Origin of the sequence: Chryseobacterium rhizoplanae, from assembly GCF_900182655.1 — a bacterium.
GTDB classification, from domain to species: Bacteria; Bacteroidota; Bacteroidia; order Flavobacteriales; family Weeksellaceae; genus Chryseobacterium; species Chryseobacterium rhizoplanae.
Map to the genome: position 1 here is coordinate 173,015 of NZ_FXTC01000007.1, position 57,671 is coordinate 230,685.

A 57,671-nucleotide genomic window follows, 5' to 3' on the forward strand; every position below is an offset into this window, starting at 1 on the left:
AAAATGGATATTTCTGAAAACGATATATCAAAAATTGTTTACGAAGCAGGATATACAGTTCACAAGTCATTGGGACCAGGGCTTTTGGAAAGTGCTTATGAAGAGTGTCTGTTTTATGAATTAAATAAACATGACATTTTTGTAGAAAGGCAAAAACCAATGCCATTAGTTTATGATGATATAAAAATGGATGTAGGCTATAGACTTGACTTTTTGATTGAAGAGAAATTTGTGCTGGAAATAAAATCTGTAGAATCTTTGCATGATATTCACCTGGCGCAGATACTCACTTACCTTCGTTTAAGCAATTGTAAGCTTGGTATGTTGATCAACTTTAATACAATCCAGTTTAAAAACGGAGTAAAAAGAGTTATTAACGGTACCTTATAATTTGTGTTATTTGTGAAATAAATTAGTGTCCTTTGTGTTTGAATAAAAAATGAAAATACTTCTTTTAGATAAAAACCATCCTCTTATCACAGAACAGTTGATTGCTAAAAACTTTATACTGGAAGAGGATTTTACATCGTCTTATGATGAGGTTTGTGATAAAATTGAAAATTATGACGGGATTATCATCAGAAGCCGTATTCCATTAGACCAAAATTTTCTTGAGAAAGGGAAGAACCTGAAGTTTATCGCAAGAGTAGGAGCCGGAATGGAAAATATAGATATTCCTGTTGCTGAAAAACTGGGAATCCAACTGATCAATTCTCCTGAAGGAAACAGAGATTCTGTAGCTGAACATGTGGTAGGAATGCTGCTTGTGATGATGAACAGACTTTTTATTGCTTCTCAGGAGGTAAAAAACGGAATCTGGAAGCGTGAAGAGAACAGAGGAGATGAATTGTTAGGAAAAACAGTAGGATTGATCGGATATGGAAATATGGGTAAAGCTACCGCTAAAAGGCTTTCAGGATTCGGATGTAAAGTGATCTTCCATGATATCCTTCCCGGTCTTTCAGATGAACATGCTACACAGGTTTCACTGGAAGAACTGAAGCTGTCTGCTGAGGTTTTGAGTCTTCATATTCCTTTGACTTCAGAAACACATTATCTTATTAATGAAACGTTCATTGCGGAAATGAAAAACGACTTCTATTTTATCAATACGGCAAGAGGAAAGAATGTGAAAACTAAAAGTTTAGTAGAAGCATTGAAGTCAGGAAAGGTAAAAGGCACCTGTCTGGATGTATTAGAATACGAAAAGTCTTCTTTCGAGCATATTGAAACAGAAAATGAAGATTTAAAATATCTTCTTGAATCTGAAAAAGCAATTGTAACACCACATATTGCCGGATGGACCCATCAGAGCAAAGAAAAATTGGCTCAGTTTATTGTTGATAAAATTGTCGCTTCACATTGTTAGACAAAGAAAAATAAAAGATAAAAAGCGGATTTACAAGAAGTGAATTCGCTTTTTTTATGATTTTGTCCCTTCAAATTTTACTTTTCCTTTTATTTGTGTTAAATAATTCATAATATCCCTTTCTTATTTACTATTTATTTTTGAGTTTTATTAAATTGCCGCTCATTTTGAATCTCATGACGAAGCGTAATTTTGTACTTATCCTAACTGTTCTTTTATCACTGTTTTCCTGTCAAAAAAAGTCTGAAGCCAAAGAAGTTTCAGCTGAAAATACGACCAATCTACCCAACTATGGAAATGTAGACTTCGGAAGTATTTTCGTCAAAGGTGATGGCCAGCTGTTGAACAGACAGACAACGGTAAGCTATATAGATCAGTATTACAAAAAAATATGGGAAGAAGGTAATCTTAGCGGAGGAATTCTGGTTGCTAAGGGAGATGAAATTCTTTACGAAAACTACAGAGGCTTCGGAAGAGAAGGCAATCAGATGCCAATTGATAAAAATACACCATTGCACGTAGCTTCGGTTTCTAAAACATTAACGGCGATGGCGATGATGAAACTGATTGAGGCAGGAAAAATAAAACTTACAGATCATCTTACCCAGTTTTTTCCGGGATTTCCATATCCGAATGTTACTGTTCAGACTTTATTGGATCAAAGAAGCGGTCTTCCGAAATACGAATATTTTATTACCAAAATACAGCCTGCACCGGCAGAACTTTCCAAACAATTTATTACGAACCAGGATGTATTGAATATGATTATCAAATACAAACCTGATCTGGCAAGAGATACTGATACAGGATTTATGTACTGTAATACCAACTTTGCTTTATTGGCTCTATTGGTTGAGAAAATAACAAAAACTCCTTTTCCGCAGGCAATGAAAGAAATGGTTTTCACTCCGTTGAAAATGAATAATACCTACATCTTTCAGGAAAAAGATATTCCCACAGCGTCACAGTCTTTCTATTATGGAGGAAGCAAACTGTATCCTTTAGATAAACTTGATCTTATTTACGGAGATAAAAATGTCTACACCACACCAAGAGATTTGTATAATTTCTCAAAAGCAATGTTTTCAAAAAACTTCCTGAAACCGGAACTCATGCAGATGGTATTTACGCCTTATAGCAATGAAAAGATGGGAATGAATAACTATGGGTTAGGATTTAGAATGAAAATATTTGATAACGGCGAAAAACTGACGTATCATAATGGATGGTGGCATGGCTCCAACGCGGTATTTGCGCACCTTTTAAAATCTAAAGTTACGATTGTAGCAATTGGAAATAAATATTCAAACAAAGTATATACTGCCCTTGCGTTATCAGGATTATTCGAAGATTTTCCTTTACAGAAAGAGAAGCTGCACACCGTTATGCATGACAATAAAGATACTTTAAATTCCGGACAGGAAGTTTTTGGAGAATAATGTTTATTTTTGCTTAAACATTTTCATGAAAAGGTTTCTTTTATTATTTGTTATCTGCTTTCTTGTGCATTCATGTGCAAGAGTGGGATCTCCTGTTGGAGGGCCTAAAGATACTTTAGCACCAAGGTTTTTAAGTTCAAACATTGATACTACAAGAATTAATGTTAAAAAAGATATTCACGAGCTCCGTCTGGATTTTGATGAATATGTGACATTGAAGGACATCAATAAAAACCTGATTATTTCACCGCCAATTAAAGGGATAACGAGGATTCTTCCTTCCAATATAGCCAACAAATTTGTGCTGATTCAATGGACGGATACTCTTCAGGCCAATACAACTTATAACTTCAATTTTGGAAATTCCATTGTAGATAATAATGAGTCGAATATACTGAGGTATTTCAACTTTGCTTTTTCTACCGGAGATAAATTAGATGATCTTTATATCAGTGGTGAAGTAAAAGATGCACTGGATACCAAAAAGAAAACAGGAACAACAACGGAAAATAAACTTGTGGTTGGCTTGTATCAGGTAAAAGATACAATGGATTATAAGAAAAAGCCTTACTACATCACCAAGGTAGATGAAGATGGATATTATGAATTGAATTATCTGACTCCTGGAAAATATAAGATTATTGCTTTTGACGACGAAAACGGGAATTCTATGTATGACCCGGGAAAAGAAAAAGTTGGATTTCAGAAAGATCCGGTACAAGTTGAGAAATCTATTTCAGGATTGAATTTAAAAGTCTATCCTTCCAGAAAAGCTGTGAAGTATTCAGAAATGAAAGAAATTGCAGGCGGGATTTTAATGTCATTTGAAGGAAATCCGGATGACGTAAAAGTTCAGTCACTGAATGACAAAATAAAAGATATCAAAATAACGCACAATCCAAAATCCGACTCTGTCAGAATCTGGTTTGATGCCGTAAAAGATGATGTGGGGCAGACAGCCAATGAAAAACTAACATTTACTCACAATAAAGGCCCGAAAAAAGATAGTGCCTACAGCGTTTCTTTATTTTACAGATACAATAAGAAGAATGTAATGGATGTTGTTAGTGATAATGACGGAACTTCAATCGCTCCAAAAGCAGATTTAAAGCTTGCATCAAATTATATCGTTGATAAAATAGACCCATCAAAATGGACCCTAAAAATGAAAGGTGACAGTTTAACAGCTTTACCATTCACCGCTAAAATTTCGGATACAAATCCTTACCAGATTCATGTTCAATCAGACTTTGTGATGGGAAAAAGCTATGAGCTTACTGTCCCTAAGGAAACGGTCTCTTCATTCTACGCAAAAAACAGCCAGTCAAAACGATTTGATTTTGATGTTGCTAAAGCAGATCAGTTTGGAAGCGTTGAGTTTTCCATTGCAAATGCTCCGGAAGCAAATTATTGGATTCAGCTGATAGATTCTTCAGACAAAATCAGCTATCAGAAATATTTAAAAGGTGATAAAGTAAAGTTTGATATATTGAAGCCAGGAGAATATATTGTAAGAATTCTGGTGGATAATAACGGAAATAAATATTGGGATGAAGCCGATTTCGCCAATGATATTTTTGCCGAAGATGCATATATTTTCCATAAAAAAGTGATCGTAAGAGGATTATGGGAAACAAGAGAAGACTGGGATCTGAAGGATACCAGAACCCTTGACAGCCCTAAATCAACTTCTCCGACTACAACACCTGCTTCGACTCCAGTATCAACGCCTGCTTCGTCATCAGAAACTTCTCAGCCCGCTGAACCTGCTGCAACGAAACAAGTCCTGAAAAAAGAATTTAAGTCTGGTAACGCCGTTTTAACTCCATCAAAGTAAACAGATGAAAACGGCTAAGAAAATAATATTCTGGACATTGGTGGCATTTGCCCTGATTCAGTTTTTTCCTATCGACAGGACCAATAAACCTGTTGATTCTGCGGCAAACTTCGTTGAAGCAAGGAAAACACCCGAAAAGATCAGAACACTGCTCAAAAATGCATGTTATGACTGTCACTCTAATGAAACCGTTTACCCGAAATATGCTTTTATCGCACCTGTATCATGGTCTGTAAAAAGTCATGTGAATGAAGGTAGGGAGCATCTTAACTTTTCTACCTGGGAAACTTATAATAAGGATCTGAAAGAGAATATGATTACTAAATCTATTCAGACGATCCAAAGCAAAGCAATGCCAATGCCGGGCTACATCGTGTATCATAAAGAAGCCAATCTTTCAGAAGCAGAAAGAGCATTGCTGGTTCAGTACTTTGAAGAAATGCTGAAGACTAAAACCTATTAGGTTCTACAATAAAAAACTCCCGCAGATTTTACAAACTAAGCATATTGTTTAACAATTATCTGCCTGATCTGTAAAATCTACGGGAGAATATTTACAAAAATTATTTCTTTACATAGCCCTCAAAAAATCTCTTCTGAGAATCAAAAGCAATATCTTCAAGGTCTAGTTCCTGTAAAGGAATCCATACTGCTTCTGAGATTTCTGAGAGTTCAAGATTTACCTCAAACTTTTCCGAAACATGATACTCATAAAAGAGATCGATGGTGTTGTAATCAATTTCTTTATATTGATAGATGTTTGGAAGGCTGGTAAGGTATTTCAGGTTGGAAATATCGATCTCAAGCTGAAGTTCTTCAAAAAGTTCTCTTTTACAGGTTTCCTCTGCACTTTCTTTAGGGTCAACGAATCCTCCGGCAAGATCAAGCTTTCCTTTTTTAGGATCTCTGTTTCTTCGGGTAAGGTAAATTTCGTCTCCACATCTGATGACAACTGCTACGGCACCTGCCACATTATTATACAAAGTAAAACCACATTCCGGACAGCTCCATTTTTTTTCGCCGTCCCAGTGTAAGGACTCTTTGCCACAGCTTGGGCAATATTTCAATAGTTTCATTGAGCAATATTAATATTTCTCGGGTGATAACTCAAAATAACATCCCTTAATTCTTCCGTCTTCAGATGGGTATAGATTTCCGTTGTGGTAATACTGGAATGTCCCAGCATTTCCTGAATATAACGTAGATCTGCTCCATTCTGCAGTAAATGCGTAGCAAATGAATGTCTGAAGGTGTGGGGAGATATTTTTTTGTTAACCCCTGCTTTATCTGTAAGTTCTTTAATGATAAGAAATACGATCACTCTGGACATGGATGTTCCACGGCTGTTCAAAAACAGAGTGTCTTCATATTTCTTATTGATTTTGCCTTTAGAACGTACCTCTTTGATATAACTTTCCAGCAGATCGGCAGTATAATCGGCTAAAGGAACAAAACGGGTTTTGTTTCCTTTTCCGTGTACCTTGATGTATTGCTCCTTAAAGTTGATATTGGAGATCTTCAGATCAATCAGTTCAGAAACACGGAGTCCGCATCCATATAGTACCTCTATGATGCAGTGGTTTCTTTTTCCAAGATCTGTATTGACTTCAATAGCAGCGATAATTTTGTTGATATCAGGCAGGCTTAAGGTATCAGGCAGGTATAATCCCAGTTTAGGGCCTTCAAGTAACGCCGCAGGGTTGTCTTCACGATATTCATCCTCAAGCAGAAATTTGAAAAAAGCTTTGATGGAAGATATCCATCTTGCCTGTGATCTCTCACTGAATTTCTGTTTAGAAAGATTGAAAATGTATTCCTGCAGGTTTTCGTAACCGATAGAATCTGGACCGACGTTTGCCAGATCTTCTTTTGCATAATCTTTTAATTTCTTAATGTCCCGAACGTAGGCGTCGAGAGTGTTTTCTGAAAAATTCCTTTCGAAACGAAGAAATATTTCAAAATCTTTGATCTTTTCATCCCAAGTCATTTGTGCTTATTTTTTTAGTTCACAGTCCGATATTTGTTCTATTTCAATGTTATGGTTCCTCAGGAACGATATTCCATCGTCATCCGAATACTCATTAATATACACCAGTCTCGTAATTCCTGCCTGTAAAATCAGTTTGCTGCATTCTTTACAGGGAGACAGCGTCAGATATAACGTTGCCCCTTTTGCAGATTGAGTAGAAGCGGCCAGCTTTAATATAGCGTTGGCTTCAGCATGCAATACGTACCAGTGTGTTTTCCCCTCTCCATCTTCACAGCAGTTTTCGAATCCCGAAGGAGTTCCGTTGTAACCATCTGAAATAATCATCCTATCTTTTACGATAAGAGCTCCCACCTGTTTTCTCTTACAGTAGGAGAGTTTTGCCCATTCTTGGGCCATTTTTAGATAAGCTTTATCAAACTTATTCATACAGCAGCATTGTTTTTTTTCGAAATAATTTGGATTAAAGTCTTTAGAAAGACTAGAAGTTAGGCTTTCTCTTCTCTAGAAACGCAGTAACTCCCTCTTTCTTATCTTCCATTTCAAAAAGTTCTCCGAAATATGTAATTTCAGTTTCAAAACCTTTCTCCGTGTCAGATAAATTCACGGCATTTATAGCCTTGGATATTGCCATTGGTGAATTGTAGGCAATAGTGTTTGCTAATTCTTTCGTTTTGGTTAATAATTCTTCAATAGGATATACTTCATTAACCAGTCCGATCTCTTTTGCTTTTTGAGCAGGGATCATTTTGGCAGAGAAGATCATTTCGTTGGCAATACCTTTTCCTACAAGCTTTGGAAGCCTTTGAGTTCCGCCGTATCCCGGGATTAATCCAAGAGTTACTTCAGGAAGTCCTAATCTGGCGTTTTCCGATGCATATCTGATATGGCATGCCATGGCAAGCTCTAAACCTCCACCCAATGCAAAACCATTAACGGCTGCAATGACAGGTTTAGACATATTTTCAATTTTATTGAACAGTGTATTTTGTCCGTTTCTTGCAAGTTCTTCTGCTTTTTCCTGTCCGAATTCGCTGAATTCCTTGATGTCAGCACCTGCTACAAAAGATTTTTCTCCACTTCCGGTAAGGATGATTACCCTGCATGAAGTGTCAGCGTTAAGCTCGTCCAGTGCGGTACTGATTTCCTGAATCGTTTTTGCATTTAAAGCATTTAAACTTTCAGGTCTGTTTATGGTAATGATAGATAATTTATCTTCTTTTTTTAATAATATGTTCTCGTAACTCATTTTTCCACTTTAAAATATCATCCTTTGCAAATTATGAATTTTTTACAAAAAAAAGGAAAAAATATTATTTTTTTTTCCTTTTTTTTAATTTATCATTCAATAGGATTATTTGGAATGATTCATCATATTTGCATCAATATTGACGTTTAGCTGAGATGCCACTTTCATGCCAAGCTCAATGTTGGCTCTGAAAAAGTGACATAATTGTCGGTTAATGATCTCATCTTTTTTAGGACCGCTGATGCCTTTCATACTTCCTATAATATTTTGGATCAGCCGATCTCTGTCTTCTGCATTCATTGCTTTTGAATAAAGCAGACCTGGCTGCGTATAATGATCACTGTCGTTGTCATTTCTGTTATAGCTGGCAACATGGGCACTGTCTAATTCATACTCAAAACTTTTATAGTCAGAATCTGCTTTGATATCATCAAAACTGTTCGGGTGATAATTCGGCTTGTCCTGATAGTAGCTTGAATCAGCCATATAGCCGTCTCTCTGATAATTATTGACAGCAAAAGGACATCTGTTCACCTCAAGCTGATGCGCGTTGACACCTACTCTGTAACGGTGGGCATCAGGATAAGAGAATAATCTTCCCTGCAGCATTTTGTCAGGAGAGAAACTAATTCCATTAATCAGGCTGCTTGGTGAAAATGTAGACTGTTCAACATGGGCAAAGTAATTAACAGGAACTTCATTAAGCTCCATTTCTCCTACCTCAATCAAAGGAAAATCATCATGGAACCATACTTTTGTTACATCGAAAGGATTCCATCTGAAATCTTTTGCCTGCTCTTCAGTCATTACCTGGATGTACATAGTCCATTTTGGGAAATCGCCGTTTTCAATAGCATTGCAAAGATCTTCCTGAGCGAAGTCCGGGTTTTTTCCGGCCATTTTTACAGCTTCGTCATCAGTGAAATTTTTAACTCCCTGTTTTGTCTTGAAGTGGAATTTCACCCATACTCTTTCATTATTCTCATTGATCATGGAGAAAGTATGAGACCCGAAACCGTGCATATGTCTGTAACCATATGGAGTTCCTCTGTCTGACATTAATATCAGAACCTGATGAAGTGATTCCGGATTTAAGCTCCAGAAATCCCACATCATGGTGGCACTTTTTAAGTTTGTTTTTGGCACCCTTTTTTGGGTATGAATAAAATCCGGGAATTTTTTAGCATCCTTAATAAAGAATACCGGAGTATTATTTCCTACGAGGTCCCAGTTTCCGTCTTCAGTGTAAAATTTTAAAGCAAAACCTCTTGGGTCTCTTGCGGTATCTGCGCTTCCTTTTTCTCCACCCACAGTAGAGAAACGGGCAAACATTCTGCATGTATTTCCTACTTTCGAAAATAGTTTTGCCTTTGTGTACTGGCTGATATCATGGGTTACGGTAAAAGTTCCGTAGGCTCCGCTTCCTTTGGCATGCACTATTCTTTCAGGAATTCTTTCCCTAACGAAATGCGCAAGATTTTCCTGAAGAATAAAGTCTTGCAGCAATACAGGGCCTCTTGGTCCTACCGTCTGTGAATCCTGATGCTCAAAGTAAGGTGCTCCGTTGCTTAACGTTAATTTTTTAGAATCCATATAATTGATGATTTGAATAATTCTTTTTCCTTTTTCTAAATCGAAGTGTAAAGGTAGTGAATATCAAATTTACTTGAATTTTTAATTGCTAATAACAAAAACGTTATATCTTTGTAATAGATAATATTAATCAAATGAACATTCAGCAACTGGAGTATCTTATCGCTGTTGATAAGTATAAACATTTTGGTAAAGCAGCTCAGGCATGTTTTATCACGCAACCTACGTTAAGTGCCATGATACAGAAATTTGAGGATGAACTGGATGTGAAGGTTTTCGACAGAACTACTCACCCCATCCGTACCACAGATGTAGGTCTTCAGATTATTGATCAGGCAAAAGTTATTATAGAGTCTGTCAATGAGCTGAAAAACAAAGCAAACCTTTTGAATAATATTTTAGGAGGAACTCTTAATCTGGGAATTATTCCTACGGTTTCTTCTTTCATTCTTCCTACGGAAATCTTCAAATTCCTTGAAGATAATCCTAAGATTCAGATGAATGTAAAAGAGATGACAACGGATAATATTATTAAAGCTTTAAAAGCCGGAGAACTGGATGCGGGAATTATCTCAACTCCTTATGATACCGCTGACGAGTTTTATCAGGATTTCTTATTCAATGAGGAACTTATGATTTACAGTTCCAATACAGAAGCCAACAAAAAGAATTCTTACATCATTCCGGAAGACCTGAATGTAGAAAAAGTATGGCTGCTTGAAGAAGGAAACTGTCTTAGAAATCAGTTTGAAAACATCTGTCATCTGAAAGAAAATACCTTAAAGCCTAAAAACTTAGATTTCTTAGCTTCCAATATCCAGACCCTGGTACACATGGTAGATAAAGTAGGAGGAATCAGTATTCTGCCGGAACTTGCATTGAGCCAGCTTTCGGAAGAGCAGAAGAAAAATGTTTTCAGATTCAAAAAACCTTTCCCTTATAGAGAAATCAGTATTATCTATTATAAGCCAACTTTTAAGCAAAAAATTATTGATGAATTGTCACATTCTATCAAAACTTCTTTAGAACTTAAGTTGAATTATCACGAAAGTCCAAAAGAATTTGTAAGCATTAAGCCTCAGTAATGGAGATGCCTTAAAGTGATAGAAATCATCAATTTAAATAAAATTATAATTAATAAACAAAATCTTTGAGTATTACGAAAATAGTGCTTAAATTTGCTGACGTTTATTACGAGGAAAAATTTGACCTGATTGCAACCTCTATAAAAATATGCTAAAACAGTATTCTTTTTTTCTGGGCAATTTCATTCATATTTTTCGTAAATACTATTTTTAAATCTTTAAAAAACAAAAGAATTATATGTCTTATTTATTTACATCTGAATCAGTTTCAGAAGGACATCCGGATAAAATTGCCGATCAAATCTCTGATGCATTAATCGACCATTTTTTAGCATATGATAAAGACTCAAAAGTAGCATGTGAAACTCTTGTAACTACCGGACAGGTGGTGTTGGCAGGAGAAGTAAAATCAGATGCTTATCTTGATGTACAGACTATTGCCAGAGAAGTAATCAACGGAATTGGATATACGAAAGGGGAATATATGTTCAATGGAGATTCTTGTGGAGTAATCTCTGCCATCCATGAGCAGTCACCTGACATCAACCAGGGAGTTGACAGAGCTGTAAATGATGAGTCTTTCGAAGCGAAAGCAAATGCACAGGGAGCAGGAGACCAGGGAATGATGTTCGGGTATGCTACCAATGAAACGGCTAACTATATGCCTCTTGCATTGGACCTTGCTCATACGATTCTTAAAGAACTTTCTGCCATCAGAAGAGAAAATAAGGAAATCACTTATCTTCGTCCGGATGCAAAAAGCCAGGTAACTATTGAATATTCTGATGACCACAAGCCAATCAGAATTGATTCTATCGTAGTTTCTACTCAGCATGATGACTTTGCAGCTGAAGAAGAAATGCTGAATAAAATCCGTGAGGATATTAAGAACATTCTGGTTCCAAGAGTTGTTGCACAGCAGACAGAGGAAATCAAAGCTTTATTCAACGATCAGATCAAATATCACATCAATCCTACAGGAAAATTCGTAATCGGAGGACCTCACGGAGATACAGGTCTTACAGGAAGAAAAATCATCGTTGATACCTACGGTGGTAAAGGAGCTCACGGTGGTGGTGCTTTCTCTGGAAAAGACCCTTCTAAAGTAGACAGAAGTGCAGCTTATGCAACAAGACATATTGCTAAAAACTTAGTGGCTGCAGGAATTGCTGATGAAGTTTTGGTACAGGTTTCTTATGCAATCGGTGTAGCTGAACCTTGTGGTTTGTATATCAACACTTACGGAACTGCGAAAGTAGATCTTCACGATGGTGATATCGCTAAAAAAGTTTCTACGATTTTCGATTTAAGACCTTATGCTATTGAACAGAATTTAAAATTAAGAAATCCTATTTATCAGGAAACAGCTTCTTACGGACATATGGGTAAAGAGCATTATGTAGCTGATAAAACGTTCAATAAAGGACATAAAAACGAGCTTACGTTGAAAGACCTTGAATTCTTCACTTGGGAAAAACTGGACAAAGTAGAGGAGATTAAAGCCGCTTTTGGAATTTAATTTCTCTTTAAAGAATAATAATGAACTGCTTTATCTTTGGATAAGGCAGTTTTTTTTAATTTTACACCTTAATAATATAGAAAGATGATGAATTTTCGAACTGTAGTTGCTATCCTGTCTCTGTTTTTGCTAAGTACATTGGCAAAAGCTCAATATACCATGCACAAAATGATCAGTGTGGGATATACCTACCAGAATCAAAGTTTTGGTGAAGTAGGAGGTAAATTACTTTTTCTTAAAAATGATGATGTGATTTACAGACTGGGCGGATCTGCTTTAATGGGAACCGTAGATTCCAAGTTTGCTATTATGCCGAAGCTGCAGGCGGATGTTCTTCTTAATTTTGAAAAAAATGTAGACTTTTATCACTCATATTACTTTTTAGCAGGAGTAGAAGGAACCAATAAATACATTGCCCCTAAAATTGGAGTTACCCTATTTGGAATGCTGGATCTTACAGGAGGCTATGCTTTTCCTATCGGAGATACCCGTTTGAACGGGAAAGAGATGAAAGGACTGAATGTTAATTTTACATTAAATATCCCTACCGTGTTCATTCATGACATGTTTAAATGATTTTTTTTAGATTTTTCTCTATAAAATTTAATAATAGGTTAACAGTTATTAAAAAATTATTATATTTACATCATAATAATTGTACTACCGCCTATAGAAGAGACTCTACTCTAGAACTGTTTTGTTTATGCAGCAAAGGCCAGAAGAAATATCTGGTAGAATGGCTGTCTGCAAATATTTATATTGAGAAGAGTTATGAAATCAAAATCGGATAGTTTACTAATTTCCCTTTATCAGAAAGGAGACGAGGGTGCGTTGTCAACCCTTATTCATCGACATCAGAGAGAACTGTTTACATTCATTTTTTACAAAATTAATGATGAAGATTTAGCGAATGATATCTTTCAGGACACCTTCATGAAAATTATTGTTATGCTGAAAGAAGGGCGTTATAACGAAGAAGGTAAATTTATTCTTTGGGCAAAAAGAATTTCCCACAATTTAATTATTGATCATTTCAGATCAAAAGCAAAGAATATAAAAGTTTCAGAAACTACTTTTGAAACCGATGAGTATTCTATTTTTGATTTAATCAGAGAGCCTTCTGAGAATATTGAAGATCAGCTTGTAACGAATCAGATACAGGAAGATCTTTTAAGGATGCTGCAGTTTTTACCACAAAATCAGCAAGAAGTAATCAAACTGAGATTTTTTGACGGCCTGAGTTTCAAGGAAATTGCAGATCATACAGATATGAGCATTAATACGACCCTTGGAAGAGTACGGTATGCACTGATCAACCTGAGAAAAATCATGGATGAAAATAATATAATATTAACCAGATAAATAATATTTCGGGAAATTTCACGTTTTAAGGAAAACATAGTTCGCTTATGAAAAAAAATGACTCCTTAAAAGTGAAAACTTTGAAACCTAAGAAACAAACTATTAATTTTTTGCTTAATTTTTCTAAAAGCCTTGAAATTGTGAAAAGCAAGAGCAAGAATTATCCAATTTTAAAAAATTAAAATGATTAACTTTGTGCTGTATGAAAATGCAGCATGTTTTTTTTGACCTGGATAATACACTCTGGGATCACCGTAGAAATGCCTATCTTACCATCAGGGAACTTTTTGAAAAACAGGATATAACTTCAAAGTACAATATTGACTTTGAAGAGTTTCACTCTGTTTACCATGACATCAACGAAGATTTATGGGAAAAGATCAGAGATGGGATTATTGGCAAAGAATATTTGAGAGAACACCGTTTTTATGACTCATTCAAACATTTTGGAGTAGAAGATAAAGAACTTGCCCTTTATTTTGAAGAGCACTTTCTTGACAATATCGTGAGTCATAATGAATTGGTAGAAGGAGCTGAAGACGTCTTGGAATATCTGAAAGCTAAGAATTATACATTACACATTATCTCCAATGGATTTCAGGAAGTGACGGAAAGGAAATGTACCTTGTCCGGAATTGCGCCTTATTTCAAGACCATTACCAGTGCAGATTCCGTGGGAGTAAGAAAACCTAATCCAAGGATTTTTGAATACTCCTTAGGACTTTCTGAAGCCAGAAAAGAAGAAAGTATCCTGATTGGGGATGACTGGATTGCTGATGCCATGGGAGCAACAGACTTTGGAATGGATGCTATTTTCTTTGATGTTTATAAAGAAGATAAACAGAAGGAAGGATTAAAAGCTATTACTCACCTTCAGCAGATTAAAGAATACTTATAAATAAAATCTACAATATAAATAGAAGCCACTAAGATCATCTTAGTGGCTTTTCTGTTTTTACAGACTTGGGAAATCAACCTAAATATTATTTATTTTTTTTACCTACCGGATGAATATTCCTAATTCTTTCCCAAATTGATTGGGAACTTTGCTCCATAATAATGACAGAAAAATTAAATGTTATGAAAAATGTAAAGAAAATCACAGGAGTATTGATGATCATGTTTTTCTTGATGGGAAGTTTTGTTTCTGCACAGGACAGGGCGATCAATGCTAATCAGCTACCCAAAACAGCTAAAAACTTTCTAGCGGCCCATTTTAAAGGAATTCCTGTAAACTCTGCGATAGAAGACAGAGAAATCTATGGCGTAGATGAATACAAAGTATATCTGACTAACGGAATGAAAATGGAGTTTGACAGCAATGGAAACTGGAAGGAAGTGGATGGAAAACATCAGAAAATTCCGTATGGTTTTATCCCGGCATCAATCCGAAACTACAGCACGAAGAATTTTCCCAACACTTATATCATCAAGATTGAAAAGAAAAGATGGTCTTATAAAGCAGAACTTTCCAACGGATTGGAGCTTGAGTTTGACAGAAACGGAAATTTTAAAAGAATTGATGATTAATACTTAACTGAATATAAACACTAAATCTTAATAGTATGGTCAACTGGAATTTAATAAACAGCAACGGAAGAAAGATTTCTTCTGCTCAGATTAGAAAGAATATGGTTTCATTTATGACAAGGAACCACCCTTGTAGCGTCATTGAATCTATTGAGAAAAAATACAATGCTTACAAAATTCATTTGATGAACGGTCTGTGTCTTGTTTTTGATGCAGATGGGATGAATGTAAAATCAAATTAGAGTATTCATGAAAAAGTGCGTGAGGGAAGAAGGTAGAGAATATTTCCATTTTATAGACATCTTATCGATAATTTATCATATAACCCTTATACTGATCATATTCTCGTAGACTTTCGGATGTGTATCTCTATCTCCGGCTTCCCTCCTTATAATTTCCTATATTTGATATAAGTTAATCGTGCAGCAGAACATAGACCCAGAGGTATGAAGATTTTAATAGTAGAAGATGAGCCCGAACTGAAAGATACGGTACAGAAATTTCTGGAGGCAGAACATTTCATTGTGGAGTATGCAGAGAATTACAGCAACGGACTGGAGAAAATTATTTCTTATGAATATGACTGTATTTTGCTGGATATTATGCTCCCTGATGGAAACGGAATGGATCTGCTGAAAGAGATAAAAAAGATGCACAAAAAAGATCCTGTAATCATCCTTTCTGCCAAAGATTCAGTAGATGATAAGGTAACCGGATTGGAAATAGGGGCTGATGACTATCTTGCTAAACCTTTTCATCTTGCAGAACTAATGGCGAGGATCAAATCCGTGATCAGAAGAAAAAACCAGGATGGTGAAAATATCATCCGATATAAAAATATAAGTATTGATCCGGAGAACAGGACGGTGAAAGTAGGAAATGAGGAATTGGTCCTTAACCGTAAAGAATACGATCTATTGTATTACTTTGTGATCCATCCCGAAAAAACTTTGCAGAAAACGACATTGGCAGAAGCTATCTGGGGAGATTATATCGATCAGGCAGACAGTCTGGATTTTATTTATTCACAAATTAAAAATCTTCGTAAAAAATTAAAAACGCTCAATGCCGAAGCTGATTTCCAGGCGGTGTACGGGATAGGATATAAATTGATCTGATGAAAATTTCTTTAAAATATTATACCATAAAATACCTGATCATCATCCTGCTGTTCATTATTGCAGTTTGGGCAGGGCTGTTTTATGCTTATATCCTGGATGAAGTGCATGATAATGTGGATGACGGATTGAAGGACCGGAAAATACAGATTATCAAAGCTGTTTACCTGAATCCTCAGCTGTTGAAGAATAATGATTTTGGATTTAATGAATTTAAAATCAATCCCATTAAAGCTGAAGAATATCAGAATAAAAGCAGGCTGTACAATAAGATGTATTATATGGAATATGATGATAAAGACCAGCCTTACAGGGTTCTTGAGGCAGACTTTATCGATCAGTTTAAAAATAAGCAGAGGCTTGTCATAAGAACGTCTACCGTAGAAGAGGACGAATTGATCTACGACCTTACGACCGCTTTAATTGTGCTTTATATTCTTTTGGTAATAAGTATTGTCGTAATTAACGGATATCTGTTGAATAAAGCAATGAGGCCATTCTATCTGATTTTGGATAAGCTTAAAAAATATCAGTTCGGAATTCCTTTTTCACAGGAAAAGCAGACTTATAAAATTACCGAGTTCGAAGAATTGAATGTGGAAATCAATGAAATGATTGAACGTAATGAACTTGTTTTTTATCAGCAGAAACAGTTTATTGAAAATGCGTCCCACGAACTTCAGACCCCTTTGGCTATTGTTATTAACAAAATTGATCTTCTGATTCAGAATGATGACCTTGATAAAAAGAGTCTGACCTTCCTTACCGAAGTTAAAAATGATCTGCGAAGAATGGTAGGCTTAAATAAGTCATTATTAATGCTTTCCAAAATTGAAAACAGCCAGTTTAATAAAACATCAGACGTTGATTTTAACGGAATGATTGCTCAGTTGGTTCAGAATTATGAAGATTTCATCACATTTAAAAAAGTTGAGGTCAATATTATAGAGAAAGGAAAGTTTGTTGCAGATTTTAATCAGGATCTTGCAGATATTCTGCTGTCTAATCTTCTTAAAAATGCAATTAAATATAACAATGAAGAAGGGACATTAAATATTATTGTTGAAAATAACCGGATTACATTCCAGAATAGTGGGGCATCGGTTCCTTTGGATAAATCCAGAATATTTAATCGTTTCTATAAACAAGGATCAGATCATACCTCTACCGGATTAGGATTGTCTATCATTAAGACTATAATAAAACAATACCCGGGATGGGATATCGCCTATGAATTCGGAGATCAGATGCATTATTTTATTCTGACAAAGAATAACAGACGTTAAAAGTTATAACTTATATTAATAGAAAAAGAGGCTGCCTCAAAAGTGTCATTTTGAACGAAATGAAATGTAATGAAGAATCTAATATATCTGATATCAATAAGATTCTTCCTTCGTCAGAATGACAAAAAGTCAATTATTGACTTTTGAGATAGCCTCTTTCTTATGTTTATAACTTAGAATTAAAATCCTAAGCTTGTTCTTACTCTTTTAAGAGTTTCCAGTGCAATAGGTCTGGTTTTCTCGGCTCCTTGCTGCAGTTTTGCTTCCAGCTCGTCAAGATTATTCATATAATAAGCGAATACTTCTCTTTCTTTCTCAAAACGTACCAGAATAAGATCCAGTAATTCCTTCTTAGCATGTCCGTATCCGAAGTTTCCGGCAAGATATTTTGCTCTTAGCTCTTCAGTCTGTTCAGGAGTCGCAATAAGTTCATAGATCTGGAAGGTTTTATCCGTTTCAGGATCTTTTGGTTCCTCCAGAGATTTGGAATCAGATTCAATGCTCATTACCTGTTTTTTCAGTTCCTTTTCAGGTAAGAAAATATTGATAATATTTCCCATAGATTTAGACATTTTACGACCATCAGTTCCGGGAACATATTTCGTATCCTGCTGAAGTTCTGCCTGTGGTAAAACAAGCACTTCTCCCATCTGGTTGTTGAATCTGGACGCTACATCTCTTGCAATTTCCAAATGCTGAAGCTGATCTTTTCCTACAGGAACAATCTCTGCATCGTACAGTAAAATATCTGCAGCCATCAGAATAGGGTAAGTAAATAACCCTGCATTTACATCCTGAAGTCTGTCAGCCTTATCCTTGAATGAATGAGCCAATGTTAGTCTTTGATAAGGAAAAAAACATGATAAATGCCAAGAAAGTTCACAGGTTTCAGCGATATCACTTTGTCTGTAGAAAAATGTTTTTTCAGTATCTAATCCACAAGCAAGCCAAGCCGCAGCAATCTCGTAGGTATTTTGTCTTAACGTCTGCGCATCTTTAATCTGTGTAAGCGTGTGAAGATTCGCAATAAATAAAAATGATTCATTTCCTTCCTGCTTGGATAGCTCGATAGCAGGAATAATGGCCCCTAATAAATTTCCAAGATGGGGTGTTCCGGTGGCTTGAATGCCGGTAAGAATTCTTGACATTGGTTTAAAATTTATATTTAAAAATTAATGAATAGCAAATTTACGAGGTTTGCCGGGAATAACGAAAGATAAAAGATAAAAGATAAAAGATAAAAGATAAAAGATAAAAGATAAAAGATAAAAGATAAAAGATAAAAGATCTTGTTATTAAAATTCAATTGGGCTGGGTTTTAACCCAGCCAACGATAAATCCCCCTTCCATTGGCTTTAGCCAAAACCTATCACCTTTCAATAATCTATATGCCTTTACGCATCATCCGTGAAAATCTGTGCAATCTATGGGAAAAATATTAAGGAATCACAATCTTCTCCCCGCCAAATTTCGGTTCTACCCCAAAAAGAAGATCCCAGTATGCCTTAGCTTTGGCCGCATACTCTCTGATATTAGTCTTTAATCCTGCATATTTATTTACATCAGCAGCATTATATCCAAAGGCTTCCATTCCATTTTTTCTGGCCAGGAAAACAGCTCTTTCATTATGAAACTTCTGAGAGATAATAATCACTTTTGTCTGGCTGAAAATATCTTTTGCCCTCACAACAGAATCCAGTGTTCTGAATCCGGCATGATCTAAAATGATTTTATCCTGAGGAACTCCTTTCTGCACTAATGCCAGCTGCATATCTTCAGGCTCATTATAGTCTTTGGTGCTGTTGTCACCGCTTACAATGATATATTGGATTTTTCCGCTTTTGTATAGGTTGGCCGCTGCTTCAATTCTATTGTAGAAATAAGCATTCGGGGTTCCGTTGCTCAAAAGTTTTCCGGTTCCCAGCAACAGACCTGTTTTTGCTTCCGGTACATCAGCAATATTATAAGAAATGAAAGGTTCACTATCCTTTTTGATGCTGTAATTTGCCCAGGCAATAAAAATAATTCCTGCAACAAGAAGAAGCAGGAAAATTTTAAAAATATTTTTGATTATTTTTTTCATCCGAAATAGATCATTTAAAACTCCAGTCCGTTAGGAAAAGCTTTTTTTCTGAAAATTAATAAGAATGCGGCACCGACAGTAATGGCAGAGTCGGCAACATTGAAAATATACTTGAAGAACTCAAGATGTTTTCCACCAATTAAAGGCCAGCTTTCAGGAACATTCCAGTCTACCAATGGGAAGTGAAGCATATCCACTACGCATCCCTTCATAAAAGTAGAATATCCGTGTCCGAAAGGAGCAAATTTAGAAATACCGCCGTAGCCGATCCATCGGTCAATACTAGGGTCGTATACCGTCCCGCTGTCGAAAATCATTCCATAGAACATTCCGTCAATAAGGTTTCCGATAGCACCCGCAAAAATAATCGCCATAGGGATCAAAAGATAATTGGAAGCTCCTTCTTTCAGCCATTTTTTAAACATGTACACCATTCCTCCGATCAGGAAAATTCTTAGGATCACCAGGAAATATTTTCCAATGATTCCTCCAAAGTGAAATCCATAGGCCATTCCCGGGTTTTCCACAAAGGTGAGTTTAAATCCCGGTAAAACAGTGACACTGTCATCCAGATTAAAATGAGTCTTGATATAAATTTTTGAAGCCTGGTCAATTAATAACACCAAAAATGTTATCGCTAAGATCTTTTTCATTACTGCCCTTTAGGTTTTGAAGGCTTTGCAGCCGGCTTTACATTTTTATTATCGCTTGCTTTCTTGACTATTTTCTGTCCGTTATACGAACTTTTAACATGAGCTTTTTCAAATTTAATGCCCATTTCCTTCAGAACACTTTTCAGCGCACTTAGCTCCATTGCATTTTTTGGATGTACTATAATAGATTCCATTTCTTGTATTTAAATATTTACATTTTGGACAATTCGTCAAGTCTTTTTCTGTCTTTCTCAGACAAATCATTCACTCCGTTTTTACCCATTTTGCTTAAAAGTCTGTCGATCTCTTTTTCCCGCTCGCGTTTATCAGAATTGAACTTGTCATCAATCGTATAGTTTTTCTGCTGATCAGGAAAGAATCTGTTTTTGATCCATTCTCTGTTGAGAAATAACAATACTATTGCAACGATAGCTCCCAAAATTAATAATTCGCTCATGGGTATACATTAAAAATTAGGTTTATAAAGTATTCGTGAATACGTTATAAACCCAATATTATTTTTTACAAACCTTACGGTTATTTCTGCATGTTTTTCGCTTCGATGCTCAGCGTAGCGTGAGGAACGGCCAAAAGTCTTTCCTTAGGAATCAGTTTTCCTGTTACTCTGCAAACACCATACGTTTTATTTTCGATTCTGATCAAAGCATTTTTAAGGTCACGCACGAATTTTTCCTGTCTTCCTGCCAGAATAGAGTTCTGCTCTTTGCTCAGAGTTTCTGCTCCTTCCTCAAAAGCTTTGAAGGTAGGAGAAGTATCATCCGTTCCATTATTCTGGTCATTGATAAAACTTTCTCTGATAAGCTGAAGATCTTTTTCTGCCTTTTCTATTTTTTCTTTAATGATCGCTTTAAATTCCTGTAAATCAGCATCGCTGTATCTAACTCTTTCGTCTGACATATTCGTTCTCTTTTTTAATAAAATTATGAAATGGAATTTGAAATATAATAACTACATGTTAATTTTTTTCAACATTTATCTTAAAATTAACCTCATCTATTTCGATTTCGTTAAAATTTGAAAGTGAAGATACAATTTCTATTTTATTTGACAAGACTTCAGAAGAAATATATTCTTCATTTTTCTTAATATCACTAAGGAAAGGTGAGTTTTCTTCAATGGAGATATTAATCTTGTCTGTCAGTTCAAAATCTTTATCTTTTCGCAGGTTTTGAATTCTGTTGATGAATTCTCTTGCGATACCTTCAGATTTTAGCTCATCGGTTAACGTCAAATCTAATGCCACAGTTGTTTTACCGTCTGAGGTAACCGTCCATCCCGGGATATCTTTTGTAGAAATTTCCACATCATCAAGGGTGATTTCATATCCCTGAACATCTAGTTTTCCTTCTTTTTCAAGACCGGCAATCTGTTCTGTGTTAAGATTTGCAATCTCGGCACCTACTACCTTCATGTCTTTTCCTAATTTAGGACCAAGCGCTTTGAAGTTAGGTTTTATCTGTTTTACAATTAAGTGAGATGCTTCTTCAGCATTGATTAACTGTAATTCTTTCACGTTTACTTCCTGCTTGATCAGATCCGCAACAGCAAGAATTTGCGCTTCTGTTTTAGAATCCAATACAGGAACCAATACTTTTTGTAGCGGCTGGCGAACTTTTACATTTTCTTTCTTTCTTAAAGAGAAGACCATACTTGTAATGTTCTGAGCCAAATGAGTTTTTTCAACCAGATCCTGATCAATTAAGCTTTCATCAGCTACCGGGAAGTCTGTTAAATGTATAGATTCACAGTTTTCCTTACCTGTTACTTTATTTAAGTCCTGATATAACTGATCCATAAAGAACGGAGCAATTGGAGCAGATAGCTTGGCAACTACTTCAAGACATGTGTATAAAGTCTGGTAAGCAGAGATCTTGTCATCAGAATAATCTCCTTTCCAGAAACGTCTTCTGCATAATCTTACATACCAGTTACTCAGGTTATCGTTCACAAAAGTGCTGATCGCTCTTGCTACTCTTGTTGGCTCATAATCTTCATAGAAAGCTTTTACTTCTTTGATCAGAAGGTTCAGTTCAGAAAGAACCCATCTGTCAATTTCAGGGCGGTTCTCCACTTCTTTTTCTGAATAGTTGAAGCCATCCACATTCGCATATAAAGCAAAGAATGAATACGTATTATAAAGTGTTCCGAAGAACTTTCTTCTTACTTCGTCAATTCCTTCAATGTCAAACTTCAGGTTTTCCCAAGGGTTTGCATTAGAGATCATATACCAACGGGTAGCATCCGGTCCGTACACAGAAAGGGTTTCAAACGGATCTACAGCATTTCCTAAACGTTTTGACATTTTTTGCCCGTTCTTATCCAGAACAAGACCGTTACTCATTACATTTTTATAAGCAACAGAATCAAAAACGGCTGTTCCGATTGCATGAAGTGTATAGAACCATCCACGGGTCTGGTCAACTCCTTCTGCGATGAAATCAGCAGGGAATGCTTTATTGTTGTCGATTAATTCTTTATTTTCAAAAGGATAATGCAATTGAGCATAAGGCATAGACCCTGAATCGAACCAAACGTCGATCAGATCGCTTTCACGCTTCATTGCTTTTCCTGAATCAGAAACCAATATTACTTTGTCTACTACATTTTTGTGAAGATCCACAAGCTCATAGTTAGACTCAGACATATTTCCGATGATAAACCCTTTGAACGGGTTTTCAGTCATCAGTCCGGCTGCAACTGATTTCTCAATTTCGTTGTATAATTCTTCTACGGAACCAATGATCTTCTCTTCTTTCAGGTCCTCGGTTCTCCAGATTGGCAACGGAATCCCCCAATATCTTGAACGGGAAAGATTCCAGTCGTTTACATTTTCCAACCAGTTGGCAAAACGTCCTTCTCCGGTAGCTTTTGGTTTCCAGTTGATTTCTTTGTTCAGATTAACCAATCTGTCTTTTACAGCGGTCATTTTTACGAACCATGAATCCAACGGATAATACAATACCGGTTTGTCAGTTCTCCAACAGTGTGGATAGGAGTGAACATATTTCTCTACTTTGAAAGCCTTGTTTTCTGTTTTCAACAGGATCGCAAGTTCTACATCCCATGATTTCTCAGGAGCTGTTCCTTCATCGTAATATTCATTTTTGATATAGGTTCCGGAGAATACCTCAGGAACATTTTCTCCTTTGATGAATCTACCCTGTAAATCTACCAATGGTACAAGATTGTCATTTTCATCTTTTACCAACATTGGCGGGATCTCAGGTTGAGCCATTTTAGCAACTCTCGCATCATCAGCACCGAAAGTAGGCGCTGTATGAACTACACCTGTACCGTCTTCTGTTGTTACGAAATCTCCTAAAATTACTCTGAACGCATTCTCAGGATTATCGTTTGGTGTAAACCAAGGAACTAATTGCTCATATCTTGTGTCAACAAGTTTTTCCCCTGTGAATTCTTTTAAAACTCTGAAAGGAATTACCTTAGTTTCCGGAGTATAGTTAGCAAAATCCTCATCTGTACCTTCTGCATATTTTTTACCGAAAACTTTAGGTAAAAGAACTCTTGATAAAACAACAGTTACAGGTTCAAATGTATATTGATTGAAAGTTTTAACCACAACATATTCAATATCTCTTCCTACGGTAAGTGCGGTATTGGATGGAAGCGTCCATGGAGTAGTCGTCCATGCAAGGATATGAACATCTCCGTCAACATCATTGAATAACGCTGAAGAGTCTTTCTTTACCTTAAACTGAGCAACCACCGTTGTATCTGAAACATCACGATACGTCCCGGGCTGATTCAGCTCGTGAGAAGAAAGTCCTGTTCCCGCTTTCGGAGAGTAAGGTTGGATAGTATACCCTTTGTACAATAAGCTTTTATCATACAATTGCTTTAGTAACCACCAAACGGTTTCCATATATTTTGACTTATACGTGATGTACGGATCATCAAGGTCTACCCAATATCCGATTTTTTCTGTAAGGTTATTCCAAACATCGGTATAACGCATTACCGCTTCACGACAAGCTTTGTTGTAGTCTTCAATAGAGATTTTTTTGCCAATATCTTCTTTCGTAATTCCTAATTCTTTTTCCACACCCAGTTCCACAGGAAGACCATGCGTATCCCAGCCTGCTTTACGGAAAACCTGTTTCCCGTTCTGGGTCTGGTAACGGCAGAAAATATCTTTCAATGCTCTTGCCATTACGTGGTGAATTCCAGGCATACCGTTTGCTGAAGGCGGACCTTCATAAAAAACAAACTCAGGATTTCCCTGACGAATCTCAACACTCTTATTGAAAGTTTTATTTTGTTTCCAAAATTCCGCTACATTCTCTGCTACGTCAATAAGGTTGAGGTTTTTGTATTCTTTAAATTGGCTCATGTAAATATCTCAATATCGTTGATTAATTAAGTCTGCAAATTTACTAAAATTTGTCGGTTTATAATATATGTTTTATTTTGATATCATCTATTAAAAAGTTCAATTTCAGAAATATAATAAAGAAAGTGGAGGAAAGTGAATGGTGAATGATCAATAGGTGAATTTTTCTCGCTGTTTTTTATGTGAAATTTTATGTAATTTATTCAATAGGAGCGGGCTTTAGCCCGCTTAAATAATAAAAACATATCCAACGGCTTTAGCCAAAACTTAATGGTCACGCAAAGTTCACAAAGATGTATGGATGATGTAAGATCGATCGCAAAGGCGTTTCACTCAGCAGGGGAAATAAGGGTAAGAAAACAAAATTGATTCTAAAAATTGGCTAGAGTAAGAAGCGCTGATTGGGCAAAATTTTGTACATTTAATTAGATCTATAAACTCAAATGTTGTATGAGAATCTTTTCCAAACTGATGTTTATTATTTGTTTAATTAATAACATCATCACACACGCCCAAAATTATCCACAAAACTATTTCCGGAATCCGCTAAACATTCCCATGCAGCTCGCTGCCAACTTTGGGGCGATCCGTACGAATCATTTTCACATGGGGCTGGACCTGAGAACCAATAGCCAGGAGAATCTGCCGGTTGTAGCAGCTGCAGAAGGGTATGTCAGCAGGATAAAAGTAGAGCGGTACGGATTTGGAAATGCAGTGTATATTACTCATCCCAACGGTTATACCACAGTCTATGCCCATCTGAACAAATATTTTAATAAGCTTGATGAATATGTAAAGGAAAGACAATATAAAGACGAAAAATGGGAACAGGACATTACTTTCCAACCCGGACAGTTTCCGGTGGAAAAAGGACAGCAAATTGCACTAAGTGGAAATACCGGAGGCTCTGCTGGTCCACATTTACATTTTGAAATAAGAAATACCAAAACAGAAGAGTGTCTCAACCCGTTACTTTTCGGTTTTGCCATTCCTGATACTGTTGCACCAATTATCAGTGGACTCTACTGGTATGACAGACGTTTCAGTACTTATGAACCTGGAGCGAACGGAATTGCAGTGAGAAGAGCAGGGAATATTTATACTTCTAATCTTGTTCAGGTTAATTCTCCGGAAATAAGTTTTGGCATTAAAGCCGTAGATAAAGCCAATCAAGGGTTTAATCTGGGGATTTATAATGCAGAATTATTGATGGATGGCAAGCTGATTTACAGTTTTAAAATTGATAAAATACACTATGATGATACCCGTTATATCAACGGCTGTATAGATTATACTAAATTCATCAGGGATAAAATGGGAATTCAGCACCTGGCTGATTTACCGGGAATGAAACTTCAGAATTACAGTACCCCGAATTTGACAGGCATTATCAATCTTCAGGATGAGGAGGTTCATAACATTGAAATAGTCCTGAAAGATACCAATGGGAATACCAGCCGATTAACAACAAAACTCCAGTTAAATACAACTTCAGAAAAAATAACTGCTACAGGGAAAACGGTAATGCCTAATGAAGGAAAAACAATTTCCACCGAAAATGCAGAGATTAATTTCAGCAAAAATGCAGTGTATGATGCAGTTAACTTCAATATGTATGAAAAGGCGGAAGTCGATCAGAATACGGTTTCAAACAGCCTTGTTTTACAAAATCCTTATATTCCGGTTCAGGACGAATATACTTTGAAAATAAAACCCAATAGAAGACTATCTGACGCTGAAAAAGATAAAGCCATTATCCTCCTTGATTATGGAAGTGATAAGGATGTGGTAAAAGCAAAGTGGAATGGTGACAGGGCAGAAGGGCAGTTCAACAGATTGGGCACAGCAAAATTATTAATAGACAATACCCTGCCGTCCGTTTCATCAGGATGGGCAGAAGGAGCGTTGGTAAACAACAGTTCTTTATTGTTAAAAGGAACAACGAAAGTGGGTGATATCATTTCATTCCGGGCTGAGCTGGATGGAAAATGGCTTCGCTTTGCCCGTGTAAAAGATAATTTTGTTTACACCTTTGATGAAAAATGCCCGAAAGGATCAGGGGTTCATACTTTAAAGGTAACAACCATAAATACCGCTGGAAATACAAACGTACAAACCTTTACCTTCCGGAGATAAAACAGGTTAATGCTTGAATTTTTAAATCTTTTAATTTTAATTAAATAAATTTGCTCTTTAAAAATTAAAATCATTGGAATTTTATCCGTCAATCGAGAAAGCAGACATTCAGGAAATCAAAATATTTCAGGAAGAAAAACTTCGTGAGCTTTTGATCTATCTTGAAACTCATTCACCCTTTTATCAGAGACTGTTTAAAGAAAATAATATTCATATTGCTGACATTCGTACTTTGGAGGATCTTCGTAAGATTCCTACTACCACGAAGAATGATCTGCAGCAGTACAACCATGATTTTTTCTGTATAACACCAGATAAGATTGTTGATTACAGCACGACTTCCGGGACTTTAGGAGATCCGGTTACTTTTGGACTTTCAGATAATGATCTTGAAAGGCTGGCATATAATGAAGCAATTTCTTTTGCCTGTGCCGGCATTCAAAAAGGAGATGTTGTTCAGATGATTACCACCATAGACAAAAGGTTTATGGCGGGCCTGGCTTATTTTCTGGGTTTAAGGAAAATGGGAGCAAGCGTAGTGAGAATGGGGCCTGGAATTCCTGAACTGCAATGGGATTCTATTTTCAGATATAAACCTAAATACCTGATCACTGTTCCTTCTTTTCTGTTGAAAATGATTGATTATGCTGAAAAGCATGGATTGGATTATAAAAATTCAAGTGTTTATGGAGCTGTATGTATCGGAGAAAGTATCAAAAATCAGGATTTTACAGATAATATTCTTTCCCAGAAGATCAAAGAAAAGTGGGATATAAAACTTTTTTCCACTTATGCTTCTACCGAAATGAGCACCGCTTTTACAGAGTGTGAATTCCAGATCGGAGGACATCACCATCCGGAATTAATTATCACCGAAATTCTGGACGATAACGGAAATCCGGTTAAAGAAGGAGAAAGTGGAGAACTTACGATCACAACTTTAGGCGTTGAAGCCATCCCTTTGCTAAGATTTAAAACCGGAGATATTGTAAAAGCACACCATGAGCCATGCCGGTGTGGAAGAAATACGATGAGGTTAGGACCTGTAGTGGGAAGGAAACAGCAGATGATCAAATATAAAGGAACAACGCTGTATCCGCCGGCAATGAATGATATTTTAAATGATTTCAACAATATTTTATGCTATCAGATTGTCATTCAGGCCAACGAAATAGGTCTTGACGAAATTATCATTAAACTAAGTACAGAAGAAGAACACGATAGCTTTGTCAATGAAGTGAGAGACCATTTCCGGGCAAAGTTGAGAGTAAGTCCGAAAATTGAAATCATCGATTTTGATATCCTGTCTAAAACAGTTTTCAATCCAAACAGCAGAAAACCAATTACTTTTATTGATCTGAGATAAAATTAATTTAAAGAAAGACCGGGAAATCCATTTTTACTATATCTTTGGTCGCTTAAATATTAGAGCTAATAACTATGAAAAAATTATTACTGCTGCTTTTTGTAGCAATTACAACATCAACTTTCGCCCAGAATAAAATTAATTTTGAACAGGGAAATTTTGATTTTTTAAAAGATCAGTCTGAAGTAAATGTACAACTGGTATTTGATAATGCCGTTTATCAGGAGAAAAACTTTACAGAAGCCCAATATCTTGAAAACAGGAAAGCTGATATCACAGCTAAAAAAAGTGAAGCTGTTTGGAACAACTGGATGCATCAGTGGGACAAATTTAAAACTTCAGAATATTTGGATTATTTTCTTAAAGGGATCAATGGAAAGTCAAAGAAAGTAGTTTTCAAAGGTGATGCGAAAACAAAATACACTTTAATCATTGATGCAAAATGGATCTACGCCGGCTGGTATGGCGGAATGATTGGCTCACAGGAAGCTAAACTGACTGCTGATATGAAGTTTGTAGAAACAGATAATCCTTCAAATGTAGTGATGAGATTACAAGCAGATAAAATAGGAGGTAAGCAGATGAATAAAGAATTTGCATGGGAGTACGGAAGGATAGCTGCAGCTTATGAAGTTACAGGGAAAAAATTAGGAAAAGAAATTAAAGCAGTTATAAAATAACAAAAAACGGTCTGAAAATTCAGACCGTTTTTTTATGCTTGGTTTTGCTGTTCCTGTTTTTCTAGCTTAATCAGGTTGGCTAGGTTTTTAATCACAGTATCATGCTTTTTCACAAAAGGATTGTCTTTGTTCCAGACATACCCTGCTAAAACAGCACAGATCTTTTTCTTTACGTCCGGATTTTCCGGCTGATGGAAAAATAGTTCCTGAAGATTTCCGGTATACCATTCTTTTACATACGTGGTGAAAACATCCACGCCGTATAAAATATAATCCGTGTATTCTGTCTGCCAGTTGATTTTTTCTCCGTTTAATTGTCTTAATGCTAGTTTTGCAGCCAGCATTCCGGATTCTGTGGCAAAAGCCATTCCCGAAGAAAATACCGGATCAAGGAATTCTGATGCATTCCCGGTTAAGGCAAATCCGTCCCCGAATAAACTTTTAACGGAGCAAGAATAATCTTTCAGATGTTTAGGTTCAAAAAGGAATTCCACATCCCCAAAACGTTTTACATAATAATCAGACAGAGAAATAGCTTTTCTTAAAGCTTCGGCTGCATCTCCGTTTTCAGATAATTTATCAATATATTCAGTAGGGCCTACAATTCCTAAACTTGTATTTCCGTTGGAAAAAGGAATTACCCAAAGCCATACTTCTGTTTCAATAATGTCAAAAGAAATTAAAGTTCCTTCTTCTCCCGGCGCTCTGTTAATATCATTTACATGAGAAAAAATCGCGGAGTGAGGAGACAGCTTTGAAGGTTTTTCAAGATCTAGCAGACGAGGCAAGACTCTTCCGTAACCGCTGGAGTCAATCACAAACTTTGCATGGATCTCTTTCGTTTCTCCATCCTTATTTTTTACTGTAGTTACAGAATCTGTTCCATTAAACTTGATGTCAATAACTTCAGTCTCAAATTCAAGATCAACTCCTTTATTAATGACTTCCTGAGCAAGAGTATTATCAAAATCAGCCCTAGGAACCTGCCAGGTCCAGTCCCAGCCTTCCCCGAATTTGTTGCTGAAATCAAAAATGCAGACCTCATCACCACGAAGGAAACGTGCCCCAAGCTTTTTTTCAAAGCCCATTTTATCTAATGCAGGGAAAAGTCCGGCCTCTTCAAAGTGATCCATTACCCTCGGAATTAAGCTTTCACCCACTACCAGTCTGGGGAATTTTGTCTTTTCGACTACTTTCACGCTGACGTTATTGTTCTTCAGGTATGAAGAAGACACGCATCCCGAAGGTCCGGCTCCGATTACAAGAACGTCAACAAATTCTTTGCTCATCTTTGATTTTTTATTTTAATAATAACTTTTATCTTTGCCGCAAAATTAGTGACAAATAATCAATATTTTAAAAAATTATCAACTATTACTTTTAATTGATGAAAATAAATAACTTTTTAGAACTGAAAGACTTTCAAAAAATTATCATTGAGAATGAAAAAATAGAACTGGATGAATCACTTTTATCAAGGGTGGATAAGAGTTTTCAGTTTTTAAAGGAGTTTTCAAAAAATAAAGTAATATATGGAGTAAACACCGGTTTTGGACCGATGGCTCAGTTCAAAATCAGTGATGAAGATACACACCAGCTTCAGTATAACCTGATCAGAAGCCACTCTTCAGGAATCGGAAACCCTTTGCCTGCAGATGAGGTAAAAGCATGTATGCTGGCAAGGCTGAATACTTTGTCATTAGGAAATTCAGGAGTACACCAGTCTGTTATTTACCTTCTTCAGGAGCTGATCAACAGGGATATTATCCCACTGATCTTTGAACATGGAGGGGTAGGAGCAAGCGGAGACCTTGTTCAGCTGGCTCATCTGGCTTTGGTACTGATCGGTGAAGGAGAAGTCTTTTATAAAGGAGAAAGAAAATCCACCAAAGAGGTTTTTGAAATCGAAGGATTAGAACCGATAAAAGTAGAGATCCGTGAAGGACTTGCTTTGATGAACGGGACTTCCGTGATGTCAGGAATCGGTATTGTGAACGCTTATAAAGCGAATCAGCTTACAGATATTTCCCTTAGACTTTCTTGTGCCATCAATGAAATTGTACAGGCTTATGATGACCATTTATCAGAAGCTTTGAACGGGACAAAAAAGCATTACGGTCAGCAGAAAGTGGCAGAAAGAATGCGTGCTCATCTGGCAGACAGTAAGCTGATCAGAAAAAGAGAAGATCATCTTTATACTCACTTTGAAGAACAAGAGAAAGTATTCAAGGAAAAAGTTCAGGAATATTATTCTTTAAGATGTGTTCCTCAGATTTTAGGCCCGGTATTGGATACACTGGAATATACAGAGAAAGTTCTTGAAAATGAGATTAATTCCGCGAATGATAACCCGATTATCAATGTTGAAGATCAGCATGTTTACCATGGAGGAAACTTCCACGGTGATTATATCTCTCTGGAAATGGACAAGCTGAAAATTGTGGTAACCAAACTGACAATGCTTGCAGAAAGACAGCTAAACTATCTTCTGAATGCTAAAATTAATGAAATCTTACCTCCTTTTGTAAATTTAGGGAAATTAGGTTTCAATTTCGGGATGCAGGGAGTGCAGTTTACGGCAACTTCTACTACGGCAGAAAGCCAGATGCTGTCGAATTCTATGTATGTTCACAGTATTCCAAACAATAATGACAATCAGGACATCGTTAGTATGGGAACTAATGCTGCGGTGATCTGCAGAAAAGTGATTGAAAATGCTTTTGAAGTATTGGCGATAGAAGCCATTACCATTATTCAGGCTGTTGAATATCTTGGGTTCCAGGATAAGGTTTCATCTTCTACAAAGGAATTGTATGATGAGATCAGAAAAATTATTCCTGCTTTCTCAGATGATATGGTGATGTATCCGTATCTGGAAGAAGTGAAGAAATATCTGAAAGGGATGTAACTATTAGCTGTCATGGATTGTCTATTCAATTAAAGACATCCTCTCAACTTAAAAAAACTAAAAACGATATAAACACTAACGCATGAAATGTGCAATTGTAACAGGAGGCTCCAGAGGAATCGGGAGGGCAATCTGTATAAAACTGGCTGAAGAGAAAAACTATCACATCCTTATCAACTACGCTTCAAACGAAACCGCAGCAAACGAAACGTTGGCTAAAGTGGAGGAATTGGGTGCTACAGGAGAAATCCTTAAATTTGATGTAGGGAATACCGAAGAGACAAAGACTGTTTTAACGGACTGGCAGGAGAAAAACCCTGATGCAGTAGTAGAAGTGATTGTCAATAATGCCGGAATCACAAGAGATGGTCTTTTTATGTGGATGCAGAAAGAAGACTGGAACAGCGTGATCAATACAAGTCTGGACGGCTTTTTCAATGTAACCAATTTCTTTATCCAAAAGCTGCTTCGTAACAAATACGGAAGAATCATCAATATGGTCTCGGTATCCGGAGTAAAAGGAACCGCTGGCCAAACAAATTATTCCGCGGCAAAAGGTGCTGTAGTAGGAGCTACAAAAGCCTTGGCTCAGGAAGTTGCCAAAAGAAATGTTACTGTAAATGCAGTGGCTCCGGGCTTTATCAAAACGGATATGACCCAGGAGTTCAATGAAGAAGAATTGAAAGCCATGATTCCTGCCAATAGATTCGGAGAAGCAGAAGAAGTGGCAGATCTTGTCGCATTTTTAGCATCTAAGAAATCTTCTTATATTACAGGAGAAGTGATTAATATTAACGGAGGAATTTATTCATAACATGGAAAATAGGGTTGTAATTACCGGAATGGGAATTTATTCCTGCATCGGGACATCTTTAGACGAGGTCAGGGAATCCCTATACCAAGGAAAATCCGGTATTGTTTTAGATCCGGACAGAAAAGAATTTGGTTTCAGGTCCGGCCTTACAGGAGTTGTTCCAAAACCCGATCTGAAAAACCTCTTAAACAGACGCCAGCGTATCAGTATGGGAGAAGAAAGCGAATATGCTTATCTGGCGACCATGGATGCATTGAAGCAGGCGAATCTGGATGAAGCGTTCCTGGATTCTCATGAAGTGGGAATTTTATACGGAAATGACAGTGTTTCTCAGGCAGTCGTAGAATCTATTGACATTGCAAGAGAAAAGAAAGATACAACATTGATGGGATCAGGAGCGATCTTCAAATCAATGAATTCAACGGTGACGATGAACCTTTCTACCATCTTTAAACTGAAAGGAATCAATCTTACCATAAGTGCAGCATGCGCAAGTGGTTCACACTCATTGGGACTGGCTTATATGATGATCAAGAATGGTTTTCAGGATATGATCATCTGCGGAGGAGCTCAGGAAACCAACAAATATTCTATGGCGAGCTTTGACGGATTGGGAGTTTTCTCAGTGAGAGAAGATGAGCCTGCAAAAGCATCCAGACCTTTCGATGCAGAAAGAGATGGATTGATCCCAAGCGGAGGTGCTGCCAGTCTGATTGTTGAAAGTTTAGAATCAGCCCAAAGAAGAGGAGCTCCAATCATTGCAGAAATTATCGGATATGGTTTTTCTTCAAACGGAGGACATATTTCAACACCCAATGTGGATGGGCCTGCTTTGGCGATGGACAGAGCACTTAAACAATCAGGATTAAAAGCTTCAGACATCGATTATATCAATGCTCATGCAACTTCTACTCCTATCGGTGATGCCAATGAGGCAAAAGCAATCTATGAGATTTTCGGGAGTGAAGTTCCGGTAAGTTCTACCAAATCTATGACCGGACATGAGTGCTGGATGGCAGGTGCAAGTGAAGTAATCTACTCAATTCTGATGATGCAGAACGATTTTGTAGCACCAAATATTAACCTGGAAAATCCTGATAATGAAGCACAAAAGATAAATTTAGTCGCAAAAACAAAAAATCAAAAAATTGATGTATTTTTGTCGAATTCTTTTGGGTTTGGGGGAACCAATTCTGCACTAATAGTTAAAAAATTTGATTAAAAACATGGAAAGGGAAAAAATTGTTGCTATTGTTAATGATTTTCTTGTCAACGAATTTGAAGTTGATGGAGACGAAATCAGTAATGATGCCAACCTTAAAAATACACTGGGCCTGGACAGCCTGGATTATATCGACATGGTAGTCGTGATCGAATCTAATTTCGGGGTGAAATTAGGAGAAGCAGATTTCAAGAAAATGGTAACATTTGATGATTTCTATACAACGATTGAAAACAAGATTGCTGAAAAAAACGCGTAGTTATTGAGTAAATCTTTATTCTATAAAAATGAGCCAATGTAATAATATCACGGTGATCCGGTAATGGACACACTTAAAAGGTATTATTACATTGGTTCTCTGCTATATTAAATTCTATATATGAACAAGTGGAAAGGTAAATCTAAAGGAACAGTACTCGGATACAGAATATTCGTCTGGTGTATTAGAAATATCGGGATCAGAAGTTCATATGGAGTGCTTTATTTTGTCGCGGCATATTACTCATTATTTCAGAAAAAGAGTAATCAATACATACGGTATTACTTTCAGAAAAGGCTGAACTACGGGTATTGGAAATCCAAAACTTCTATATTTAAAAGCTATTTTACTTTCGGAAAAGTTCTGATCGACAAAACGGCCATTTCTGCAGGACTCAGAGAAAAATATACCTATGAATTTGATGGTATTGAAAATCTCAGAAATCTTTTAGAGGCTAAAAAAGGAGGTGTACTCATTAGCGCTCATATCGGTAATTTTGAAATTGCTGAACATTTTTTTGCAGATATCGACTTCGACTGTCAGATCAATCTGGTGACTACAGATCAGGAAGTTACCGTGATTAAGGAGTATCTGGAAAGCGTTGCTGTAAAAAAAAGTAATATCAAGTTCATCTATGTAAAAGAAGATATGTCGCATATCTTTGAAATTAACAAAGCTTTGTCAGAAAACGAGTTGATCTGCTTCACCGGAGACCGTTATTTTGAAGGATCCAAATATCTGGAAGCAGAACTGCTGGGAAAGAGTGCAAAGTTTCCGGCGGGTCCGTTTTTGATTGCCTCAAGATTAGGTGTTCCGGTAGTATATGTTTATGTGATGAAAGAGAATAATCTTCATTACCACTTATACGCGAGAGTGGCTCAGAATATCAAAAATCGTGATTCACAGGGGCTTTTACAGTCATATGTTCAGAATCTTGAAACCATGGTGAAAAAATATCCCCTTCAATGGTTTAATTATTTTGATTTTTGGGATGATGTTGATTAATTTTTCTATTTTTATCCCGTAAAAACAAACGAAAAACTAAAAACCATTAAGATTTACTAAGAATTAAGATCATTAAATAATATTTTCCAAATAAAATTTCTTTGTTTACTGTACCAAAGTAAACTTTAAATATCTTAAATTCCCTGTTTCTTAATTATTAAAAGCACGTTCTCTTTTGAAGAAAGCATATGACATACTTGTAATCGGCAGCGGATTGGGAGGTCTTGTTTCGGCTCTTATTTTGGCGAAAGAAGGTATGAAAGTGTGCGTTCTTGAGAAAAATAATCAATACGGAGGAAATCTGCAGACTTTTTCGCGTGACAAACTGATTTTTGATACGGGAGTACATTATCTCGGAGGTTTATCCAAAGGTCAGAATCTGAACCAGTTCTTTTCCTATCTGGAAATTATGAATGATCTCGAGCTTCAGCAGATGGATGAAGATGGATATGACAGGATCAGTTTCGGAGAAGAAGAAATAGAATATCCGCATGCACAGGGTTATCAGAATTTTGTTGAACAGCTTTCCAAATATTTCCCCGAAGAAAAAGGAAACCTTGAAAACTACTGTGAAGAGATTCAGTATGTCTGCAGCCAGTTTCCAAGATACCATGTGGTAGGAAAAGACAATTACAACGAGGAAATACTGCATCTGAATACCAAAAGATTTATAGAATCCGTTACCCAGAACAAAAGGCTTCAGGCTGTTTTACTGGGTTCCAATTTTTTATACGCGGGAGATTCTGAAGATGTACCTTTCTACGTACATGCTTTAACAGTAAATTCTTATATCCAGAGCGCCTATAAATGTGTAAAAGGAGGCAGTCAGATCTCTAAACTTCTGATCAGAAAACTTCGGGAATATGGAGCGGAAGTTCATAAGCATTCGGAAGTCTCTGAATTTGTTTTTAATGAAAATAACGTATTGCAATCCGTAAAAACAAAAGAAGGGAAAGAATATTCAGCGAAACAGTTTATTTCAAATATAGAGATTCGTTCCACTATTAAACTAATCGGAGAGGATAGACTTAAAAAATCCTTTCTGAACAGGGTTTTGAGCTGGAAGCCGGTTTCATCATGCTTTAGTATTTATCTGGTTTTAAGACCTCACAGCCTTCCAAATTTCAATTACAACAGATACCACTATTCATCAGAAGAACAGGTCTGGAATGCATTCCGTTACCGGAAAGAAGCCTGGCCGGAAACCTATATGCTTTCATCTACCCCTTCAAAACATCATCCTGAATTTGCAGAAAGCCTTACCGCAATTTCCTATATGGATTTTGATGAGGTGAGAGAATGGGAAAATACATTCAATACTGTAGCAGATGAGCATGAGAGAGGAGAGGCGTATGAAAGATTTAAGCTTGAAAAGACCGAGAAAATGCTGGATGCCCTGGAAAAGAAAATTCCTAATCTAAGGCATGCCATCAAAACCATATATACTTCTTCTCCCTTGTCTTACCGGGACTATATCGGGAATTTTGAAGGAAATATGTACGGATACATGAAAAGCTCAGAGAATCCCCTTAAAACAATGGTTTCTCCCCGCACGAAAATTGACAATCTTTTTCTGACGGGACAATCTGTGAATATGCATGGGATTTTAGGAGTAACCATTGGTGCTTTTAATACCTGCACAGAGATTCTGGGAAAAGAAACAATTGACATGCGGTTGACACAAATGATTAATAAAAACTAAAAGTGAAAAAAACGAAAACCATTTATTTATCCTATAAAAGAACTCTTCTTTACCTTACTTTTTGTTTTTTCCTCACTGCCTGCGGAATATCAAAATCTATCCATCATATTCCTGATGTAAAACACTATTCACTCGAAGTTCCGGAAGTAACCCGTATCAATGACAGTACTTTCAGTTATAACCAGAATTACCTTACGAAAAATAAACAGCAGCTCTGGGAGCTTTATATCAAAGGAAACCCATTGCAGTTGGGATATAATAATGGAGCGCTCACCCAAAGTTTAATGCAGAAGCAGGAAAGTATTTTCTTTTCAAAAGTGGAAGGATTTGTACCTTCAAAATTTAAACAGAGGCTGTTGAGAGGCTTTTTAAAATGGTACAACAGAAAAATGTACCTCAATGTAAGAGAAGACTATCAGGCAGAATTATACGGTTTATCACAATATTCCTCTGATCAGTATGATTTTATTGCTCCGAAATATTTAAGAAATCTTTATCTGCACGGAGCTCATGATATCGGGCATGCCATGCAGGATCTCGCTATGGTAGGCTGTACTTCCCTTGCGGTATGGAATGAAAATACAGAAGACGGTGATCTGTTGATCGGAAGAAATTTCGATTTTTATGTAGGTGACGATTTTGCAAAAAATAAACTGGTAGAATTTGTTCAGCCGGAAGAAGGAATTCCCTATATGTCGGTAAGCTGGCCGGGAATGATCGGTGTTGTATCCGGGATGAATAAAGAAGGAATTACAGTAACCATTAATGCTGGAAAATCAAAAATTCCTCTGACTGCAAAAACACCTATTTCCCTTGTTACAAGAGAAATTCTGCAGTACGCTAAAAATATTGATGAAGCCATTGTCATTGCTAAAAAAAGGAAAGTTTTTGTATCTGAATCTATCCTCGTAGGAAGTGCTAATGATAAAAATGCTGTAATTATTGAAGTTTCACCTAAAAACCTCGGTGTTTACAGCGTGCAGAATACCAGCAGGGTTCTTTGTACCAACCATTTCCAGTCAGAAGCCTATAAAGATGACAAAAGAAATCAGAAGCATATAGAAGAAAGCCATTCGGAATACCGATATGAGAAACTTCAGGAGCTTTTGCAGGAAGAAAAAAAGATCACACCGGAAAAGATGGCATCCATTTTAAGGAACAGATCCGGATTAAAAGATGAATCTATTGGTTATGGCAATGAAAAAGCACTCAATCAGCTTCTGGCGCACCATGCTGTTATATTTTCGCCTCAGAAAAAACTGGTTTGGGTGTCTTCCAATCCTTATCAGCTGGGAGAATTTGTCTGCTATGATCTGAACAAAATCTTTTCAGATAAAGGATTACAACCTAATCATTTTTCAAAATCAAGTCTGAATATTCCACGTGATCCCTTTGCAGACTCTGAAGAATTTAAAAACTATGAACTGTCTAAAATGTACGGAAAAGAGGTCAATGAGGCTGCCGATGATAAAAATACACTGTTGACAGATGGCGCTATTTCTTCCTATCAATCTATGAATCCGGATTTTTGGCTGGTTTACTATCAATCAGGAAAATATTATTTTAGCAAAAAAGAATATTCAAAGGCCAAAACTGAATTTGAAAAAGCTTTGACGAAAGAGATTACAACGGTTCCGGACAGAAAAAATGTAGAAAAATACCTGAAGAAAACTTTAAAGAGACTGAAATGATTCCTAAATATATAAAACTGCTGTTCTGCGTTCCCTTTATCATCATTATTTGCTATTCGGCTTATTTGTGTACCGTTTACAGCTCAATACCTGATACCATAACCATTCATGGATATGGAAATATGAAAGACAATTATGGCAGCAAAATTTTTCTTGTAATGCCGGTACTTATGAATCTGGTGATTCTTCTGTTTATCTGGTTGATTATCAGAAGGCCTGATAAAATAAAATTTACTTTTGAAATTGACGAAAACGAAAGAGAAAAAATTTATCATATAACGCAGTTAGCTCTGGTAATTATTGCGATATTTGTTACCATCATGATGACTCCGTTAGCATTTTCTGACGTTGTTTTTAAATAATTGATCTATGAAAAAACTTTTAACCCTATGCTTTACCGTATGTTTTCTACTATCCTTTTCTCAGGACAGAAAAGAGATCGGAAATACTTTCATCAAAACGTTATTGGTAGATAAAAATATTGAAAAAGCACATTCTTATTTTGATCCTTCCATAGCTGGGCAGATTCCGGTAGATCAGCTTAAGGCTGTTACAGAACAGCTTCAGGGACAAATTGGAAGTTTTAAAACAGTTCTTGAAGTAAACAATGAAGGGAATATCTACTATTACTATTCAGAATTTGAAAAGGCCAAACTGGATGTCCAACTTACCTTTGGAGAAAATAATAAAATGTTCGGCTTCTTTTTAGTTCCCCATAAACCATTTGAAAAGCGGGATGAAAAGACCACCCTAAAAATAAAAAGCGATGCCCTGGAATTGAATGGGACTCTATTGATTCCTCCTTCTTCCAACGATAAAAAAAAGTTAGTCATTTTTGTTCATGGCTCAGGAGCACATGACAGGGACGAAACAGTAGGAGAAAATAAACCATTTAAAGATATTGCGGAATACCTTTTAAACAATGGAATTGCTTCCTATAGATATGATAAAAGAACCTACTCTTATCCGGAAGCATTCAACGAAAAATCTACTGTAGAGGAGGAAACAATCAATGATGCAGTAAATGTGGCACTATATTTTAAAAACAATGCAGATTATAAAGGATATCAGATCATTATCGTGGGACATAGCCAGGGAGCTTATATGATGCCTGAAATTGCTGAGAAAGCTCAGGTTTCAAAATATGTTTTCATGGCAGGTAATGCCAGACCGCTACAGGATTTGTTGGTAGAACAGTATGATTATCTTCATTCCATAGATCCGGCCAAAGTTCCTGCTGAAGCTGTTCAGGAAGTAAAAAAACAGGTTGCTTATTTAAATTCATCCCAATTCAGTTTAAGTTCACCGGCATCAGAACTTCCGTTGGGACAATCTGCTGCCTATTGGAAATATTTAAAAGACTACAATCAGCTTAATGAGGTTAAAAAAGTAAAAGCTCCCATGTTTTTTGCACAAGGAGGAAGAGATTATCAGGTCACCGAAAAAGATTTTAACCTTTGGAAAGAAACATTGAAAAATGATAAAACAGCAGTGTTTAAATTGTATCCAGACTTAAGTCACTTATTCATAGCAGGTTCCGGAAAACCATCTCCAAAAGATTATGAAACAAAAGGAAAAGTTGATGAACAGTTTTTGAAAGATCTTGTACAGTTTATCCTGAAATAATTTATTTTCTTTTTTTATGAAATTTAAACTAAATAAATACATTTATTTGGTGTGATACATGTATTTTAAATAAGTCCCGCGTAATTATGTAACATTTCAGATTGTTTTCCTACTAACTATTAATATTTGTTAAAAAAGTAATCTAAATGAAAAAAATTCGACTTAGTGTTAAGCTGCTGTTGTTTTGTTCACTTTTAAGCGCAGGTGTAATATCTGCACAAAAATATGAACAAACAATTAAGGATTATGTTAATTCTGCTCAAGGATCATTTCAGAGAGTAAACCCAGAACTGAAAGCATTTAAAATCATTAATGTAGATCCTTCAAAGAGCTTAAATGGAGATGTAGTAGGCATACAGCAAACGATTAACGGAATACCTGTTTTCGGAAGTTCTGCCAATGTTTTAATCAGAGACGGAAAAGTGTTAAACTTTGCAGATACTTTTATTAAAAATTATCCTTCTGCTATTAAAGGTAAGGAAAGTGGTAGAAAAGACGCTTTAGTAGCATCAACAATTGAAAAACTGAACGGATTGTCTTCTGTAAAGAACATTGATGGTAAAGAAAGCCCGATAGCAGCTAATGCTGTGTATTTTGCAAAAGGAGGTGAATTGATCCTTGGGTATCAGTTTTATGTTGAAGAAAAAGGAACTGGTAATGTATGGAATACCATCGTAAGTACAGAGGATGGTACTATTTTATACCAGGAAAATACTACTTTATCATGTAACTTTCACGATGAATCCTTCGATCATCATACAGGTTCAGCCCAACAAAATATTTCGACAGTTTTTCCTGCCAATATAACTGCTCCAAATCAGCAGAACCCTGCCAATTTCGTATTAGTACCGGATAATGCATCTTATAATGTGTTTGCATTTCCTACAGAAGCGCCTACATTTGGTGCAAGAACATTATTAACAAATCCATGGGATTTGACAGCTTCACCGGAAGGTTGGCATTCTGACGGTACCAACCATTATACAATAACAAGAGGGAATAATGCCTTTGCATATACTGATGAGAATGCTACTAATACACCACAGTTCTCTCCTGATGGAGGGGCAAACAGAGCATTTGATTTTCCTCTAGATGTAACAGCTGCCCATACTACTTATACTTCAGCAGCTGTAACCAATTTATTCTACAATTCGAATAAAATGCATGATGTATTCTATAAATTCGGATTTACGGAATCTGCAAGGAATTATCAGGTAAACAATTTTGGAAACGGAGGTGCAGGTAACGATCCTGTTCTTGCAGAGTCAAGGGATGGGAGTGGTCTTAATAATGCCAACTTTAACCCAGGTGCTGATGGAACAAGTGGAAGAATGCAGATGTTCCTTTTCTCACCAGCTGGAAACGTAAGATATCTTTATTATAATTCTCCATCAACCTATACTGCCAGAGCTCCAATAGCTACTACTGCAAATTTTGGTCCTCAGATTATGGGTAATCCACCAGTGACAGGAGATCTTGCTCTTTCTACTCCAGCTGACGCATGTACTGCAGTTACGGCTGGGAGCCTTATAGGAAAGATTGCGGTAGTAAATGCTGCAGGCTGTGGCTTTGCTGTTAAAACAAAGAATTTACAGAATGCAGGTGCAGTAGGGGTTATACAATACCACCCGTCAAGTAACACACCTGTAGGAATGGGAGGAACTGATGCTACAATCACAATTCCTACTATTATGGTGGGCATGTCAGAAGGTCAGTTTTTAGTGAATGAGTTGACGAATGGTACTGTTGGAAATGCAACCATCAAAACGACTGCGGTTTATAAAGATGCGAGTTTAGATAATGGAGTAATCAGTCACGAATATGGCCACGGTATTTCCAATCGTCTTACGGGAACAGGAAGTTCATGTTTATCTTATATTTCATCTAATGAGCAGATGGGAGAAGGATGGTCGGATTTCTTCGCCTTGATGATGACAACCAGACCTGGAGATACTTCTACCATTGCAAGAGGTGTGGGGACTTTTGTCTCAGGGCAAGGAACTACAGGATTAGGAATAAGACCAGCAAAATACTCACCTGATTTTGCTGTCAATGATTATACTTATGGACGTACGAACGGTATGAAAATAAGTACAAGCATCTCTGGAATACCTGTTACAGTTCCGGATGTCCACAGCATTGGGTTTATCTGGGCTTCTATGCTTTGGGATCTTAACTGGAAATATGTAGATAAATATGGATATAACAGTAATGTTCTTGCTGACCCGAACAGTGGAAGTGCAAGAGTTTTACAGTTGGTAATGGATGCTCTTAAACTGCAGCCATGTAATCCTACGTTTGTACAGGGAAGAGATGCAATTCTTGCTGCTGACCAGGCCTCTACGGGAGGACAAAATAAATGTATGATCTGGAATACATTTGCTAAAAGAGGATTAGGGGTAAATGCCTCTGCAGGTGCTCTTAACGGCTTAGAATTTGGTGCGAATCAACCTTTAGCAGACATGAGTGATCAGGTGGAAGATTTCACAGTTCCTGCAGAATGTACTACATTGGCTGTAAAAGAAATTAATGATTCTAAAGGAATATCAATCTATCCAAATCCTGTAAGAAATGAATTCACGATAAAAACTCCATCTGATCTAAAGTTATCAGGGATCACTACAGTTTCTATCTATGATTTTACAGGAAAACTGATTTCTAAGGAAAGTATCAACCTTAATAAACAAAATACGATCAGTGCAGAAAAATTGATCAATGGAGCTTATATTGTAAAAGTCAATAATGACTCAATTGATTATTCTCAAAAGATTATTGTTTCTAAATAAGAAATTATAGTAAATAATTGTGATAAGCCTGGAATTTTATTCCGGGTTTTTTTAATTATTTTCCGGGCTCACTTTATTCAAAAATAAAAAAGATGCCACTCCGGCAAGAGCAGAAAGTGAAGTGCTTAAGATAAAACTGCCGATGATATATTGCAGCAGATTATTTTTTATCAGTTCAAAATTTAAATCCTGGCTTAAAATATCACTGTTACCACTTACAAATGGTGCTCCCAGAAACAGAGATGCGGCAATAATAAAAGGAATAAAAGGAGGAAGGCTCACATTGGAGGCTACAAATGCAAGTACTTTATTGAGTTTAAAAAGTACAGATAAGCTGATCACTAAAAGTGTCTGAAATCCCCAGAAAGGCGAAAGTCCTATAAACACTCCCAAAGCTATGGAAAATGCTTTAGTACGATTGCTCCCGTCACTTTCTAAGACATCTTCCTGTATGAATTTTTTAAAGCTTTTTTTTTTGAAATTATTCAGAAAATTTCTCGGAATAATATAAAATAGAGTGATTGTGACCAGAATTGTATTCAAAATACTTATTCTCGTAAAATCTTTAAAAGGTCTGAAATGTGAAACCCGTTCTGCCGGATCATATAAAACCTTGATCGGAACATTTTTTACAGGAACGTGTCTCCATGCAGTTCTTACAATGATTTCGATTTCAAATTCAAACTTAGGCGTAAAATATTTCTTTGGAATTTTATGTAAAGGATAAAGCCTGTAACCGGACTGTGTATCTTGCAGTTTGATTCCGGTTTCAAACCAAAACCAGAAATTGGAAAAACGGTTTCCAAAACTGCTCTTTTTGGGAATACCATCCTGAGACATATTTCTGTTTCCAATCAGAAGAACCTCTTCTTTTTCCTGGAGCAGAGCTTCTGCAAATACAGGAATATCATCCGGATAATGCTGTCCATCCGAATCAATAGTGATGGCATAATCATACCCTGACTTCTTTGCCTCTCTGAAACCTGTTTTAAGGGCATTCCCTTTTCCTTTGTTCTCCGGTAATGAGATAATAGTAATCTGAGGATATTGAGTAAGAATCTGAGGCGTAGAATCTGTAGAGCCATCATTGACCACAATAATACTTCCGGTGTAGTTGAGAACACCGTCAATAACCCTGTTCAGGGTCTTTTCATTGTTGTAAGTGGGTATTAAAACGCATATCTTCTTTTCAGAAATTGCATTTTGTACTTCAGCAAGGGACATTCTTTTATTTTAAAGTGGCTCTTTCCGCCTCTGTCATGGTTTTAGACTGCATTGCAAACTTTTTGATATAGCCTTTTAGTGCTGTATTCTGTTTGCTGTAATTATTCAGAAGGAATGCCTTATCATCTTTCAGACTTCCGCGGTATCCAACAATTTTCGGGATGTTTTCCTGAACACTCATTCTTATCAGACGAAGTTCTGCATTGTTCGGATTACTTTTGATAATGCTTTCAAGGCTTGTAGCACCCGTCTTCACCAGAGACTTTCTGTTGTTTTTGGTAATTTTGGCCTCCATAATCTTTGCAGCAGCTTTATACCCAACAGTTACGGCATCAGAACCGGATTGTTTTTCCGCAGTTTCAATGAAGCTGGCGGTATTGGTATTGGATTCGTTGGCTTTAGCATAGCTGTTTCTCAGCGTTTCAAGGTCAGACTGAAAGAAAAAAACAAATGCTGCTATGAATGATAAGATAAGTTTCATGATGGTATTTTTTTATAGCTTACAGACAGTTTTAATGCAATAGTCTCGCCAAAAGAAGTTGTATTTTTTACTTTAACGTCTTCTTCATTTTCGTTAATATCCAGCTGAAGTTGTAAGTCAGGAGTCTCAAAAGGATTGATGATCGCCATGAATTTTACATTGGATGCGGTTTTTAAAAACAATTTTGAACCTGTAAATTCCTCAGTCAGTTCTTTGATGATCTGCATCATGCAAACGCCGGGAGTTACCGGGTTTCCAGGAAAATGTCCTTTGAAAATATCGTGGTCTTTATTAAGATGAATGTGAGCAGTAAACTTTCCGTCTTCTGCTTTCTCATAAGAGGTTAAAGTATAAAAGTCTGTAAGAATGGTTTGCATGATCTTATTTTTAAGATTAAATGTACAATACAGCCGGTCTGAAAAACGACACTTACTTATTGTACAGTTTTCCTGTTGGAAATTATTCTGTTTCGGTTATTTGAAATAGTTTTATATTGATCTTAAAATCTTTGTGCTGTAAATTTAAGCTATCCGCGAAGATAGGTTTTTTTGCATCAAAAGTAAAATCGATTTTTTCCTTATTATTTTTCGTGTAAATGATCTGTTTCAGTAAGCCATTTTCCTTATTGAAGAATAAATAATAGTTTTTATTCTCAATTTTTGAAAGAAAGATTTTAGCATTATCATTCTCAAAACTTTCGCTCACCGGGTACTGTCTTTTCAAAAGCTGCTGGAAGTCATTTTTCAGGAAATTGATGACTATTTTTTTATCCAGATCAGGAAGTACATAATTCAGTTTGAAATTATTGTCAGAAACTTCAAAATCAATCAGTTTATTCCCAAAATCTGATGTTAATGCAACACGATGCGTTGTTTCGTTCAGTTTTTTGATGATCAGAATACCGCTTACATGGTTTTTATAAAGGTCCATCTGGCATTTGTACACATAATCTTCACCGGAAGAGAAATATAAATTTTCAACCGTCTTTTCAGATGTAGAAACTGGTTGGACATCGGTTAGCTTATACGTTTTACAGGAAACAGCCAGACTCAGAATCAGGCTATAAAGAAAACTCTGACGCAGGAATTGACGCATTGATTTTGGTATTTTTGAAAACAATATTCGTAGTATCTCCGGAAGCTTCCGTCATATTAACCTGGGAAACTGTAGACTGGTTCTTTGGGAAATACAGCTCTATCTGTTTAATATATTTCAGCAGTTGTGATGTTTTAGGAATAAACTTAGCGACATTATAATTTCCGTTCTTAAAATACGTTACCGTAAACTCAGGATCATTGAACATCGTTCCGTTTGAACTTCCTACAATCAGTTTGTTGATTTTTTCAAATGTTTTGCTCTTGGCATCTACAGATGATTTTTTCCCCTGATCATTGATGAAGATCTTATTGCTTTTAAAAACAATACTGTACTGATAAGGCTTGGTATATTTCCAGCTTAGCATATTAGGAGTCTGCAGTGACATTCTTCCATAGGTAACAATACTTTTGTCCAGAAAGTCCATTTTTTTGGTCTGGGTAAAATCACTCTGTAAAGTTTTGATCTCTTTAGTTTCCGAAGATACCTTAGACACAAATGCTTTAGCTTCAGCTCCTGACATGGCCGTATTTTGTGCAAAAAAGAAACCGGAAACCAGTAAGAATGCTCCGAAAGCAATATTTTTAATCATTTCTATTTGAATTTATAATTGTATCAACCGTAAATGTTGAATATTTTTTGTCCTTCAAAAATACTAATAAATTGGCCAGCACACGACAGGTCTTTTCCGAAGTATCATGAAGCAGGATAATACTGCCTTTCTTCAAGCCTTTAGTCACTCTGCGGTAGATTTTCTTTTCATCATCAATGATGGTGTCTAAAGACCGTACATCCCATCCGATGCTTATTTTATTCGTTCTTTTGATGGCTTTTGCAATATTGGGATTCGTTACTCCGAAAGGAGGTCTGTAAAGAAGGGTTGTTATATTTCCCGTATTTTTAATCACTTCATCACACTTTTTAATTTCCTCAATCATTTTTGAGGTAGATAAAAATCCTGTAGAATTGGAGTGTGATAACGTATGATTTCCGATTGTATGACCTTCTGCAATGATTCTCTGAAACGTTTCAGGATATTTTTCAATCTGTTTTCCGATACAGAAAAAGGTGGCTTTTACCTGATGCTCTTTAAGCAGGTCTAAAAATTTTGGGGTAAATTCAGTTGGGCCGTCATCAAAAGTGAGGGCAACTTCTTTGATCTTTGTGCGCTTATGAGTAATGCTGTTGACAAAATATCCCAGTTCAATATCAAAAGAACCCCAGACTACGACTGCGGAAAAAGCAAAAAAACAAAACAGATACACCCAAAAGCTTCCATGAAAAGCATAAATAAAAACGTTACAAAAAAGATAGAACAGGATGAATGGATAATGTTTCATTGCTGGCTGGTTTATATGGTTAAACTTTCTTGATGTATACACATTTTGTCATTCTGAGTGTAGCGGAGCGAAATGAAGAATCTATAATATGAAAAGAAGAGATTCTTCCTTCATCATAATGACAACCGTACTGCTTTAATTGTAAACATTATTGTTTTTTCTTCAACTAAACCTTTTCCAATAATACCAGACTGTGATCATGACCCGCCAGATGGTTGTAAAGAAGTACATTCTTTATACTTTCCTTTTTTTCTGCATTGATCATCATGACTTCCGGAATCTGCTGTTCCTTAAGGATATGACAGGCGATGAATGTTGAAAATCCACTCGCTGTATTGAATTCTCCACTCAAATGCTTGTAATAAAGCAAAGATGAGTTTGGAAACAGATCCATTGCTTTTGAGTAGTAAACGTCAGAATCTGCATCTCCGCTGAATCCTAAAATAACAGCATCAATATCTCCGGTTGAAAGATTATTCTTAGCTAAGAAATTTTGGATACAGTCCTGTACTTCATCTAACTCAACTTTGTTACTGATATTGATATTCTTAAGTTTTGCGTAAGAACTTTCAGTCTTATCTTTTCCTACAACAAAGAAGCTGGCACCTTCGCCCCAAACCACGCCATTGGTGGTGGAATGCAAATAATCGGCAGGAAGATCTGCTTCTTTTTTTATCGTATTATTTAAACAGTAAAGCTCCATTGTTCTGACAGTCTGCTCGTCTGTAGAGCCTACCAAAACATTTTCTGCCTCTCCGTCATTGATCTGAAGCTGAGCATCCAGTAATGAAAACTCCAGTGACGAGGAGGTGTTCACATAGGTGAAATTATAAGCATGACATTGTAGTCCCAGAGCAATTTGCCCCGCTACCGTATTGTGGGTAGATTGGATGAAAAAGGTAGGGGTAAGGAATTCTTCATGATTATCAATCACATTTTTCAGGAACTTTTCAGAATCCTGTGAGCATCCCATTCCTGTTCCTACGATGATGGCATCCGGCTGATCAATACCTGCTTCTTTTAAAGCGTAATGTGAGGCTACAGAACTCATTTTTACCGTTTTAGACATTCTTCTGATCATGGCTGGCGGAATGAACTCTTTATAATTGGGCTCTATCGCTTTGATGATATTGGAAGAATTCTCAGGAGTAAGGTTCTGAAGAATATTTTCGTTTAAAGTGTCCTGAACGGAGATACAGGATGCACTGTTGATGTATACTGCACTCATGACTTTGAAAGAATTAAGGTTGAACAGTTTCCTCCAAACCCAAATGAATTGGATAGTACATGATTAATACTTTTCTCTTTCAGTTCGGTAACAGGAGTAAGATCAAATTCTTCCATTTTTGTTTTGAAATTCAGATTCGGGAAGATAACACTGTTTTGCATGGCTAATATTGAAAATACGGCTTCAATTCCTGCTGCTGCGGCCAAAGTGTGTCCTGTAAATGCTTTTGTAGAGCTGAATTCGGGAACCTGGTTTTCACCAAAGATTCTGATCATCGCAATTCCTTCTGATAAATCATTATTAGGAGTAGCCGTTCCGTGAACGTTGATATAATCTATATTTTCTTTTTCTAATCCTGAAATTTTTAACGCTTGCTGCATCGCTAAAAATGCTCCCTGTCCGTTTTCAGAAGAGGCGGTCTGATGGTGTGCATCGTTGGCATTTCCGTATCCGGAAAGATAAGCAAGAACTTTTTTATTTTCTTTTTTAACTACTTCTTCAGATTCAAGAACTAAGAACGCAGCTGCTTCTCCAAGATTCAATCCTTTTCTGTTGTTGTCAAAGGGAGTATTGTAAGAATCCGTAAGGATCATCAAGGTATTGAAACCATTCAGGGTAAATTTTGAAAGAGAATCTGTTCCTCCTACAATAACACGGTCCAAAACTCCGTTTTTGATCAGTTTAGCACCCATCATAATGGCATTAGCTGCTGATGAGCAGGCTGTGCTGATCGTAGATACCATTCCTTGTAATCCCAGATAATCGGCAATTGCCAATGAAGAATTTCCGGCATCGTGGGCGTCAATATATTTTTGCTCTTCAGGAAAGTCTTCGTAAGAGTAGAAATATTTTTCAGTAATATCCATTCCTCCTACACTGGTAGAAGAGATCAATCCGGTTTTGTAACCGTTGATATCTGAAATTCCTGCACTTTCTACAGCTTCTTTAGCAGCAACCATCCCCAATAAAGAAGTTCTTGTCACGTTGTTGTCTTCATCAAGTTGAAGCTGCTGTACAAGTTCTTCGTTGGATAATTTTATTTCACCTGTTTTAATAATTCCTGCATGTCGGGTTTCAAACATTTCAATGTCTGAAATTCCATGTTTTCCGGATTGCAGTGAAATAAAATTTTCCTCCACATTGTTTCCGATGGAGGAAATGATGCCCATTCCCGTTATGGCAATTTTTTGACTCATGGTATTACATAATGTAACAGTGCAGCGATCTAACAATTGATCAATAATTGCTACATGGCTACACTGTTAGATTGTTATATTAATTTATTTCGTTCTGTTGTCTTCGATGAATTTTGCCATCGTGTCAATAGATTGAAAGATTTCCTTTCCTTTTTTAGGATCAGCTAATTTTATTCCGTAGTCTTTATCAAGAAGAACGATCAGTTCCAAAGCGTCAATAGAATCCAGTCCCAATCCTCCTCCGAACAATGGATCAGTATCTTTGATTTCTTCTACAGATACATCTTCAAGATTAAGAACTTCAATAATTTTGTGTTTCAATTCTGTTTTTAAGTTTTCCATAATTAAGTTGGTTTATCAGTGCTTCAGTATATCATTAAGATCATTATATCATCACACTGTTATATTGTTACATTTTTATAAGGTTAGCAAATATACAAAAGCTTTGTAATTTTCCTGATACAATTCCACCCAGCCGCACAATACTTTGTCAGCCTTTCCGGACAGCAGGATTTGTTCTGAATAATCGGTTAAAAAATTTTCGTCAAATTCATCCAAAACAAAAAAAGCATTTTCTGTCTGCATTTTGTGTTTAATGCTGATTTCACCTACACAGATATTAGGAAGAGTGTAGACAAAAACGGCCGGACTCGGATAGAAGTTATCCTGATCATTGATGCTTTCCTGATATTTGAAATCTGTATCCAGACTGGAAGATCTGTTAGCAAAAACGATGGCGGTTCTGCTGTGATCTTCATCTTTCAAAATGGTTTCAGCGGAAAGAAAGGCCAGTTTACTCAGCTGATCCATTTTATGAAACTTGGGATAGCTTAGGTCTAAACTTTTATAGGCTTCTTTGGCAAATTCTTGAAATGTTTCGCCAGGGCTTTCAAAAATAAGATTTCCGTCAACTATTATTTTTGAATGTTCTATGGTGCAGATGTTTGTTTTCTTCATGACGCTCATTTTAACATTTTTCCAGCACAACAGCTGCATTGCATCCACCAAAACCTGAAGCTGTCTTCAGAAGGTATCTTACAGCTGCAGATTGGTTTTCTGTGATGATATTCAAAGGCTGGGTTACTCCCATTTCTTCAAAATTCTTTGAGGGAAGCAGTGTGTTATGAAGGGCACTTTCCATAGAAATAATGCTTTCAAGTAGTCCTGACGCTCCCAGACAATGTCCGTAATAGCCTTTCATACTGTTGAGTGGGACGTTTTGAAGTTCCATTCTGTTGAAGGCAATAGCTTCCATTTCGTCGTTATATAAAGTCGCCGTTCCGTGGGCAGAAATAAAATCAATCTGTTTTGAAGAAACTTTCGCTTCCGTCATTGCATTTCTGATACTGGCATACAAACCGTCACCCGTTCTTGAAGGTCCGGAAATATGGTTGGCATCATTCACTGCAGAATCTCCCAGGACTTTAAATCTGAATTTTTCATTTTGTGAGATTCTTCCTTCGTCAGAATGACAGCTGGTTACATAGACAGCTGCTGCGGCTTCACCGATATTAATCCCGTCTCTGTTTTTATCATAAGGCTTGCATGGCCCTGATCCTATAGCCTGAAATGAATTGAATCCTGAAATAACAAATTCAGAAAGTTCATCCCCCGCAATAATGAAAGCATCTTTATACTTTCCTGCCTGAATCATATTCTTTGCCACTGCAATCGCCATTACTCCTGAAACACAGGCATTGGAAACAACAATAGGCTTTGTTGTGAATCCAAAGAAATCTGCTGTTTTCTGCGCTAGTTTTGATAAATAAACGCCTTCCGGTAATTCAGACTGGTTTTTTAACAGGCTGATATTTCCTTTTGTTGTTGAAAGGATAAAAGCGGTGTCATCTGATGGGGTATGTTTTTCAACAAGAGGCCTTAAGCTTAAAAGAAGCATCTTTTCAAGTCTTGTGAAATCGATGGTATTCTGAGCAAAGAATCTATTAAATTCTTCATTCAGTTTTTCAGAATCAATCATGGAGGCATAAAAAGCATCCTGATTGTCTATGATTTTATGTAAAGCAACTCCGGATCTTCCTTCCAAAAGTGCCTTCCAGTTAGCATCTGCTGTGAATCCCAGCGGAGTTACACAGTTGTAATCTGTGATGTAGACTTCTTTCCTCATAATAATCCCATTTTATCTTTCCAGTTTTGAAAAAATTCCGGATTGTATAGGCATAAGCTTCCGTTACTGTCCAGAAATACCTGGATGGTTTCTCCGCTGCATACCAATTGATCTTCCTTGTTGAAGATTTCATATCTGTATATCAGCTTGGCAGATATTGAATTTACATAAGTTGTTACAATTCTGAAAGTTTCTCCATATTTTAAAGGAAGAAAATGCTCACAGGTACTTTTTACAATAGGCGTTACAAATCCTGCATTCTGAATATCAAGATAGGTTAAGCCGTGCTGACGTCCGAAAGCTTCTCTTCCGTCTTCAAAATAAACGATATAATGCCCATGCCAGACAATTCCCAGCGGATCTGTCTCATTGAACCGTACTCTTACTTCTTCAGTACATGTTAGTATATTTTCTTTAGACTGCATTTTGTTTTCTTCCGGAATTTTTATTGTTTTTTTTGGCCGTCAGGAAACTCCTGGTAATATTTGTCATAAAAATAAATTAAATATTTTGGAGCTTTCTTTCGTAAAAAATAGAAATTGCTACGGTGGCAAAGTAAAATAATAATAAGAACAGTAGTTCTTTAGCTATTCCTCCAATTCCACTATTTCTTAAAATAATATCATAGTAAGCATTCAATCCCCAGTTCATGGGAGAGAATTTCGCTATAGTCTGCATGAATTCCGGCATTAAAAATACGGGAACCCAGATTCCGCCGATAGCAGCCAAAACCACTACAGATGTTGCACCAAATGGAGCAGACTGTTCCTGAGTATCAGCAATAGTTCCTAATAAAACTCCAAATCCAATAGCTGCCAACCCTGCGAACAGTGTTACGATCAATAGCTGGAACATCTTCCCGGATACATCAAAAGCCGGAAGATCCATATAAGGGAAAAGATAAATTCCCACTGCAACCATCAGTAAAAACTGAATGATACAGATAATAAGATAGGTAAATGTTTTGCCTAAAATATGGACAAAATACGGCGTAGGGCTTATTCTCGCTCTTACACTTGTTCCCTGGCTTTTTTCCTTTACCAGATTGATGGATAAAGGAACTACAATAAAGAAGATCGCAAAAAGAGTCCAGGCAGGAACGTTGTGCTGAACAGAATTCGGCATGACGTCCATTGCGCCTTTCTTTGGTGTGATTTCCTTAAAGCTTATCAGGTTTTTATTTTCATCAAGATTTTCTGTTGTTCCCAGTTGCTCCTGGAATGCTTTGTAAATCTTTTTATTTTCAATCTCAAAAACCATTTTGTTGACAGAATTCATCACTGAGTTTTTGAATCCGGCATTGGTAGCAGGGTCAAAGTACAAATGAATTTCTTTGGCCTTTGGAGCTGCTGTTTTTACTTTTGCCGAATCTCCTTCCAGTCCGAATGAACTTACAATGGTCTGAACTTTAGAATCAATATTGGAATTTAAATCTTTCGTTAAATTATCAGGAATGACGATCGCCATCTGGTAATCTCCCGAAAAAACAGCATCCTGAGCAGATTTTTCATTGAAATTAGTCAACAGCTGGAATGTTTTGCTGTTTTCCAGCTCTGCTTTTATATTTTTTGAAACCTCAGATTTATCCTGATCAATAAAAATGATCGGAATTTTTGATCCTTCAAGGTTTTTAAAGGTAGAATCCTGAATAAGGGTAATGGTTACAATCAAAAGCAAAGGCATCACAAAGATGATGACAATTCCTCCGATATCTCTTTTCAGCAGAAGAATTTCTTTAATAAAGCTTCTCCACAGTTTATACAACAACATCTCTTAATTCTTTTCCGGTTAATGAAATGAAAACATCTTCAAGGTTTTCAGCGCTTGCTACTCTGTTCACCAATTCTTCAGGAGTTCCTACTGCATGGATCTTTCCATGGTCTATAATGGCAATTTTTGTACAGAATTCTTCTGCTTCCGAAAGGTGATGGGAAGTATAAATAATGCAGGTGCCCTGTTTATTTAAATCTAAAAGATAGTCAATAATTGCTTTTTTAGACTGAACATCAACTCCTACGGTTGGCTCATCTAAGAATAGAACTTTAGGATTGTGAAGCGTTCCGGCGATGAGGTTGCATCGGCGTTTCATTCCCCCTGAAAATTGTCCTACCTGTTTGTTGGCAAATTTTGAAAGCCCCATGATTTCCAGAGATTCATCAATTACCTTTTTAAGCTGGTTATGCTTTAAGCCATACAGACTTCCAAAAAACATCAGGTTTTCTTTGGCTGTAAGCGTTGGGTATAATGCATATTCCTGAGGTACAATTCCAATAATCTGTCTTATTTTAAATCCATCCTTGTGTGGGGATAAGCCATTGATTGTAAATTGTCCAGAAGTAGGTTTTATTAGTCCCGAAAGCATGGAAATTAAAGTTGTTTTTCCTGCTCCATTGGGTCCGAGAATTCCATAAATTTCATTTTTGCTGATATTCAAAGAGATATCATTTACAGAAAACTCATCAGAATTTTTGTACTTCTTATACAGGTTTTTGATCTCGATCATATTTTCTGCCATATCAGATCGCTTTTCTCAGTTTTTTATAGAAAGCTTCTTCCAGATCTGCAATATGCAGCATCGTTTTTGAAAGTTCATTGTAGATATTACTTTTTGAGTTTCTGTTTTTATACACTCTGGCAATATCCACGGCAAAGTCTCGCCAAAGGTCACCAATAGCAGTGATTTCTTTGGATAATTCTTTTAATTCATCATTTTTAAGAATCACAGATGCTTCCTGAAGAAAGGCTCCGTAGATAAATCTGAAACCTCCACCTCCGGTTCCGATTTCTTCCTGCATTCTGATGAGCTGTCCCAAATAATGGTTGGTTACTTTCGTTCCTTTCTTTTCTGCCCATTTCGGGATGCTTTTTGCGACCCATCTCATGGCTTTTACCCCGATAAGCGGTACAGGAGCCAGCATGTTTTTGCAGGTATCTTTGATCCCTTTTTTGATGGCTGCTTCAAGGTTTACATTTTCCGGAACATAAACAGGGTAGTACATATGTCCTTTTGGAGGAAGCGCTCCTTTGGCGTATCTTACTTTTTCCAGTTCTGCTTCGGAAAGGGAAGTGGTATAATCCATCACAGGATCACTGATAAGGAATTTCCCGTCTTCTTTTCCATACACCACAAGATTGTGGGCATTGAAGTGGAATTTATATTCTTCAGGGAAATAGGTAAGGTTGAAAACGCCTACCTGAAGTCCTGTTGGGATATTTTGTTCCAGATTTCTTTCAAGAGCCTTTTGGGCATCTTTAGGATTTGAGAATTTTTCTCTTTTGATTTTAATTCCTAATCTTTTCGCTGCTTTGCTGAAAATAGCACCCGGCATCGGACGATAGCTGAAGCCCGGAGCAAAATTCACCTTTAAAAAGGGAAGATAGACAAAAAACAATCCGGAACCGATCCCGAAGATCATGGGCTCACTTAGTTTCAGGCCTTTATTAAGCAGTAGATTAGAAGCAACACCGTTTTCGCAATGCGCAGTCTGATGGTGTTCAAAGTTTAATTTCATTTGCTGATTGTATCTTTTCATGGGGCAAATGGAACAGGCACTATATCGCCTTATTTCATTTATTTCCCGTTGAAGTTTTTTAATTCATCCACTGAAATCCCGAATGCTTCGGCATATTTTTTCAGTGCAGTTTCGCTTAGTGTGTTAAATACTTTGGGCTTAAAATGTCTCTTTACCCTCCATTGCCACATTCCGACATAAGAAGAAAGGACACCCAGATCCATTTTATTCAGTTCCATAAAATATACAATAGGACTTACCTTATGATTGGCAACATTTTGTTTTGCTTCCTCAATTCTTTCATAAATAAGTTCCATCGATTCATCCAGAGCAGCTTTCTTGGCATCCCAGCCGATACTGTTCGCTGTCGTGTAGTTGTCATTCTCATCCGTCACATACATAACTTCAGTCATGTTGGCGGATTTCAGGTTACTTTCGTCTTGAGGCAGGTCTTGTTTTTTCATCTAAATAATGTCAATTTTTTTAGATTCCAGATGAAAAATTTTCACCTGTTTTCTGATTCTTATAATCAGGTGGCTAAAATAGTGAAAATACATTATATGTAAATCATATTAAATCTGAGAGCGTTATCACCTTGACACAGAGGTTATATCAAAGATTATGATTACCCAATGTAATGATGTAAAATCTAATCTTATTTAACTGTTTTATAGAAAACCTTTAAGTGAAAAGTTATAGTGAAACAGAAAAGGTCCGTTTTTTTAGTTTAAAACTGTTTCTCGCTGATGATCAGAGTTTCACGAATTTTTATAATGTTTCACGTGAAATAATTCCTCTTGTGAGGATGTTTTTAATTTGTATTTTATTGATTTTCAGTTGTATTATATTGGTTTTTTTGATTTTAAATAAATAAAAAATGTTTTTTTATTGTAAAACAGTTATAGTCAATTCAATAGAAGTCGCTTTAACCCACTTGCAAAAAAGAAAAAGATCAACTGGCTTTAGCCAAAACCTATATTTAAACACAAATGGTACCAATGAATTACACAAATATTCACAAGCCCTAAGATCAAAAATAAAAAAGCTGCACGTTTCTGTACAGCTTTTATATCTATGTTGAATTGATCTTTAAGATGTTACCTCCTGAATAAACAGGTTGATTTCCGCCCTGATCAACAATTCATCATTATGAAATGTTTCACAGAAGATGTGGCAAATATTTTCAAATTGTGAAATAAGAGATGCCTTGGAAATGATTTTGTCATTCACCTTTGGAAGGGCAAATACTTCAATCTTCTTGATATTGGTAATAAACCCGATCACTTTTGTATCTGCTTCAGGATTTTCAAAGAAGCTTTGTCCAAGAATAGATGAGCAGGTCTGCGCAAGATTTTCAATTAATCCGGCTTCAGCAAATTCATTGTTGTGAACAAATATATTATCTTCTTTTATTTCAAAGGAAGTCACTACTTTTTCTTTGGTCAGTTCCAGGATATAGTCTGCCATTAGCATCGGTTCGCGATGCGGTAAAAAGTTGTGTATATTGATGATATTCTCTTCCTTTATTTCCATTTACAGTTTTATTTTACAGCGGTTTTCATTTGAGATTTTGCAATCACTTCACCGTTCAGTTTCGTAACGATATCTACCAGAGTTACTCCCATTACTTCATTAAGGATTGTTACTTCAGATATCAGATGATCTCCTGTTCTGGGCAGTATTTCAGCTTCAAATGATTTAATAGCTCCAATATATCCGGTGGGAGCATCTTTTCCCAGCAGATAATATTTATATCCGGTATGCAGTGCAACGCTCTGTGCCTGATGCTCAATCAGTCCCGAAGCCTGAAAAAAACCGTCCTGAATGAAAAGGTTATCTTCTTTGATCTCAAAACCGGATAAAAGATGGTTTTCAGAATATTCTGATAACTCATGCACCATCACAAAAGGAAACCGTTGCGGTATAAGGCTTTCTACAAAATCTTTATCGGAAGTCGGCAGTCTGTTTTCCATTAGCAAACAGTTAATAGAGCACAAGAATAAGCGAATCTTCCACTTTCAGGAACGCAAAGAAGTACTTTTTCTCCCTTTTTCAATGTTCCGGAATTCATGAGTTCTTCAAGGGCAATAAATATAGATCCTGCTCCAATGTTTCCAACCTCAGAAAGATTATAGAACCATTTTTCTGCAGGGAAATCCATTCCTTTTTTAGCAAACTCTTCCTTCAGTCCGTCTTTGAAATATCCTGAAGAAATGTGAGCCAATACATGGTCAATTTTTTCCGGATCCAGATTATGTTTGTCGAAGGAAGATCTTAAACTTTCCGCTCCTTTTACAAGGATATATTTATCAAGAATTTTAGTATCCTGTTTGATGGCAAAGATAGATTGCTTCAGCCATTCATCAGAAGGGTAATCTGCCCATGATTTCAGGCTTCCGTCTTCCAGCTTGTCACACCCTGCATACATACATGCTTCAATTTCGTGTGCGTAAGAATAGAAATCAATAAATTCTACTTTTAAGGAAGTGCTGTTTTCTCTCGGTTTATTTTCTAAAAGGAAAGCTCCTGCTCCATCAGAAAGCATCCATCTCAGGAATTCTCTTTTGAAAGCAATGATGGGTCTTTCTTCCAGTAATTTTAAATTTTCAGCCTCGTGGTTGAATTTATCAGCAGTCATCCACGCAGACATTCTTTCGGAACCTGCACATACGGCATTTTCCTGTACACCGGCTTTTACGGAAAGGAATCCATAGTTCAGAGCATTCATCCCTGAGTTGCAAAGACCTGTGGAAGTATTAATCTCAATAGATTTTCCGATATTCAGTTCACCAT

At 36.5% G+C, this 57,671-nt stretch carries 59 protein-coding genes (1 of these 59 cut by a window edge); 27 read left to right on the forward strand and 32 right to left on the reverse strand.

Translation table 11 applies throughout. The annotated features are described in order from the left end of the window. Positions 1-3 precede the first annotated feature (3 nt). From FN817_RS16315 to FN817_RS16335, 5 genes are all read left to right on the forward strand, one after another. The gene (locus FN817_RS16315) at positions 4-390 is read left to right on the forward strand and encodes a GxxExxY protein (protein ID WP_142718870.1); all 387 of its coding nucleotides are present in this window, start codon (positions 4-6) and stop codon (positions 388-390) included. 49 nt (positions 391-439) lie between these two features. Further along, on the forward strand, positions 440-1,369 hold the full coding sequence (locus FN817_RS16320; RefSeq protein WP_142718871.1) for a 2-hydroxyacid dehydrogenase: 930 nt from the start codon (positions 440-442) through the stop codon (positions 1,367-1,369). Positions 1,370-1,545: 176 nt separating this feature from the next. After that, a complete protein-coding gene (locus FN817_RS16325; RefSeq protein WP_142718872.1) occupies positions 1,546-2,808 on the forward strand; it encodes a serine hydrolase domain-containing protein in 1,263 nt (420 codons plus the stop codon). Positions 2,809-2,833: 25 nt separating this feature from the next. After that, positions 2,834-4,645 carry an Ig-like domain-containing protein gene (locus FN817_RS16330; protein WP_142718873.1) on the forward strand — a complete coding sequence of 604 codons (1,812 nt, stop codon included), beginning with the start codon at positions 2,834-2,836 and terminating at the stop codon, positions 4,643-4,645. Positions 4,646-4,649: 4 nt separating this feature from the next. Further along, positions 4,650-5,108 (forward strand): heme-binding domain-containing protein, encoded by a 459-nt coding sequence (locus FN817_RS16335; protein ID WP_142718874.1) that lies wholly within the window; start codon positions 4,650-4,652, stop codon positions 5,106-5,108. A gap of 100 nt (positions 5,109-5,208) precedes the next feature. Here FN817_RS16335 and FN817_RS16340 read toward each other — a convergent pair whose 3' ends face one another. The 5 genes from FN817_RS16340 to FN817_RS16360 form a co-directional block, all read right to left on the reverse strand. After that, entirely contained in the window at positions 5,209-5,721 is a 513-nt protein-coding gene (locus FN817_RS16340; protein ID WP_142718875.1) for an NUDIX hydrolase, read from the reverse strand. Then, positions 5,718-6,632, reverse strand: a complete 915-nt coding sequence (xerD, locus tag FN817_RS16345) for a site-specific tyrosine recombinase XerD (RefSeq protein WP_142718876.1) — start codon at positions 6,630-6,632, stop codon at positions 5,718-5,720. Before xerD ends, FN817_RS16340 begins: the two co-directional genes overlap by 4 nt. Before the next feature lie 6 nt (positions 6,633-6,638). Continuing rightward, entirely contained in the window at positions 6,639-7,061 is a 423-nt protein-coding gene (locus FN817_RS16350; protein WP_034692520.1) for a deoxycytidylate deaminase, read from the reverse strand. 52 nt (positions 7,062-7,113) lie between these two features. Beyond that, a complete protein-coding gene (locus FN817_RS16355; RefSeq protein WP_047424742.1) occupies positions 7,114-7,881 on the reverse strand; it encodes an enoyl-CoA hydratase/isomerase family protein in 768 nt (255 codons plus the stop codon). Between the two features lie 105 nt (positions 7,882-7,986). Then, positions 7,987-9,474 (reverse strand): catalase, encoded by a 1,488-nt coding sequence (locus tag FN817_RS16360; protein WP_142718877.1) that lies wholly within the window; start codon positions 9,472-9,474, stop codon positions 7,987-7,989. A gap of 134 nt (positions 9,475-9,608) precedes the next feature. On the opposite strand from FN817_RS16360, the gene FN817_RS16365 reads away from it, so the two are divergent. From FN817_RS16365 to FN817_RS16405, 9 genes are all read left to right on the forward strand, one after another. Beyond that, positions 9,609-10,559 (forward strand): LysR substrate-binding domain-containing protein, encoded by a 951-nt coding sequence (locus tag FN817_RS16365; protein ID WP_047377365.1) that lies wholly within the window; start codon positions 9,609-9,611, stop codon positions 10,557-10,559. A 238-nt stretch (positions 10,560-10,797) separates the two neighbouring features. Next, a complete protein-coding gene (gene metK, locus FN817_RS16370) occupies positions 10,798-12,078 on the forward strand; it encodes a methionine adenosyltransferase (RefSeq protein ID WP_047424747.1) in 1,281 nt (426 codons plus the stop codon). Between the two features lie 84 nt (positions 12,079-12,162). Then, positions 12,163-12,654: a hypothetical protein gene (locus FN817_RS16375; RefSeq protein ID WP_142718878.1), complete on the forward strand. Its 492-nt coding sequence runs from the start codon at positions 12,163-12,165 to the stop codon at positions 12,652-12,654. Between the two features lie 195 nt (positions 12,655-12,849). After that, entirely contained in the window at positions 12,850-13,440 is a 591-nt protein-coding gene (locus tag FN817_RS16380; RefSeq protein ID WP_047377368.1) for an RNA polymerase sigma factor, read from the forward strand. Positions 13,441-13,642: 202 nt separating this feature from the next. Continuing rightward, positions 13,643-14,338: a YjjG family noncanonical pyrimidine nucleotidase gene (locus FN817_RS16385; protein WP_142718879.1), complete on the forward strand. Its 696-nt coding sequence runs from the start codon at positions 13,643-13,645 to the stop codon at positions 14,336-14,338. Positions 14,339-14,520: 182 nt separating this feature from the next. Then, a complete protein-coding gene (locus FN817_RS16390) occupies positions 14,521-14,970 on the forward strand; it encodes a PepSY-like domain-containing protein (RefSeq protein ID WP_167498887.1) in 450 nt (149 codons plus the stop codon). A gap of 35 nt (positions 14,971-15,005) precedes the next feature. Next, entirely contained in the window at positions 15,006-15,212 is a 207-nt protein-coding gene (locus tag FN817_RS16395) for a PepSY-like domain-containing protein (RefSeq protein ID WP_142718881.1), read from the forward strand. Between the two features lie 204 nt (positions 15,213-15,416). After that, the gene (locus FN817_RS16400; protein WP_142718882.1) at positions 15,417-16,088 is read left to right on the forward strand and encodes a response regulator transcription factor; all 672 of its coding nucleotides are present in this window, start codon (positions 15,417-15,419) and stop codon (positions 16,086-16,088) included. Next, the gene (locus FN817_RS16405; protein ID WP_142718883.1) at positions 16,088-17,374 is read left to right on the forward strand and encodes a sensor histidine kinase; all 1,287 of its coding nucleotides are present in this window, start codon (positions 16,088-16,090) and stop codon (positions 17,372-17,374) included. Before FN817_RS16400 ends, FN817_RS16405 begins: the two co-directional genes overlap by 1 nt. Before the next feature lie 179 nt (positions 17,375-17,553). Here the strand turns inward: FN817_RS16405 and trpS are convergent, their stop codons facing one another. The 7 genes from trpS to ileS all read right to left on the reverse strand — a co-directional run bounded on the left by trpS (position 17,554) and on the right by ileS (position 24,482). Further along, positions 17,554-18,522, reverse strand: a complete 969-nt coding sequence (gene trpS / locus FN817_RS16410; RefSeq protein ID WP_142718884.1) for a tryptophan--tRNA ligase — start codon at positions 18,520-18,522, stop codon at positions 17,554-17,556. Positions 18,523-18,812: 290 nt separating this feature from the next. Further along, positions 18,813-19,457 (reverse strand): SanA/YdcF family protein, encoded by a 645-nt coding sequence (locus FN817_RS16415; protein WP_142718885.1) that lies wholly within the window; start codon positions 19,455-19,457, stop codon positions 18,813-18,815. 14 nt (positions 19,458-19,471) lie between these two features. Then, positions 19,472-20,110, reverse strand: coding sequence for a lipoprotein signal peptidase (locus tag FN817_RS16420; protein ID WP_047424764.1), 639 nt, complete (start codon positions 20,108-20,110; stop codon positions 19,472-19,474). Then, positions 20,110-20,304: a DUF2683 family protein gene (locus tag FN817_RS16425; protein WP_142718886.1), complete on the reverse strand. Its 195-nt coding sequence runs from the start codon at positions 20,302-20,304 to the stop codon at positions 20,110-20,112. Before FN817_RS16425 ends, FN817_RS16420 begins: the two co-directional genes overlap by 1 nt. Positions 20,305-20,321: 17 nt before the next feature. After that, the gene (locus FN817_RS16430; RefSeq protein WP_142718887.1) at positions 20,322-20,567 is read right to left on the reverse strand and encodes a DUF6576 domain-containing protein; all 246 of its coding nucleotides are present in this window, start codon (positions 20,565-20,567) and stop codon (positions 20,322-20,324) included. An 80-nt stretch (positions 20,568-20,647) separates the two neighbouring features. Further along, positions 20,648-21,028 carry a TraR/DksA family transcriptional regulator gene (locus tag FN817_RS16435; RefSeq protein WP_002983772.1) on the reverse strand — a complete coding sequence of 127 codons (381 nt, stop codon included), beginning with the start codon at positions 21,026-21,028 and terminating at the stop codon, positions 20,648-20,650. A 58-nt stretch (positions 21,029-21,086) separates the two neighbouring features. Then, positions 21,087-24,482: an isoleucine--tRNA ligase gene (gene ileS, locus FN817_RS16440; RefSeq protein WP_142718888.1), complete on the reverse strand. Its 3,396-nt coding sequence runs from the start codon at positions 24,480-24,482 to the stop codon at positions 21,087-21,089. Positions 24,483-24,932: 450 nt separating this feature from the next. Here ileS and FN817_RS16445 point away from each other — a divergent pair, with 450 nt between their 5' ends. From FN817_RS16445 to FN817_RS16455, 3 genes are all read left to right on the forward strand, one after another. Continuing rightward, on the forward strand, positions 24,933-26,618 hold the full coding sequence (locus FN817_RS16445) for a M23 family metallopeptidase (RefSeq protein ID WP_142718889.1): 1,686 nt from the start codon (positions 24,933-24,935) through the stop codon (positions 26,616-26,618). A gap of 73 nt (positions 26,619-26,691) precedes the next feature. Then, positions 26,692-27,984, forward strand: a complete 1,293-nt coding sequence (locus FN817_RS16450) for a phenylacetate--CoA ligase family protein (protein ID WP_142718890.1) — start codon at positions 26,692-26,694, stop codon at positions 27,982-27,984. Between the two features lie 74 nt (positions 27,985-28,058). After that, positions 28,059-28,664, forward strand: a complete 606-nt coding sequence (locus FN817_RS16455; protein WP_142718891.1) for a hypothetical protein — start codon at positions 28,059-28,061, stop codon at positions 28,662-28,664. A 32-nt stretch (positions 28,665-28,696) separates the two neighbouring features. On the opposite strand, the gene FN817_RS16460 is transcribed toward FN817_RS16455, so the two are convergent. After that, entirely contained in the window at positions 28,697-29,953 is a 1,257-nt protein-coding gene (locus tag FN817_RS16460; RefSeq protein WP_142718892.1) for an NAD(P)/FAD-dependent oxidoreductase, read from the reverse strand. A gap of 98 nt (positions 29,954-30,051) precedes the next feature. On the opposite strand from FN817_RS16460, the gene FN817_RS16465 reads away from it, so the two are divergent. The 10 genes from FN817_RS16465 (at position 30,052) to FN817_RS16510 (ending at position 42,677) form a co-directional block, all read left to right on the forward strand. Further along, positions 30,052-31,572 (forward strand): HAL/PAL/TAL family ammonia-lyase, encoded by a 1,521-nt coding sequence (locus FN817_RS16465; protein ID WP_185149918.1) that lies wholly within the window; start codon positions 30,052-30,054, stop codon positions 31,570-31,572. Positions 31,573-31,654: 82 nt separating this feature from the next. Further along, positions 31,655-32,386 (forward strand): 3-oxoacyl-ACP reductase FabG, encoded by a 732-nt coding sequence (gene fabG, locus FN817_RS16470; RefSeq protein ID WP_142718894.1) that lies wholly within the window; start codon positions 31,655-31,657, stop codon positions 32,384-32,386. A gap of 1 nt (position 32,387) precedes the next feature. Then, a complete protein-coding gene (locus tag FN817_RS16475; protein ID WP_142718895.1) occupies positions 32,388-33,608 on the forward strand; it encodes a beta-ketoacyl-[acyl-carrier-protein] synthase family protein in 1,221 nt (406 codons plus the stop codon). A gap of 4 nt (positions 33,609-33,612) precedes the next feature. After that, a complete protein-coding gene (locus FN817_RS16480) occupies positions 33,613-33,867 on the forward strand; it encodes an acyl carrier protein (protein WP_047377388.1) in 255 nt (84 codons plus the stop codon). A gap of 120 nt (positions 33,868-33,987) precedes the next feature. Continuing rightward, the gene (locus tag FN817_RS16485; RefSeq protein ID WP_142718896.1) at positions 33,988-34,872 is read left to right on the forward strand and encodes an LpxL/LpxP family acyltransferase; all 885 of its coding nucleotides are present in this window, start codon (positions 33,988-33,990) and stop codon (positions 34,870-34,872) included. 175 nt (positions 34,873-35,047) lie between these two features. After that, positions 35,048-36,574, forward strand: coding sequence for a phytoene desaturase family protein (locus tag FN817_RS16490; RefSeq protein ID WP_142718897.1), 1,527 nt, complete (start codon positions 35,048-35,050; stop codon positions 36,572-36,574). Positions 36,575-36,576: 2 nt separating this feature from the next. Beyond that, entirely contained in the window at positions 36,577-38,265 is a 1,689-nt protein-coding gene (locus FN817_RS16495; RefSeq protein ID WP_142718898.1) for a C45 family autoproteolytic acyltransferase/hydolase, read from the forward strand. Continuing rightward, on the forward strand, positions 38,262-38,627 hold the full coding sequence (locus FN817_RS16500; RefSeq protein ID WP_142718899.1) for a hypothetical protein: 366 nt from the start codon (positions 38,262-38,264) through the stop codon (positions 38,625-38,627). The genes FN817_RS16495 and FN817_RS16500 overlap by 4 nt, the downstream gene beginning before the upstream one ends. Before the next feature lie 7 nt (positions 38,628-38,634). Then, positions 38,635-39,891, forward strand: a complete 1,257-nt coding sequence (locus FN817_RS16505; protein ID WP_142718900.1) for an alpha/beta hydrolase — start codon at positions 38,635-38,637, stop codon at positions 39,889-39,891. A 146-nt stretch (positions 39,892-40,037) separates the two neighbouring features. Further along, positions 40,038-42,677, forward strand: coding sequence for a T9SS-dependent M36 family metallopeptidase (locus tag FN817_RS16510; protein ID WP_142718901.1), 2,640 nt, complete (start codon positions 40,038-40,040; stop codon positions 42,675-42,677). A 51-nt stretch (positions 42,678-42,728) separates the two neighbouring features. On the opposite strand, the gene FN817_RS16515 is transcribed toward FN817_RS16510, so the two are convergent. From FN817_RS16515 to FN817_RS16605, 19 genes are all read right to left on the reverse strand, one after another. Continuing rightward, positions 42,729-43,901, reverse strand: coding sequence for a DUF2062 domain-containing protein (locus FN817_RS16515; RefSeq protein WP_142718902.1), 1,173 nt, complete (start codon positions 43,899-43,901; stop codon positions 42,729-42,731). Positions 43,902-43,905: 4 nt separating this feature from the next. After that, on the reverse strand, positions 43,906-44,382 hold the full coding sequence (locus FN817_RS16520) for a hypothetical protein (protein WP_142718903.1): 477 nt from the start codon (positions 44,380-44,382) through the stop codon (positions 43,906-43,908). Next, positions 44,379-44,759 carry a 3-hydroxyacyl-ACP dehydratase gene (locus FN817_RS16525; protein ID WP_142718904.1) on the reverse strand — a complete coding sequence of 127 codons (381 nt, stop codon included), beginning with the start codon at positions 44,757-44,759 and terminating at the stop codon, positions 44,379-44,381. The genes FN817_RS16520 and FN817_RS16525 overlap by 4 nt, the downstream gene beginning before the upstream one ends. A gap of 82 nt (positions 44,760-44,841) precedes the next feature. Continuing rightward, positions 44,842-45,477 (reverse strand): hypothetical protein, encoded by a 636-nt coding sequence (locus FN817_RS16530; RefSeq protein WP_142718905.1) that lies wholly within the window; start codon positions 45,475-45,477, stop codon positions 44,842-44,844. Next, positions 45,443-46,069, reverse strand: a complete 627-nt coding sequence (locus FN817_RS16535) for a LolA family protein (RefSeq protein ID WP_142718906.1) — start codon at positions 46,067-46,069, stop codon at positions 45,443-45,445. Before FN817_RS16535 ends, FN817_RS16530 begins: the two co-directional genes overlap by 35 nt. Continuing rightward, on the reverse strand, positions 46,062-46,817 hold the full coding sequence (locus FN817_RS16540) for a polysaccharide deacetylase family protein (RefSeq protein WP_142718907.1): 756 nt from the start codon (positions 46,815-46,817) through the stop codon (positions 46,062-46,064). Before FN817_RS16540 ends, FN817_RS16535 begins: the two co-directional genes overlap by 8 nt. A 166-nt stretch (positions 46,818-46,983) precedes the next feature. Further along, a complete protein-coding gene (locus FN817_RS16545; protein WP_142718908.1) occupies positions 46,984-48,045 on the reverse strand; it encodes a beta-ketoacyl synthase N-terminal-like domain-containing protein in 1,062 nt (353 codons plus the stop codon). Next, entirely contained in the window at positions 48,042-49,241 is a 1,200-nt protein-coding gene (locus FN817_RS16550) for a beta-ketoacyl-[acyl-carrier-protein] synthase family protein (protein WP_142718909.1), read from the reverse strand. The genes FN817_RS16545 and FN817_RS16550 overlap by 4 nt, the downstream gene beginning before the upstream one ends. A gap of 84 nt (positions 49,242-49,325) precedes the next feature. Further along, complete coding sequence (locus FN817_RS16555) at positions 49,326-49,583, reverse strand: phosphopantetheine-binding protein (protein ID WP_034692439.1); 258 nt, start codon at positions 49,581-49,583, stop codon at positions 49,326-49,328. 75 nt (positions 49,584-49,658) lie between these two features. Next, complete coding sequence (locus tag FN817_RS16560; protein ID WP_142718910.1) at positions 49,659-50,198, reverse strand: 3-oxoacyl-ACP synthase; 540 nt, start codon at positions 50,196-50,198, stop codon at positions 49,659-49,661. 10 nt (positions 50,199-50,208) lie between these two features. Further along, positions 50,209-51,366: a beta-ketoacyl synthase N-terminal-like domain-containing protein gene (locus FN817_RS16565; protein WP_142718911.1), complete on the reverse strand. Its 1,158-nt coding sequence runs from the start codon at positions 51,364-51,366 to the stop codon at positions 50,209-50,211. Continuing rightward, on the reverse strand, positions 51,363-51,791 hold the full coding sequence (locus FN817_RS16570) for an acyl-CoA thioesterase (protein WP_142718912.1): 429 nt from the start codon (positions 51,789-51,791) through the stop codon (positions 51,363-51,365). The genes FN817_RS16565 and FN817_RS16570 overlap by 4 nt, the downstream gene beginning before the upstream one ends. Before the next feature lie 76 nt (positions 51,792-51,867). Then, positions 51,868-53,136 (reverse strand): ABC transporter permease, encoded by a 1,269-nt coding sequence (locus FN817_RS16575; protein WP_142718913.1) that lies wholly within the window; start codon positions 53,134-53,136, stop codon positions 51,868-51,870. Next, positions 53,123-53,881, reverse strand: a complete 759-nt coding sequence (locus FN817_RS16580) for an ABC transporter ATP-binding protein (RefSeq protein WP_142718914.1) — start codon at positions 53,879-53,881, stop codon at positions 53,123-53,125. Before FN817_RS16580 ends, FN817_RS16575 begins: the two co-directional genes overlap by 14 nt. Position 53,882: 1 nt before the next feature. Continuing rightward, positions 53,883-54,878 carry a BtrH N-terminal domain-containing protein gene (locus tag FN817_RS16585; protein WP_142718915.1) on the reverse strand — a complete coding sequence of 332 codons (996 nt, stop codon included), beginning with the start codon at positions 54,876-54,878 and terminating at the stop codon, positions 53,883-53,885. Positions 54,879-54,937: 59 nt separating this feature from the next. Beyond that, a complete protein-coding gene (locus tag FN817_RS16590; RefSeq protein ID WP_142718916.1) occupies positions 54,938-55,342 on the reverse strand; it encodes a hypothetical protein in 405 nt (134 codons plus the stop codon). A gap of 625 nt (positions 55,343-55,967) precedes the next feature. Next, positions 55,968-56,411: an ABC transporter permease gene (locus tag FN817_RS16595; protein WP_142718917.1), complete on the reverse strand. Its 444-nt coding sequence runs from the start codon at positions 56,409-56,411 to the stop codon at positions 55,968-55,970. Positions 56,412-56,419: 8 nt separating this feature from the next. Beyond that, the gene (locus FN817_RS16600) at positions 56,420-56,851 is read right to left on the reverse strand and encodes a hypothetical protein (protein WP_142718918.1); all 432 of its coding nucleotides are present in this window, start codon (positions 56,849-56,851) and stop codon (positions 56,420-56,422) included. Further along, positions 56,851-57,671 carry the 3' portion of a beta-ketoacyl-ACP synthase III gene (locus FN817_RS16605; RefSeq protein ID WP_142718919.1) on the reverse strand. It continues 319 nt past the right edge of the window, so the window shows 821 of its 1,140 coding nt (coding positions 320-1,140); its start codon lies off the right edge, out of view; its stop codon occupies positions 56,851-56,853. Before FN817_RS16605 ends, FN817_RS16600 begins: the two co-directional genes overlap by 1 nt.

Bases quoted from the DNA above. Each gene is read 5' to 3' on its own strand.
- FN817_RS16570 (WP_142718912.1), bottom strand. From the start codon at position 51,791: ATGCAGTCTAAAGAAAATATACTAACATGTACTGAAGAAGTAAGAGTA.
- FN817_RS16395 (WP_142718881.1), top strand. From the start codon at position 15,006: ATGGTCAACTGGAATTTAATAAACAGCAACGGAAGAAAGATTTCTTCT.
- FN817_RS16560 (WP_142718910.1), bottom strand. From the start codon at position 50,198: ATGAAGAAAACAAACATCTGCACCATAGAACATTCAAAAATAATAGTT.
- fabG (WP_142718894.1), top strand. From the start codon at position 31,655: ATGAAATGTGCAATTGTAACAGGAGGCTCCAGAGGAATCGGGAGGGCA.
- FN817_RS16590 (WP_142718916.1), bottom strand. From the start codon at position 55,342: ATGAAAAAACAAGACCTGCCTCAAGACGAAAGTAACCTGAAATCCGCC.
- FN817_RS16575 (WP_142718913.1), bottom strand. From the start codon at position 53,136: ATGTTGTTGTATAAACTGTGGAGAAGCTTTATTAAAGAAATTCTTCTG.
- FN817_RS16485 (WP_142718896.1), top strand. From the start codon at position 33,988: ATGAACAAGTGGAAAGGTAAATCTAAAGGAACAGTACTCGGATACAGA.
- FN817_RS16510 (WP_142718901.1), top strand. From the start codon at position 40,038: ATGAAAAAAATTCGACTTAGTGTTAAGCTGCTGTTGTTTTGTTCACTT.
- ileS (WP_142718888.1), bottom strand. From the start codon at position 24,482: ATGAGCCAATTTAAAGAATACAAAAACCTCAACCTTATTGACGTAGCA.
- FN817_RS16600 (WP_142718918.1), bottom strand. From the start codon at position 56,851: ATGGAAAACAGACTGCCGACTTCCGATAAAGATTTTGTAGAAAGCCTT.
- FN817_RS16455 (WP_142718891.1), top strand. From the start codon at position 28,059: ATGAAAAAATTATTACTGCTGCTTTTTGTAGCAATTACAACATCAACT.
- FN817_RS16350 (WP_034692520.1), bottom strand. From the start codon at position 7,061: ATGAATAAGTTTGATAAAGCTTATCTAAAAATGGCCCAAGAATGGGCA.
- FN817_RS16520 (WP_142718903.1), bottom strand. From the start codon at position 44,382: ATGAAACTTATCTTATCATTCATAGCAGCATTTGTTTTTTTCTTTCAG.
- FN817_RS16475 (WP_142718895.1), top strand. From the start codon at position 32,388: ATGGAAAATAGGGTTGTAATTACCGGAATGGGAATTTATTCCTGCATC.
- FN817_RS16565 (WP_142718911.1), bottom strand. From the start codon at position 51,366: ATGAGGAAAGAAGTCTACATCACAGATTACAACTGTGTAACTCCGCTG.
- FN817_RS16330 (WP_142718873.1), top strand. From the start codon at position 2,834: ATGAAAAGGTTTCTTTTATTATTTGTTATCTGCTTTCTTGTGCATTCA.
- FN817_RS16415 (WP_142718885.1), bottom strand. From the start codon at position 19,457: ATGAAAAAAATAATCAAAAATATTTTTAAAATTTTCCTGCTTCTTCTT.
- FN817_RS16480 (WP_047377388.1), top strand. From the start codon at position 33,613: ATGGAAAGGGAAAAAATTGTTGCTATTGTTAATGATTTTCTTGTCAAC.
- FN817_RS16340 (WP_142718875.1), bottom strand. From the start codon at position 5,721: ATGAAACTATTGAAATATTGCCCAAGCTGTGGCAAAGAGTCCTTACAC.
- FN817_RS16405 (WP_142718883.1), top strand. From the start codon at position 16,088: ATGAAAATTTCTTTAAAATATTATACCATAAAATACCTGATCATCATC.
- FN817_RS16550 (WP_142718909.1), bottom strand. From the start codon at position 49,241: ATGAGTCAAAAAATTGCCATAACGGGAATGGGCATCATTTCCTCCATC.
- trpS (WP_142718884.1), bottom strand. From the start codon at position 18,522: ATGTCAAGAATTCTTACCGGCATTCAAGCCACCGGAACACCCCATCTT.
- FN817_RS16335 (WP_142718874.1), top strand. From the start codon at position 4,650: ATGAAAACGGCTAAGAAAATAATATTCTGGACATTGGTGGCATTTGCC.
- metK (WP_047424747.1), top strand. From the start codon at position 10,798: ATGTCTTATTTATTTACATCTGAATCAGTTTCAGAAGGACATCCGGAT.
- FN817_RS16460 (WP_142718892.1), bottom strand. From the start codon at position 29,953: ATGAGCAAAGAATTTGTTGACGTTCTTGTAATCGGAGCCGGACCTTCG.
- FN817_RS16360 (WP_142718877.1), bottom strand. From the start codon at position 9,474: ATGGATTCTAAAAAATTAACGTTAAGCAACGGAGCACCTTACTTTGAG.
- FN817_RS16595 (WP_142718917.1), bottom strand. From the start codon at position 56,411: ATGGAAATAAAGGAAGAGAATATCATCAATATACACAACTTTTTACCG.
- FN817_RS16400 (WP_142718882.1), top strand. From the start codon at position 15,417: ATGAAGATTTTAATAGTAGAAGATGAGCCCGAACTGAAAGATACGGTA.
- FN817_RS16420 (WP_047424764.1), bottom strand. From the start codon at position 20,110: ATGAAAAAGATCTTAGCGATAACATTTTTGGTGTTATTAATTGACCAG.
- FN817_RS16535 (WP_142718906.1), bottom strand. From the start codon at position 46,069: ATGATTAAAAATATTGCTTTCGGAGCATTCTTACTGGTTTCCGGTTTC.
- FN817_RS16540 (WP_142718907.1), bottom strand. From the start codon at position 46,817: ATGAAACATTATCCATTCATCCTGTTCTATCTTTTTTGTAACGTTTTT.
- FN817_RS16375 (WP_142718878.1), top strand. From the start codon at position 12,163: ATGATGAATTTTCGAACTGTAGTTGCTATCCTGTCTCTGTTTTTGCTA.
- FN817_RS16325 (WP_142718872.1), top strand. From the start codon at position 1,546: ATGACGAAGCGTAATTTTGTACTTATCCTAACTGTTCTTTTATCACTG.
- FN817_RS16445 (WP_142718889.1), top strand. From the start codon at position 24,933: ATGAGAATCTTTTCCAAACTGATGTTTATTATTTGTTTAATTAATAAC.
- FN817_RS16505 (WP_142718900.1), top strand. From the start codon at position 38,635: ATGAAAAAACTTTTAACCCTATGCTTTACCGTATGTTTTCTACTATCC.
- FN817_RS16390 (WP_167498887.1), top strand. From the start codon at position 14,521: ATGAAAAATGTAAAGAAAATCACAGGAGTATTGATGATCATGTTTTTC.
- FN817_RS16525 (WP_142718904.1), bottom strand. From the start codon at position 44,759: ATGCAAACCATTCTTACAGACTTTTATACTTTAACCTCTTATGAGAAA.
- FN817_RS16530 (WP_142718905.1), bottom strand. From the start codon at position 45,477: ATGCGTCAATTCCTGCGTCAGAGTTTTCTTTATAGCCTGATTCTGAGT.
- FN817_RS16585 (WP_142718915.1), bottom strand. From the start codon at position 54,878: ATGAAATTAAACTTTGAACACCATCAGACTGCGCATTGCGAAAACGGT.
- FN817_RS16380 (WP_047377368.1), top strand. From the start codon at position 12,850: ATGAAATCAAAATCGGATAGTTTACTAATTTCCCTTTATCAGAAAGGA.
- FN817_RS16315 (WP_142718870.1), top strand. From the start codon at position 4: ATGGATATTTCTGAAAACGATATATCAAAAATTGTTTACGAAGCAGGA.
- FN817_RS16355 (WP_047424742.1), bottom strand. From the start codon at position 7,881: ATGAGTTACGAGAACATATTATTAAAAAAAGAAGATAAATTATCTATC.
- FN817_RS16545 (WP_142718908.1), bottom strand. From the start codon at position 48,045: ATGAGTGCAGTATACATCAACAGTGCATCCTGTATCTCCGTTCAGGAC.
- FN817_RS16515 (WP_142718902.1), bottom strand. From the start codon at position 43,901: ATGTCCCTTGCTGAAGTACAAAATGCAATTTCTGAAAAGAAGATATGC.
- FN817_RS16435 (WP_002983772.1), bottom strand. From the start codon at position 21,028: ATGTCAGACGAAAGAGTTAGATACAGCGATGCTGATTTACAGGAATTT.
- FN817_RS16580 (WP_142718914.1), bottom strand. From the start codon at position 53,881: ATGGCAGAAAATATGATCGAGATCAAAAACCTGTATAAGAAGTACAAA.
- FN817_RS16500 (WP_142718899.1), top strand. From the start codon at position 38,262: ATGATTCCTAAATATATAAAACTGCTGTTCTGCGTTCCCTTTATCATC.
- FN817_RS16465 (WP_185149918.1), top strand. From the start codon at position 30,052: ATGAAAATAAATAACTTTTTAGAACTGAAAGACTTTCAAAAAATTATC.
- xerD (WP_142718876.1), bottom strand. From the start codon at position 6,632: ATGACTTGGGATGAAAAGATCAAAGATTTTGAAATATTTCTTCGTTTC.
- FN817_RS16385 (WP_142718879.1), top strand. From the start codon at position 13,643: ATGAAAATGCAGCATGTTTTTTTTGACCTGGATAATACACTCTGGGAT.
- FN817_RS16425 (WP_142718886.1), bottom strand. From the start codon at position 20,304: ATGGAATCTATTATAGTACATCCAAAAAATGCAATGGAGCTAAGTGCG.
- FN817_RS16555 (WP_034692439.1), bottom strand. From the start codon at position 49,583: ATGGAAAACTTAAAAACAGAATTGAAACACAAAATTATTGAAGTTCTT.
- FN817_RS16365 (WP_047377365.1), top strand. From the start codon at position 9,609: ATGAACATTCAGCAACTGGAGTATCTTATCGCTGTTGATAAGTATAAA.
- FN817_RS16320 (WP_142718871.1), top strand. From the start codon at position 440: ATGAAAATACTTCTTTTAGATAAAAACCATCCTCTTATCACAGAACAG.
- FN817_RS16430 (WP_142718887.1), bottom strand. From the start codon at position 20,567: ATGAGCGAATTATTAATTTTGGGAGCTATCGTTGCAATAGTATTGTTA.